The organism is Streptomyces sp. NPDC058665, assembly GCF_042714995.1.
GTDB lineage: Bacteria > Actinomycetota > Actinomycetes > Streptomycetales > Streptomycetaceae > Streptomyces.
Genome location: NZ_JBHXRX010000027.1, coordinates 60505 through 112115, shown reverse-complemented (window position 1 = coordinate 112115; position 51611 = coordinate 60505). Strand labels below are relative to the sequence as shown.

Here is a 51611-nt window from a genome sequence, read left to right as displayed (position 1 = left end):
GCCCACCCAACGACATCCTCACCGACATCCGCACCGCACGCCCCGCCCACCAACAAGCACTCCACCAACACCACACCAAGGAGACCCCACGATGAGTGACCTCTACAAGCACGGCACCGGCGACGTCCTCGTCGAACGCCGCGACGACGGTGTCCTCCTCATCACGATCAATCGGCCCGAGCGGTACAACTCGCTCACCATGCCCATGTTCGAGGAGATGAACCAGATCTGGGCCGACGTCGAGCGCGACGATCAGACCCGGGTCGTGGTTGTCACCGGAGCCGGCAAGGCATTCTGTACCGGGATGGACGTGGCGCAGCCCGATCCCACGCCCGAGCAGACGCTCGCGATGCTGGAGACGGAGCGCAAGCGGGTTGCGACGGTCCTGCGCATCGAGAAGCCGATCATCTCCGCGATCAACGGTCCCGCAGTCGGCTACGGCCTGTCGACCGCGCTCCTCGCCGACATCAGCATCGCCGCGGACGACGCGGTGCTGATTGAGGGCCACACCAAGGTCGGCGTGACGGCCGGCGACCACGCCGCACTCATCTGGCCACTGCTCGTCGGCATGGCCAAGACCAAGTACTACGTGCTCACCTCCGAGAAGCTGACCGGTGCCGAAGCCGAGCGGATCGGGCTTGTGAGTCTGTCCGTTCCCCGTGAGCAGGTACTGCCCCGTGCTCTCGAGGTCGCGTCCCAGTTGGCGCGTGGTTCCCAGCAGGCTCTCCGTTTCACCAAGCGCGCGCTCAACACCTGGCTCACCAACGCGATGCCCCAGCACGAACTGTCCTCGGCGCTCGAGATCATCGACTTCGCCAGCGCCGACTACGCCGAAGCGCGCCAGGCCTTCCGGGAAAAGCGCCCCGTGGACTTCCCCTCCGCTCGCATCGCCGGCGCCCCGGCGAACTAACCCGGAGACGAGCATGACCGCAGGTTCACACGACACAGCGCTGAGCGTTGTCCACGCGTCCGACGAAGCGGACGGCGTGGTTGTCATCACTCTGAACCACCCGCCCGCAAACGCACTCAGTGACTCGCTCGTCAGCGACCTGACGGCGAAGCTGGAGACCCTCGCCAAGGGTCCTGACGCCCCCGCGCTGGTTCTGACGGGCGCCGGCGAGCGCTTCTTCTGCGCGGGTGGCGACATGAAGGAGGCCGTCGACTTCAATGCCGCTGCGATGGCCGGGCGGATGAAGTCGTTCCACGCGCTGCTCTGCGCACTGGAGAACTATCCCCGGCCGCTGGTGTGCGCGGTTAACGGCTGGTGCGTCGGTGGCGGTATCGAAATGGCGTTGTTCGCTGACGTGGTGTACTCGTCGACTACAGCGCGTTTCGTCTTCCCCGAGATCAAGCACGGAATGCTGCCGGCCGTAAAGGGAATCGCTCAAGTGCGTGAAATCCTTGGTGACCGCGCAGCCCGGCGACTCCTGCTGGGTGGAGATCCCATCGATGCATTCGATGCGAAGGCGATAGGCATCGTCGACCAGGTGGTCGACCAGGACGACCTGCTCTCGACTGCGCTGGCGGATGCGCGCAAGGCAGCCGCGAACCCGTCTGCCGTGTTCGCGGCGCTCAAGCGGGCTCTTCACTCAGGGACTGCCAGTTGGCCGGACGAAGAACAGCTCCGCGTCACGGTTGCCGACGCGCGCACAGTCTTCCTTGACCCTGCCGCCCGAGCCTCCCGCGAGGGATACAATGGTTGATCAATTTCAAGGACTGGACCCGACTGCCTTCCGTTCGGCATTGGCCCAGTTCCCTTCGGGCGTGACGATCGTGACGACGCGAAGTGATGAAGGAACGCTGCACGGGTTCACCGCGAGTTCCTTCGCGGCCTTGTCCATCGATCCACCGCTCGTCTTGGTTTGCCTGGACCGGGGGGCGGACTGCTTTCCTGTTTTCATGGCGGCCAAGCACTTCGTCGTGAACATCGTGACGGACGCACACGCGGAATTGGCGATCAAATTCGCGACAAAGGGTGAGAATAAGTTCGCTTACGGCAACTTCGAATTCGATGAGGCAGGTCACCCACTGTTGCCCGATGCGGCGGCAGTCATCCGTTGCAAACTGGAGCAGGCCGTGCCAGGCGGAGATCACATGATCCTCATCGGTCGGGTGCACGACGCGCGGACAGGTAGCAGCAAGCCGGTGACCTGGTACAGAGGCGGCTTCCTCCCTATTGGGGAGAGTGCAGCATGAATCTCATCGGGCCCGGTCTTGTCAGCTCTGTAAGAGAGGCCATCTCATGGATCTGACCAATTTCCAACCGACCCGGACGCTACCGGGGCTGCTGCTCGATCGCGCGAGCCGAGAGCCTGACACCGTTGCGCTGCGCTACTGGCGTGATGGTGCTGCACAGACGGTCACGTGGCGGTCGTACGCGGACCAGGTACGCTCTCTGGCGCTCGGCCTCGCCGCGCAAGGTGTGAAGCACGGTGATCGCGTCGCGGTGTTGAGCAGCGCCCGCCCGGAGTGGGTGTTCGCCGCGCTGGCCGTGCAGAGTGTCGGCGGCGTCGTGATCGGCGTGTATCCGACCAACTCACCCGCCGAGATCGAGCAACTCCTCGTACACAGCGAGGCGGTCGCCTTCGTCGGGGAGACGACGACAGACCTCACCAAAGTCGCGGGGATCGCCGCACGCACACCGAAGCTGCGGCTCGTGGTCGGAATCGACGACGCTCCGCCGGTGCTGCCCCAGACGATCAAGGGGACAAGGTGGGAGACGCTGCGCGAAGAAGGAGCACGGTACGCCGACGGCCCGGATCGCCTGTCCAAGCTGGTCTCCGCGGGCTCTCCCGATGATGCCGCCGTGCTCTTCTACACGTCGGGGTCCACGGGAGCGCCGAAAGGCGTCACACACTCGCACCGCACGATTCAGCACTCGGTTCAGACCGTCATCGGCCTCTATCCACAGCTGATCAGCCGCGATCACGATGTGGTGGGCTTCCTGCCATTGGCCCACGTGGCGCCGGCGGTAGTTTCGGTTTTCACGCCGCTGCTCTCACGGCTGGTGGTCACCTACTGCGGCATCCCTGACTACGAGGATGTCCTGCGCGCGGTACGGCCGACAGTAGTGCTCTGGCCGCCGCGCTTCTACGAGAAGATCGCCGGCGAACTGATCGCACGGCCAGAAACCTGGTCGGGACTCCGCCGCTACGCCTATGACGCCGCGATGTGGGTGGGCCGCAGGCTGGCCGAACTCCGCTGGTCTCGTCGCCGACCCTCGCTGTTGCTGCGGATCGCGTACGCTGCCGCCCTTCGCGGAGTGTTCCTGCCGCTACGGGCAACCGTCGGAATGGATCGCGTCCGGATTGCCTACACCGCATCTGCCGCGATGCCTGAGAGCGTCCTCGCGATTTGGCAGATCTGGGGGCTCGACCTTCGCGAGTGTTACGGCCTCACCGAGACCGCCGGCACGCCCATCGCACACTTCAATGAGCAGTTCCCTCGGCCGGGCTTCATCGGCAAGGAGTTTTCGGACCCGCGCTTTCTGGTGAAGGTCGCGGACGATGGAGAAATGCTGCTCCGCGCGCCGCTGCTCTTCGACGGATATTGGCGCAACCCTGCGGAGACCGAGGCTGTTTTCCAGGATGACTGGTTCTGCACCGGTGACCTGATGGAGCGCACACCCCGGGGCGACATCCGGCTCATCGGCCGCAAGAAGGATGTGATCATTACCCGCGGCGGCAAAACGATCAATCCTCAGCCCATTGAAACCCGGCTGAGGGAAAGCTCGTTGATCAACGAAGCCATCGTCGTCGGCGACGCCCGCAAGTACCTCACTGTCCTGTTCGAGCCGAGCACCACTGCAGACGCCCAGTCGGCGGAAGCGCTGGCCGAACGCCTGCGAGCGGAGGTGGATCGGGTCAACGCAGACCTCGCCCGCGTAGAGCAGTTGAAGGACTTTCGCATCCTGCCGCGGCCCCTGCAGGTCGAGCACGGAGAGCGGACTGTGAACGGCAAGATGAAGCGCAATGCCGTCGTGCGCTCGTTCGCAACGCTGATCGACGAGATGTACGGCGCGAACGATGACGCGGCAATCGCGAACCACGTGCGCTCCAAGCCGAACTAGATGGCTGATTCCACGAAGATCGCGTGAAGTGAAGTCGGGCCGCAGGCGTGGGAGGAGGGCGTTCATGATCTATGTGCGAGCAAAGGATTGGACACCCTTCTGATGGCACGCTCCGTGTTGAACGACGACCGGGCGGTCGTTCCCCACGCCTGACGGTGCCTTCATCTGCGGCTGATGACGCCGGCGGTGGCCCAGGTGCCACTGCGCCTTCGGCGAGCTGCGCTGGATCCGGCGAGAGTCCTCCATCGCCGATGGATGAGCCACATTCCCGAACCCGCCGACTCAGGCCCGCTGCCGCAAGGGGCTGTTTCTGTACCGCGGGAGAGCCCAAGCCGAGGAGTACGCAGAAGGTCGATTCCGGGTCCAGACCGCAGGTTCAGTCGTGATTGCCCGTCCACCCGTGGGTGAAGCACTAGCACTAGGTGGTGCCATGCCGATTCCTGACTTGACGCTCCAGCAGCTTCGCGCAGTCCGGACCCTCGCCGCATCCGGCAGCTTCACGAAAGCAGCCGCGGCGGAGCACATCTCTCAGTCGGTCCTCAGCAGAAGGATCAAGGAAGTCGAACGTCTCCTGAGGGTGCGGCTGTTCGACCGCACCACTCGGCAGATCGACACCACGGCAGCGGGGCAGGCCTTCCTGCTCATGACGGGTGCCGTCCTCGACGATATGGACCTGCGGCTGAGCCGCTTCATGTCCTACGTGGCAGCGCAGTCCGGAACCATCGCCGTAGCCGCACTGCCGTCACTCGCGGCGGCTGTGCTGCCGGAGATGATCCGCGGCTTCATGCTGGATCACCCCGAGGTGGAGTTCGAGATCATAGATGGAGCCGCGGATGACGTTGTCGAACGCCTCGCTGGTGGAACTGTCGAACTCGGTCTGACCGCCCATGGTGACCTGCGGGACAACTTCTGCTTCGAGCCGCTGCTGCGGGAACAGTTCTTCGGCGTCGCGCACCGCGGCCACCATTGGTCGACGCAGAAGTCCATCTCGTGGTCGGACTTCAAGGGGGAGACCGTACTCGCAACGCGACCCGGAACCAGCATCCGAGCAATCACCGACGCCGCGTTCAGCGAGTACTCAATCTCAGTGAGCGAGCGCTTCAACGCATGCAGCGCAGCGACGATCCGTGGCCTGCTGCGGGCTGGGGTGGGCGTGGCGGCTCTGCCGGCTCTGGAAGTGCAGGGCTTCGGTCTGGATGATCTCGTCGCGGTACCCGTGGATTCACCGGAAGCAACCAGAGTCATCGGCGTGGCGTACCACTGTTCTCAGGACCTCTCGCCTGTCGCGGCTCGCTTCTTGGATTTCATGCACGCGGCCGAGATCGACTCTCCGCGAGGAGTCTCCCGCGTTCAGGTCGATGACACCAGCGAAGACACACTCACCAGTTCAGGGTGCAGTTCGGAACATGAGGTCTGTCTCAAGCCGTGAAGCAGATCGAGAGTCGGCTCCAGCAGCGCGATTACGAAGGGTTCCTCCGCTGATGCGTATCGTCCTCGTCGGGCCGCCGGGTGCCGGCAAGGGAACGCAGGCTGCGTTCCTCGCCAAGAACCTGTCGATCCCGCACATCTCCACGGGCGACCTGTTCCGCGCCAACATCAGCCAGCAGACGGAGCTCGGGAAGCTCGCGAAGTCCTACATGGACGGGGGCAACCTGGTGCCGGACGAGGTCACCATCGGGATGGCCAAGGACCGCATGGAAAAGCCGGACGCCGAGAACGGCTTCCTGCTGGACGGTTTTCCGCGCAATGTGTCCCAGGCCGAGGCACTGGACGAGATGCTCCAGTCCGAGAGCATGAAGCTGGACGCCGTCCTGGACCTCGAGGTCCCCAAGGAAGAGGTCGTCAAGCGGATCGCCGGGCGGCGGATCTGCCGCAAGGACTCCAGCCACGTCTTCCACGTGACGTACAGCCGGCCGAAGAAGGAGGGTGTCTGCGACGTCTGCGGCGGCGAGCTGTACCAGCGGGACGACGACTCGCGGGAGACGGTCCGCAAGCGGCTCGACGTCTACCACACGCAGACCGAGCCGATCATCGACTACTACAAGGCGCGCGGCCTGGTGGTCACGGTCTCGGCGGTCGGCACGGTGGAGGACGTCACGACGTGCGTCATGGAGGCGCTGAAACCTGACGAAGACGGCAAGTAGGCGTTCATCCGCGCGCTATGGCGGCCCATGATCCGAGGGCTCGATCCCTTTCGCGCTGGGCAACAACGAGTGGGTAGAACGGGGCAGCTGAAGGACCCGGAGACTGGCCACTCTCCCGGGGCGACCAAACTCGGCTGCCGGCGGAAGCTGTTGGTCATGTGATCTGGCGATCCACGACGCTGTCTTGCATCGCGGTGGACGCAGACCTCTCTTCGGGCGAGACCAGGGCGGACGCGAAGGACACGTTCGTCGTCGCCGACGGCGCCCGCGCGATGCCTCTCCCCTGAGGAGAGCTGGAGAGTGATCGTTGGCTTGCTGGGCAAGCAGCGCTGTTGCCCGTTCAATGCCGCAGAGACTCGGTGAGGCGGAAGAGGAGTGTTTGAGCGCCGGACTCCACGCCTTGTGTCAGACACACCGAGACACCGAGCCGCACGCGCGGCGGCACACCGATGATCTTGGAAGTCACCCAGAATCCCTCGTCCATGTCGATGGTGGCGAGCACGCACCGTCTCCCGAAGCTCTGGGTTGTGGCCATGACGTGGCGGACGACACCGATGCCGCAACTACGCTCCCGGGCAAAGTCGGTTGAAGCGCAGACGGGACACAGCAGACGGCGGAAGGCAGGGGTCTGACACCAGCGACAGCGCTGGAAGTACAGCCCTTCCTCCCCGACTCCGCCCAGCGACACCTGCTCGAGGCGTTCCGCGTCTGGGGGCACGACGCTCGAACCGGCCTCCTGCTCAACGGGGGCGCTGTCCGTGGTTTCGATGGTTTCGATCGCTGCATAGAGCACGGCGTCTCTCCGTCCTCGGTCCCGAAACGACCCGCGACGGGGCGAGGGCTCACCGATCACGGCTGAAGCACGTCGCACCGTTGTGGTGGCGTGCACATACACAGTATGGGACTGAGTCCCGCAGGTAAAGTACTCAGTTCCGAAAATTGTGAGGGCTGGACGCGGGGACGCCTGCGCGCGCAATGGTCATGCCCCACAGCCTGTGTCTGGTAGCCGATACCCGCAGCGCGGCATTCAGTCCCATCAAGGTGACGAGTGGCGGCTGCGTGGCAGGACAGGGAAGGATGAGCGCTCATGAGCAAGCCACCTGCACGGATCCGACTGGCAGACGCCGCGTTCGCGCTCTTCGACGAGCGCGGATACGAGCAGACGACCGTCGACGACATCGCCGAGCGAGCGGGCCTCGGACGCACGACGTTCTTCCGGAACTACCGCTCCAAGGAAGACGTCATCTTCCCGGACCACGACCGGCTCCTGGAGCTGATCAGAGAGCGGCTGGCGACCTCCAGCAACAACACCGCTCTGGTCGCCGTCTCGGACGCGGTCCGGCTCGTCCTGCTGCACTACGTGGACGAGGGTGACCTGGCGAGGCAGCGATACGCCCTCACGAGCAAGGTGGCCACCCTGCGGGACCGGGAGATCGCCAGTGTGGCCCGCTATCAGCGACTGTTCCGTGAGTTCATCGCGGAGTGGATGGGTGGCCCGACAGAATCGGCGTCGCTACGGGCCGAACTCATGGCCGCCGCGGTGGTCGCCGCCCACAACCACGTGCTGCGTCGATGGCTGCGGGGCGAGTCGTCCGACCCGGTCGCGGAAGTGGACGAGGCGATGCGCGAGGTGCTCGCTCTCTTTCCGGCACCCGGCTCCTCACCGGAGCGCGGCGGTGGCACCACTGTTGTCGCGTTCAGAACCGGGCAGGACATCGACAGCCTGCTTCCCTCGTTGCGGCGTCTTGTGAAGGACGGTGGCGGTCTCTGAGGCCGGCGCATCTTGATCGAGTGATGCCGCGCACAGCGGAGACAGGAGCGCGTCTTCGCGTGTTAGCTTCCGGCCGTGGCTTCCCCGGTCCCGCACACCTTCCCGTCCCGCAGCGAACCCGCCGGAACCAGTCCAGGAGGCTGCCCGGCGGCGCTCGGCACCCGTGCTCCGCTCGACCTGCTCGATCTGTTCGGCGACGGTTTCGTCCGTGACCCGTACCCCTGGCTGGGTCGGCTGCAGGCCGAGGCTCCTGTGCACTACGACTCCGGCACCGGGTTGTGGCTGGTCAGTCGCTACGACGATGTGCGCCGGGTGTTGCTCGCCCCGTCCGTGTTCCGCCCCGACAACGCTCTGCACGCCGTCGCCCCGCTGTCGGTCGGGGCGTTGAGGATTCTCGCCCGGGCCAACTTCACGCTCCCGTCCGCGCTCGCCAACAACGGCACTGCCAGCCACCCCGGACTGCGCCGCGTGGTGACCCGGTTCTTCAACGCCGAGCGTGTCGCCGCAGCCGTCCCGGTCATCCAGCGCGTCGCCGAGGATCTGCTCGACACCGTGTGTTCGGAGATCGACGCCACTGGTCGCTGCGAGCTGTTCAGCTCTTTCGCGCAAGTGCTGCCGTGCCGGGTACTGATGGAGCTCCTCGGCATCGAGGGAGTCGCTCCGGCCACCTTGATTCGCTGGAGTGATGCCTCGCTGGAGCTGTTCTGGGGCAGGCCCAGCCCGGACAGGCAACTCGAACTGGCCGAGCTCGTCGGCGAGTTCCACCAGTGGCTGACCCGCACAGTGCGCGGTGCCGCCCCGTCCACCTCGTTCATCGGCGCGTTGGCTCCCCATCGTCTGCCCGACGGCGAGCCGCTGGACGTCGGGACAGCGGTGGCCGCCTGCTTCTTCGTATTCATTGCCGGACAGTCCACTACCGGGCAACTCATCGCCACGGCACTGCGCCGGGCTCTCATTGAGCCGGGGCTCTGGCAGCATCTGCCGCGCCGTACAGGTCTGGCCGAGGCATGGGTGGAGGAGATGCTACGCCGCGAGCCACCGGTCACTACTTGGCGCCGGGTCACCGTTCGCTCCACCGAACTGGGCGGGGTGCACATCCCTGCCGACGCGCAGTTGCTGCTGATGTTGTTGGGCAGTGGATCCGACCCGGAGATCTTCCCTCACCCGGAGCGGATGCGTCTGGATCGGGCGAATGTCCGTCATCATCTCGCCTTCGGCGTCGGTCGTCATCGTTGCCCGGGCGCGTCCCTGGCGCGCACAGAGGCAGCGGTGGCATTGCGAGTAGCGGCCGGTCGTCTGCCCGGAGTACGGCTGGAGGAGGGTGTAACCGAGCCTCCGATGCTGGGCCTGCTTTCGTTTCGGGCCCCCCTCGACGTCACCGTCAGTCGATGAGCCGACGGCAGCCTGCCCTCTGACCGGCCGCGCAACCATGGGATGAGACTCAGTGCCGACGTCGCCGGCGAGCCGCATTCGCTGACGCTCCGGCCGTCTGCCGCGCTGCGCCACTTCCCGTCGCAGGACTCCGGCAAGGTGAGACGTCTGACGCCGCACCCTCAAAGAGGGAACCGAGTTCCCTCACGATTGGTTCTGAGTGTCATCCGTATGAGGGGTGCGGCGAGGCCAGACTTCTTCGAGTTGCTGCACTAAGCGCCACATGGGGGCGTCGGCGCGGGCCACGACGACGACAGATTCCGCGCCGCTGCTCCAGGTGCGGTGCACCAGGTCAAGGGCGCTGTCCACGACCACAGTGGCATCGCCGGTGCCTCCGGAGCGGAGCCAGGCACGCAGTCCGTAGTTGTGGGCCGCTACAACCGCTGCGGCTGCCGTGCAGGCGCGGGCACCGCCGTCCGGCAATGTCGCGAAGCGGCGCTCCAGATACGAGGCCAGAGCCCGCTCGTACTGCCAGACGACCGAGATCTCGTGGTTCTTGAGAGCGGGCACACTGCGGGTCAGGGCGTAGCGCCGCACGGAGAAGTCCGGGTTGGCGGCATACATACGGAGGACCAGCCGGGCTGCCCCGCATGCCCGGGCTATGGAGTCGGGGTCGACAGAGCCCTGGTTCAGGTAGTCGACCATCCCGGCGAGCGCTCGCGCGCTGCTGGGGTCGGCCGATCTGATCGCTCACAACAAGAACGTATACCCCCTTCCACATGATGGCACTCAGCGCACATAACGAGGGTACTGAGTACCAACAGAGCGAGGTGTCCTGTGCTCGGCTTCGACCTGAGGAGCACGCCATGCTCCATGCCGGGGCCCGCGAGGCTGTCGGCGGAATCTCCGCACCGTCGCACTTCACCCGCTTCAGGCCCAGCTCAGCCGGTGCCGGACCCACGGCGTCCCCGTCATGAGGCACCCCTCTGAGCACCGGGCCCCACGGCACGGCAGAACGAGCCAGTGAGCAGAGCCACGCACTCTGACGGTCCTCTTCCCAGCGCCGCACACCACTCCTCCCTCTCCGCGTCACACATTGCGGAACGCCGCACCAACTCCGGACCACCGAGGAGGCAATGGCTGACTTCGACCTGTACCGCCCGTCCGAGGAGCACGACATGCTCCGTGACGCCATCCGTTCGCTGGCCGAGGCGAAGATCGCGCCGTACGCCGCCGCCGTGGATGAGGAGGCCCGCTTTCCGCGGGAGGCGCTGGACGCGCTGGTGGCCAACGACCTGCACGCCGTCCACGTGCCCGAGGAGTTCGGCGGCGCGGGCGCGGACGCCCTTGCCACGGTGATCGTCATCGAGGAGGTCTCCCGCGTCTGCGCGAGCTCCTCCCTCATCCCCGCGGTGAACAAGCTGGGCTCGCTCCCGGTGATCCTCTCCGGCTCCGAGGACCTGAAGAAGCGGTACATGACCCCGCTCGCCAAGGGCGACGGCATGTTCTCCTACTGCCTCTCCGAGCCCGACGCCGGCTCCGACGCGGCCGGCATGAAGACGAAGGCCGTCCGCGACGGCGACCACTACATCCTGAACGGCGTGAAGCGCTGGATCACCAACGCCGGCGAGTCCGAGTACTACACGGTGATGGCGGTCACCGACCCCGCCAAGCGCTCCAAGGGCATCTCCGCCTTCGTGGTCGAGAAGTCCGACGAGGGCGTCTCCTTCGGCGCCCCCGAGAAGAAGCTCGGCATCAAGGGCTCCCCGACCCGCGAGGTCTACCTGGACAACGTCCGCATCCCGGCGGACCGCATGATCGGCGAGGAGGACACCGGCTTCGCCACCGCGATGAAGACGCTGGACCACACCCGCATCACCATCGCCGCCCAGGCCCTCGGCATCGCCCAGGGCGCCCTCGACTACGCCAAGGGCTACGTCCGGGAGCGCAAGCAGTTCGGCAAGGCGATCGGCGACTTCCAGGGCATCCAGTTCATGCTCGCCGACATGGCCATGAAGATCTCGGCCGCCCGCGCCCTGACCTACCAGGCCGCCGCCGCCTCCGAGCGCGGTGACACCGACCTGACCTACCTGGGCGCCGCCGCCAAGTGCTTCGCCTCGGACGCGGCGATGGAGGTCACCACGGACGCCGTCCAGCTCCTCGGCGGTTACGGCTACACCCGTGACTACCCCGTCGAGCGCATGATGCGCGACGCCAAGATCACGCAGATCTACGAGGGCACCAACCAGGTCCAGCGCATCGTCATGGCGCGCAACCTGCCCGTCGTCTGAGGAGGCGGATCTGATGATCAAGGAGATGCGTCTGATGACGGAGACCGCCGTGGAGAACGAGCAGGGCGAACAGGTGGTTCAGGCACAGTCGAGTGCGGTGTCGGACGAGCAGCTCGTTGCGGTGCTGGTTGACCGTGCCCGCAACGAGGGGCTGCAACTGACCGGCGAGGGCGGGCTGTTGCAACAGCTCACCAAGCGGGTGCTCGAGTCCGCCCTTGAGGGCGGGATCACCGACCACGTCGGCTATGAGAAGCCCGATCCGGCCGGGAAGAACAACGGCAACAGCCGCAACGGGACCCGGGCGAAGACCGTGCTGACCGATGTCGGCCCGGTAGAGGTAAGGGTGCCACGCGATACCGGCGGCAGCTTCGAGCCGCAGATCGTCAAGAAGCGGCAGCGGCGTCTGACCGGTGTCGACGAGATGGTGCTCTCCTTGTCCGCGTCTACCCCGTTCTGTTCGTGGACGCCATCAATGTCAAGATCAGAGATGGGAAGGTCGCGAACCGCCCGATATATGTGGTGATGGCGGTGACCGTGGACGGCACTCGGGACATCCTCGGCATCTGGGTCGACGACGGCGGCGATGGCGCCGAGTACTGGCTGCATGTGTTCACCGAGCTGAAGAACCGCGGCCTGGACGACGTGCTGATGCTGGTCTGTGAGGGGCTCAAGGGCCTGCCCGAGGCCGTGGAGACCGTCTGGCCCCGCACGATTGTCCAGACGTGCGTGGTTCACCTGCTGCGCAACTCGTTCCGTTACGCGGCCCGCCAGGACTGGGACAAGGTCACCAAGGCGCCCAAGCCCGTCTACACCGCCCCCGGCGAGGACGCGGCGACGGAGCCGGTTCCTGGAGTTCCAGGAAGCCTGGGGCCGGAAGTATCCGGCGATCATCAAGCTGTGGGAGAACGCCTGGGCCGAGTTCGTCCCCTTCCTCTCCTTCGACGTCGAGATCCGCAAGGTCATCTGCAGCACGAACGCGATCGAGAGCGTCAACGCCCGCATCCTCAGGGCCGTCCGCGCCCGCGGTCACTTCCCCAACGAGGCCGCCGCGTTGAAGTGCATCTACATGGCCCTGATGAGCCTGGACCCGACCGGCAAGGGCCGCAAGAGGTGGACCATGCGCTGGAAGGCGCCCCTGAACGCCTTCCAGATCGCCTTCGAAGGCCGCCTGACCACGAAGAACAACTGACACCTCAACAACCAAGATCAGCCGTTAAGTTGACACACCCCGCGGCTGGCGTTGTGATAGGCGAAGCTGATGGTGTCGAAGCCGATCCAGGAGAAGATTCCCTTGGAGAGCCGGTTGGCCTCGGGCAGAGCGAGGACCGCATCCACGGCCGTACGTGACAGAAGTCTGAAGTCCCCTTCACCATCGATGACTTCGACGTCCATACACCGGCCCATGGCCCGGTAGTACGCGGAACTGAGTGCGCTGCGCACCGCTCCCTCGCCCGAACGGTCGCGGCGGGCCACGACCTGGTCGTAGCCGTGCTGCCGAAGCCGCAGCATGTGGGGAACGACATCGGAAGGAACAACACGGTCTACCGCCTCTTCCCGACCCAGCGCACGATGCTCGAGGCCGTCCTGGAGGACTCGGTACGCGACCTCGGTGCCGCGGCGACCGAGGCGGAGCACCGCCCGGCCCCCGCCCTGACCGGCGAGAACCTGCTGAAACTCCTGTGCGGACTGGTCCACGCCAGCGGTGCTGGCAGCCCTGCTGACCGCGGCCGTCGCGGGCGCCGGTGCCGACCGGAGGCGCCGTGAACAGGCCCTGCTGCGCACCCGCGGACTCCGCCCGCGCCAGGTGGCCGCTCTGGCGGGCGCCGAGGCGGCCGTCATCGGGGCGACGGGCGGGCTGCTGGGCCTCGGGGTCGCGGCCGTGGCGGGCCGGATCGCCTTCGGCACCGCCTCGTTCGGGGCGAGAGGCACCTCGGCCGGCGGCTGGTTCGCACTCTCCCTGGTCCTCGGACTGCTGGTCGCCGGGGTCGCCGTCCTCGTGCCCGCGCTGCGTGACCTGCGCGGCGGTACGGTCGCGGCTGCCCGCCGGGTCGTCGGCCGGGCACGCTCCCCGTGGTGGATGCGGTACGGCGTCGACCTGATTCTGCTCGCCGTATCGCTCCTCGTGTTCCGGGCGTCCAGCGGCAACCAGTACGCGCTGGTCCTCGCACCGGAGGGGGTGCCGAGCATCTCGGTGTCGTACTGGGCCTTCCTCGGCCCCGCCCTGCTCTGGTTCGGCTCCGCCCTGCTGCTCTACCGGCTGGCCATCCTGCTACTCGCCCACGGACGGCGGTTCGTGGCCCGGCTGACGCGTCCGCTGACCGGCACCCTCGCCGGGACGACAGCGGCGAGCATGTCCCGGCGGCGGCGCCCGCTGGCCCGCGCCGTGGTGCTCCTCGCACTGGCCATCGCCTTCGCCGCGTCCACCGCGACACTCAACTCCACCTACAAGCAGCAGGCCGAGGTCGACGCGCGACTCACCAACGGCGCCGACGTCACGGTCACCGAATCACCCGGCGTCAGCGTCGGCCCGGACGCGGGTAAGGCCCTCAAAACGGCGGGCGTACGCCACGTGGAACCTCTCCAGCACCGGTTCGCGTACGTCGGCGCCGACCTCCAGGACCTGTACGGAGTCCAGCCGGCGAGCATCGCGTCGGCGACCTCTCTGCAGGACGCGTACTTCGTCGGCGGCACCGCCAAGAGCCTCATGCACAAGCTCACCACCCGCCCCGACTCGATCCTGGTCAGCCAGGAAACCGTCAAGGACTTCCAGCTCAGCCCCGGCGACACCCTGAATCTGCGGCTCCAGGACAGCCGTACGAAGTCGCTGCACACCGTCCCCTTCCACTACGCGGGCGTCGTCAAGGAGTTCCCCACCGCCCCCAAGGACAGCTTCTTCGTCACGAACGCCTCGTACGTCGCCAAGGCCACCGGCAGCGACGCGATCGGCGCCTTCCTCCTCGACACCTCAGGCACCGGCCAGAAGAGCGTCGCCGCCGAACTGCGCCACCGGCTGGGCACGAGCGCGAACGTCACCGACATCACGCACACCCGCGCCACCGTCGGCTCCAGCCTCACCTCGGTCGACCTGGCCGGGCTCACCCGTATCGAACTCGGATTCGCGGTGCTGCTCGCCGCCGCGTCCGGAGGCATCGTCCTCGCACTCGGGCTGGCGGAACGGCGCCGCACGTTCGCCCTGACCACCGTCCTCGGCGCCACGAAACGCCAACTGCGCGGACTTGTCCTGAGCGAGGCGGTGGTCACAACCGTCGGGGGCCTGGCAGGCGGAGCACTCATCGGCTGGGCCCTGTCCCAGATGCTGGTGAAGGTCCTGACCGGCATCTTCGACCCACCACCAGCGACCATCGCCGTCCCCTGGGGCTATCTCGCGCTCACCACGGGCGCCGCGGTCGTGGCGATCGGCGGCTCGGCACTGAACGCCGCCCGCCGCTCGTCCCGGCCGCCCGTGGAAGAACTCCGGGATCTATGAGGGGCCAGGATCGGTACCGGGCCCACGCGGGCGGGCCGCGCCTATGCTTCGGGGTATGAGCCCGCCCGCACTCCAGGAAGGGCCCCGGGTCCTGGTCGTCGAGGACGACGACACGATCGGACGCCATCTGGACGCCGGACTGCGCGGTCACGGTTACGGCACCACCTGGTGCCGGACCGGACTGAGCGCGATGGCCGAGATCCGGGCGCACGCCTACTCCATCGTGCTGCTGGACCTGGGGCTCCCCGACACCGACGGCGTCGACGTCGCCCGCGCCCTCCGGGCGGACTTCCCCGACGTGCTGATCGTCATCCTCACCGCCCGCAGCGACGAAATCGACGTGATCGCCGGCCTCGATGCCGGCGCTGACGACTACCTCGTCAAACCCTTCACGCTGACGGTCCTGCTGGCACGGCCGCGCGCGCATCTGCGCCGCAGACCGCCGGCGTCCGGCCGACAGGAGGGACCGATCCGGCTCGGCGACCTGACCGTGGACACCACCGCCCGGCGCTGTCTGCTCGCCGGGCGGGAAATCGCGCTGCGCCCCAAGGAGTTCGAACTCCTCGCCGTCCTCGCCCGCCACGCGGGCGCCGCGGTGTCACGCGAAGCTCTCATGGCCCAGGTCTGGGACGAGAACTGGTTCGGCCCCACGAAAACACTCGACGTCACCCTGGCCTCCCTGCGCCGCCGCCTCCACCAAGCGGCGGCCGACGCGCCCGACGCCACGCGCCTGCCGACGATCACCACTCTGCGCGGGCACGGCTACCGGCTCGACCCGGCCGAGACGGGGCCGACGACGGAGCACGACCCGGGCAGCTGATCCCGAAATGACCGTACCGGCCGCCGCACGGCCAACACGACAGTTGGTCGTGTGGCCAACGCGTGGCCAACAGCGGCCAGGAACAGGCAGAAACACCCAGATGGAGTCCGATCCAGGTGCTGAGCGAGAACCTCCCCCCGGACGACGAACTGCCTGTTCAGAGACCCTTCGTGCCTCAGTCAAGCCAGGGGTGGCGGCCCCGGCCGCGCACGAGGCGCAGGTGGTTCGGGCGGAGATCCGAGCGCGATGACTTCCTCCCGCCGGTCCGACCGCCTTCACGCTGCAACGAAACTGCTGGGAAGGGTCCACCCCAGGCGGGGGTGATCGACCAGTTCCAGGAGAGCGGGTTCCTGATCGAACTGATCCACTACTCACCTTCGATGTCGGCGTCGGCAATGCCCCTCGTCTCCGGCGAACAGCACAAGGAGACCATGCTGTCGTTCCGGAACTGCGTGCCCTCAGTCGTGCTGACGCGCGATCGAAGCTCAGGCCGGGTCGTGGTCGACGAGGACGGAAAGCCTGTGGTCTCCTACGCGGTCGACGACCCGGCGGACCTGGAGACGATTCGGCGGGGACTGGAGACGAGCGTCCGGCTGCATGTGGCTGCCGGCGCCCGGCGCGTGATCGCGGTGGCAGAGGGAGCGCCGACGTGGCAGGAGGGCGAAGACCTCGACGCCTACCTCCGGGCGTTGAGTGATCTTTCGGTCGGCGCCGGTGGTTGGACGATCGTGGCAGCACATCAGATGGGTACTTGTCGGATGGGCACCGACCCCACTGTCTCGGTCGCCGACACCTGGGGACAGCTGCACGACACCAAGGGCGTCTGGATCGGAGACAGTTCCGCCCTCCCCACTGCCCTGGGGGTCAACCCGATGATCACCATCATGGCCCTCGCCCGCCGTACCGCCCGATCCATCATCGACGACGAGCCGGCATGGACATGCGCCGAAACAACGCCCCAAGTTCCGCCGACACACCATCAGTGAGCCATTTCCAATCCGACCTGGCTGCCGCGGGTCGGACAGCTTGACAGAACGACAAAGCTCCTGGCAGTCGATGTCACGGCCAGGATCCATCGCACTGCCAGGAGCACGGTGTGCTGGTCCCCCCCTTCAACCCACATCGACGCGAGGTCGCAAAGGGCTCCGGTGACAGATTTCAATTCGCCCCCGGAGCCGGGCCGGTGTCCGGGAGGACGCCATGCAAGCCGACCGCGAGTGCTGTCAGGAGCAGCTTCAGCCGTGGGGCGAAATCAAATGCGACGTGGCCCCATTCGGGCACTTGCTCGTAGAGCGCGGCGAGGGTGGGCGTGGGGTGGGACACCTGCCACCCGTTCGAGGCCAGCGCGAGGGTCGCCGCGAGGAGTCCGCGCAGCTGGTCCGGGGTCATCGAGCTCACGAGGCCGAGGTGGTCGACGATCGCGTCGTACGCGGCGAACGACGCGGTCTTGTACTGGCGTGCTCGTTCCATGTCGACGTCGCCCTCGAGCGTCAACGTGACGTGGGTGAGGAGGTCGCAGAACACCGGCAGCGTGGTGATCGTGTCCGTGACGACGCCGGCGACGTCCTCTGGTCCGAGGCCGGCTCGCTGGGCCACCGCCGCGGAGATCGCAGCCCGCCACTGGCTCCAGCCGCGCTCTGCGAGCTCGAGCAACAGCTCTTCTCTGCTCGAGTAGTACCGGCGCACGCCGGTGCGGTGCAGGCCTGCGCGCTCGGTGACTGCCTGCACAGTGATGAATCGGACGCCGCCGAGCTCCGTCGCCAGTGCCTCCGCTGCGCGCAGCAGATCCTCCGACCGTTGCGCTTTGTCCTGCGCGGATCGTGCTCGCTCCTTCATATGACCACTATAACGCGCACCATGATGCGCTAAACGGCCGATCGTGCTCGTTCCAATAACACATCACGAGGTGCGTTAAATCGATGGGGAACAGCCATCCACTGGAGAGGAAAGATCCATGCAGGCAGTACAGGCCACGCAGTTCGGCGACCCGGCCGCACTTGAGCTCGTCACTGGCCTCCCGGACCCGACCCCGGGCCCTGGAGAGATCGCGATCGACGTCTCGCACTCCGCGGTCGGCCTGATCGACGTGCTCTTCAGACAGGGCCGGTACAAGGACCAATCCGGCATGCCACAGCCACCGTTCGTACCCGGCCTTGAAGTTGCCGGTACGGTCCGCGCGCTCGGCGATGGCGTGGCCGGGCCGGCCGTCGGGGAGCAGGTGGTCGCTCTGTCCGGAGGCACCGGCACCGGTGAGTACGCCTCCGTCTACATTGCCAAGGCTCCGCTGACCGTCTCGATCGAGGGGCGCGGCATCGACCCCGCCCTCGCCGTATCGGTGATTCCGAACGCCGCGATGGCGCACGTGGCTCTGACACGGGTCGCGCATCTCGTCGACGGTGAGAGGGTCCTCGTGCACGGCGCTCTCGGCGGCCTGTCCGCCGGTTTCCCGGGCGTCGCGAAGCAGCTCGGCGCGTCCCGCGTCGTCGGCACGGTTCGGCCGGGCAAACTCGCCGCCGCCGCGGCGACGAAGCTTCCCTACGACCGGATCGTGGACTCCACAGACCTGCACAGCGCGCTCGGTGACGAGAAGTTCGACGTGGTGATCGACCCCGTCGGCGGAACGCTCCGCACCCAGAGCCTCGACGTGATGTTCCCGGGCAGCCGTCTCATCGCCGCGGGCAACGCGTCCGACGACTGGGGCCACCAAGTGGACACCAACCAGCTCTGGTTCCGCAGTGTCACCGTCAGCGGCTTCAACGCGGGCGCGTTCCTGCCGGCCCATCCACAGGTCGTTCCCGCCGCTCTCGCCGCGGCCGTCGAGGCGACCGCGGCCGGCCTCGCGAACACCGACGTCAAAGTTCTGCCGTTCAGTCAGGCCGTCACCGCCCACCAGCGCATGGAAAGCCGCGACCTCGACGGCCGCATCGCGCTCACCCCGGAGGCATGACCATGACCGCGATGGGACGCCTCGCGGAGCGCATGGCTCCGCTCCCGCCCGCCACCTCACGCCGGGTCCACGTCGAACGCGGCCTGAAGATACCCATGGATGACGGTGCCACGCTCGTCGCCGACCGCTGGACCCCGCGCGACACCGGCGGACGATCGCTCCCCGAGGTACCGGTCGTCGTCGTCCGCACCGCCTACGGGCGCGGCGGCCCCCTCGGATGGCTATACGGCCCCGTCCTCGCTGAACGCGGACTGCAAGTACTGATGGTCAGCACCCGCGGCACGTTCGGATCCGACGGCGAGTTCCTGGCCATGCGCAACGAACGCGCCGACGGCCTCGCGACACTCCGGTGGCTCGCCGACCAGTCCTGGTCGAGTGGCCGGGTGATCCTCGCCGGATCCAGCTACTTCGGCTACACCCAGTGGGCCATCGCCGACGCCGCCCCTCCCGAGGTCAAGGCCATGGTCCCGCACATCACCTCCTCCCGGCTCGCTCTCAGCCTCACACGGCCCGGCCGCGTCGACCTCGAGACAATCACGAACTTCTCCTGGAACACCGCACCGCAGTCCCACAACGGCTCGTCTCTGCCCGCCGCACAGGAACAGCGCGGCTACCTGCTCCGGTCGATGGTCGGCGCGGACCAGCGCCGCATCGCCAACGCCATGAACACCTTGCCGATCACGGACGTCGACCAGGCGATGCTCGGCCGGACGTCGCAGTTCTTCCAACAGATCGTGAACCACGACCAGAGCAGCGCGTACTGGGAGGACTTGGACCGCAGCGGCACCGTCCCGGACGTCACCGTGCCGGTCAGCTCTGTCACCGGCTGGCACGACATCTTCCTTGCTGACCAGCTCCGGGACTTCACCGCTCTCGTCGACGCCGGCCGTGAGCCCCGGCTGACCGTCGGACCGTGGTGGCACGCCGACCCTCGCGGCATGGGCGCGTCCGTCACCGAGGTCGCCGAGTGGGCCTCCGCTGTCGCCGGCGGGCAAGAGCCCCCGCACCGGGCTCCGGTGCGGCTGTACGTGATGGGCGCGGACGAGTGGCGCGACTTCGAAGCGTGGCCGCCCGCCGGGTACGAACCCCAGCGGCTGTACCTCCGCGCCGACGGCACCCTCACCGCCGCAGCGGGATCCACAGAACCGCCCTCGACGTTCACCTACGACCCCAACGACCCCACGCCCTCCCTGGGCGGAGCGAAACTCACCCCCGCGGGAGCAGGTCCCGTCGACAACAGGAAGCTGGAAGAGCGCCCCGACGTGCTCACCTTCACCAGCGCACCGCTCACCGACGACCTTGAGGTGATCGGTGAGGTCACCACGGACATCTGGGTGCGCGCGGACCGTCCCAGCGTCGATGTATTCGTGCGACTGTGCGACGTCGATCCGAACGGCAAGTCGCTCAACGTGTGCGATGACCTCGTTCACGTCGACGTCGGCGACGACACCACCTGCGCGACGGTGCGGCTCTCACCGACGGCGTACCGCTTCAAGAAAGGACACCAACTCCGCGTTCAGGTCTCCGCCGGAGCCTTTCCCCGATTCGCCCGCAATCTCGGTGGCGGTGAACCCGTCGAGAGCGCAACAGCGGTGCACAAGACGAACATCGAGGTCTTCCATGACGAAGCGCACTCATCCGCGGTAGGCATCCCGGCACGATGAACAGCTGTTGCCGCACCGGCGTCGCAAACTTGCCCGTCCTCGTACGCAGGAACCAACACCCCAGGGAACGTGACATCGATGAACCATTGGACACCCGAGAACATCCCCGACCGGACTGGCCGGACCGCACTCATCACGGGCGGCAGCCCCCGAAGCCCAGGCCGACACGTTAGTCATGGACCGTGCGGACCTGTCCTCCGACCGCCAACCACCTCGGTCACTTGGTAGTCGACCGAGGAAACGGTCGACTCCGACTTGGCCACATTCCGCGATGTGCCCGTACTGGACGGTCAGCCCTGGAACTTGGTCATGTCGATGACGAACCGGTAGCGGACTTGCGACCGGTTGAGGCGTTCGAAAGCGTCGTTGATGTCGTGCATGTCGATGGTTTCCATCTGAGCCTTGATCTGGTGGTCGCCGCAGAAGTCGAGCATTTCCTGGGTCTCGGGCATGCCGCCGGTGGAAGAGGCGGCGTAGGAGCGGCGGGCGGGGATGAGGGCCCAGTTGTTCATCGCGATGTCGTCGTCGGGGGCGCCGACGTTGACCAGGGTGCCGTCCAGCTTCAGGAGGTTGAGGTACTGGTCGAAGTGGAGGGCACCGGAGATCGTGCACAGGATGAGGTCGAACGTGCCGGCCAGCCGCGTGAACGTCTCGGGGTCCTCGGTGGCGTAGTAGTGGTCGGCTCCCAGCGCCAGGCCGTCGTCCTTCTTGCCGAGCGTGCGGGAGAGGACGGTGACTTCGGCGCCCATGGCGTGGGCGATCTGGATGGCGATGTGCCCGAGGCCGCCCATGCCGAGGACCGCGACCTTCTTGCCGGGGCCGGCGTTCCAGTGTGCGAGGGGCGAGTAGGTGGTGATGCCGGCGCAGAGCAGGGGTGCGGCCGCGTCGAGGGGCAGGCTGTCGGGGATGCGGAGCGACGGCGGCAACGGGGCTGCCGGCTCCCGGAGTTCATCAGGAACCAGACGTTTCGACAGATCAGCACCCACGACCGGCATCGTGCCGCCCGAACATCACGTCACGTGCGACAACCTCTGGGCATTGATTGGTCCGGCCGTCCTGGCGGCCTGTTCGATCTTCGCACGGTAGGCCACACGGGCTTCCTCGTCGATCCGCGTCTCGTGTTCGGCGCGCAACCCGGTCCGGCCGTCGAGGCCCTCGCGCAGGATGTCGGCGTGCCCGGCATGCCGGATGGACTCGCCGAGGACATGGACCATGACGGCGAACAGGTTCGTGTCGGCATGAGGCTCCGGCCACCACGGCGCGTGGCCGGGGGCGTCGAGGGGAAGCTCGTTGATCGTCGCGTCCGAGTGTTCCCACGTGCGCCGGTAGAACCCGATGATCTGATCGCGGGTCTCGTCCTCGGTCGCCCACAGATCGCTGCCGTCGGAGTCCTGCCACCGGGGCAGCGGTTCCGGGGAAGGGCGGTCGAAGACCTCGCCGAAGTACCTGGCCTCGACGCTGGCCACGTGTTTGACCAGGCCGAGGAGGTTGGTCCCGGTCGCTGTCAAAGGCCGGCGGGCGTCGTATTCGGACAAGCCGTCGAGTTTCCAGAGCAGCGCCTTGCGGTCCCGCCGCAGTCTCCCGTGCAGGTTGTCCTTCGCGAATTCATCGATCATGCGGCATGAGCCTGCCACGGGCTGCTCATGGTCTCAAGATCGGCCTCGGATGAAAGGTGGGGGCTGCGGCGTATCGGGGCATTCCGCGGGTCTCGCACGAGCAGGGCCCGGCCGAGCGGGAGTCCGGGGGGCGTCCCGCCGGTCAGCCGACGACCGTCTCCCGGGTGCTGAACCGTCGGCGCGCCCGGCACCAGCGGCCGCCAGGCCGAAGCGGCGGTCTTCTCGATCGATGTCCTGCCAGGCAGTATCAGTTGCATGCCCGATTTCACGGAGATGCCAGGACAGGGCGGTACGGGGCCGGTGGTGACGGTGGGCACCGATTCCGTCCCGGCGCCGGAGCGGTTCGGTTGGTGGTCCGAAATGGTCGGCAACGAAATCATGCCCGTGGCGGTACGCAGCGCGCACACGGCCGTCTTCCGGGGCCGGGCGGAAGCCGTCGTGCTGCCGCACAGTCAGGTGACGACCTTCGATTTCTCCCCGATGACTGCCCGCCGCTCGCCGGTCCACATCCGCCGCCACGACCCCGAGAACTACTATCTGCTCCTGGTCCGGGACAGCTCGGTCCGGCTGGAGCAGGCGCGCGGCGTCGCCTGCCTCCAAGCCGGCAACATGGCCCTCTTCTCCACCTCACATCCGCTGGCCTGCGAGTTCCTCGACCACGGCCGCCAGACCCGCCTGACCCTGATGCGGCTGCCGCGCCCCGTCCCGCCGCTGGCCGACGGCCGGGCCGACCAGCTGCTGGCCGAGCCGCTGCCGCCCCTGGCCGGGTCGGCGGCCCTGCTCGGCCTGTACCTGGCACAGCTGCCGCAGGCCGCCCGCACCTGCGACCCGGCGGAGTTGGCCCGGCTCGGCGCCATCGGGGTGGACCTGGCCGCCACCCTGGTGGCGGCCAGGCTCGGAGCCCAGGACACCCTGCCCGCCGAGACACGCAACGCGGTTCTGCTGGCCCGGATCAACGCCTTCATCGACCACCAGCTGGGCGACCCCGAGTTGAACCCTGCGGCCATCGCCGCCCACCACAACGTCTCCGTACGCACCCTCCACCTGCTGTTCCGAAGCGAACCGGAAACCGTCAGCGCCTCGATACGTCGGCGGCGCCTGGAACGCTGCCATGCCGACCTCACCGACCCCCGGCTGCGGCGGCGGTCGATCAGCGCCGTCGCCGCCCGGTGGGGGATCCTGCGCCCGGCGGATTTCAGTCGGGCGTTCCGCGCCGCGTACGGCGTGACGCCCAGAGAGCTCCGGCAGGCGGCGCTGCGCGGTCTGCCGGATGCGAACGGGCTGCGCTGAGCGACAAGTAGGGCCGCACGCATCGCCAACTCGCAGCCGACGGCGCGCGTCACGATGGGAGGGAACGGGGAGGCGCCGACGCCGTGCTTCGCCCCCGCGCGTTCCACTCCTTGTCCAACTGGTCACAGCAGGAATGCCGCGCCATCTCAGTACCTCCAGCACACCACTTCTCACCAAAAAAGGGGGAACATCCGTGCGAAAATTGCTATCTGTGTTCGCCGGTGTCGCCGCGCTCGCAGCGACGCTTGCCGGACCAAGCTCCGCAAGCGCATCCGAGACCCGCTTCACCGAAGTCGCCGGGGTCAGCGGGCTGTACAGGGTGACCGGAGCCGGCAGCGACGTCATCGCGCAGGACGCGTACGACCGCTGTGGGGCGGGCACGTGCTTCTTCCAGCACTACCAGGGCGACGGGCTGCTCTGGGTCGTCCCCAGCTGCGGACGACACCATCTCCCCGACTACCTCGACGGCAAGTCGACCTCGGCCTGGAACAGGACACCGACCCCCATCATCCTCTACGACGGCACCTACACCGGGCGGCTGGGAACCATGCCGGGGTGGTTCAAGGGCGACCTCAATCCTGCCCACGACAACAAGCTGAGCTCCGTCGACGCAGCCTGCTGAGCCTGTCCGAGGCCGGCGAAGATACACACCCGCTCGCTCAACACGGCCCGGCCTGCACCCCACCCCGTCGCAGTCTTACCGGACCCGGTGACTCGGGGGGGCCGGGTTGGCTGTTCAGCACGCCTTGCCTGAAGGGGAATTGGGGTATGGAGATGTGGTGTCAACGCACCGTCGCGGCTCGGGCGATCGCCGGGGCAGCCCTCGCTGTCCTTCTCACGGCATCCGTCACCGCTTGTTCCGACGGCGGCAACGCCGAGCCGTCACAGCAGGTGGACGACGACCAGGGCGAGCAGACGCCGGAGCAGCCCGCCCCCTCCGGAAACGGTCTGCCCACTTCGGACGAGGTCACAAGAATGCTGCCCACCACAGAGGAACTTCCCGTCGACTGGAAGCTCTCAGGGGCGGATTCGGTGGGCTGGCGAGACGCCGCCGACGCGCAGAACGCTGCCGGGGCCCTGGAGTGCGGTGCGATGCCGCAGGAGGCTGCTGAAGGACATGGTTTCGGGATCATGGGCATGGTCAGTGCCGGTAATGAGGACAAGGGCGACGGCGCGCACTTCGAGCTCAACGTGCCGACCGGTGAGGACGGCTTCGGCCCCTCATCGAGTGTTGCCGAGGCAACCAAGATGGTCGAGGAGAACCTCGCGCTGAACCAGAAGCTGTACGACTGCTGGGATCCGAAGCCGGCCGGCGTTGGCGGCAACGGGCTGACCTTCAACACGCAACGCTTCACCCACATTTTCGCACGCGTGGGACCAGTGGAGGTAACAGTCCATGCGCCCGTCGACGGCAAGCCGACAGCACAGGAGTGGGCCCGGGTTCTGGAGCAGCGTGTCCGGGCCGTACTGGAGGGCAAGACTCCGACGGCCCGCGTCACCCTGCGGTGAGGTGCCGGCTTCGCCCAGGCGATCTTGGCGAGCACGGGTCTGACCCCGCCGACGTCGTACGGTCTCGATGACACCCGGGTGTCCTTCCTTGTGGGTCCGGGACAACTCGGCGTCCGGGCAGGTGGCTACCCCATCGACGGATGGGGCAGCGGCCCGAGGTCGACCCCGGGGAGGTCATGGCCGGCTATTCCTCCGGCCTGAGACTGGCAGTGCAATGTTGTCGGGTACACGTCACCCTTGCCTGCGATAGCGGAGACAGGACGGGAAATCCAATGGACACCGAGGGATTCGTCCGGATGGTGGGGCGCCGCGCAGCGCTCCGATACGCGCTGGCGGGCGTCGCGGCCGCGGCCGTGGCTGCCTGCTCGGGTAATGGTTCCACCAGCGTCAGATCCCAGACCCTGGGGGCGTTCCTCAAGGGCAGCTGGCAGTTCGAGGCAGAGAACGGCAAGGGGGCACGGATTGACGTATCCGAAGACGGTCCGTTATTGGTGACCGGCGGGGGCACGGAAACTCCGTGGTCGGACGAAGGCAGCTGGTCCTTTGAGGGCGGCCGCCTCTCCGTGACGTTTGACCGGCGCGCTCCGTATGTGGTCCATGACGTTCCCGAAAGGGTGGAGAAGACGATCGAGGGCAGGCACACACTGTCAGGGGGACTCATCGACGGCCAGGACGCGGGCTACTCGAAGATGCAGGTCAGCGGCGGCAAGGACAAACTGGTGCTGACGTTTCCCGAGTACACGGACGACGAGCCCCGGGTGGTCACCTGCGTCCGAGTGGAGACTCACGAGGCACCCTGAGGCGGTGCTGGGAGAAGGTGGTCGGTTCCCGCTGATCCGGAGGTTTCTGGGTGGCGTTGGTCCGGGCAGACGCCGTGTTGACCAGTCGCGTTGCGCTTCGCAGGAGGTCGGTGCTGGGAACAAGCGCGAGTGTCTCTATTCGAGACCCGCGCGCCTGCTGATCTTTTCGTAAGTTCGGTGGGTGTGGTGGGTGTGTGGGCGGGAGGCTGTCGGGGTGGCTTATCAACCTTCCCCTTCGGCTGCCGGCTCCTCTCTTCCTCCTTTGTCGCGGCCTCAGTTGGCGGAGGCGCGTCGTGTTCGGGCAGTCGAGTTGTTCGAGGGCGGCGTCTCGAATGCGGAGATCGCGAGGGTGGTGGGGGTGTGTGCCGAGAGTGTGCGGCGCTGGCGGCGGGTGTGGGAGCGAGGCGGTGCTTCGGCCCTGCGGAGACGAGCAGCCACCGGACGCCCGCCCAAGCTGGATGACACCCAGGTCGAGATGGTCCGGGCCGCGTTGGAGCAGGGTGCCCAGGCTCATGGTTTCGAGGCTGACCTGTGGACCCTGGAACGAGTCGGTGCGGTCGTCAGCCGGGCGACGGGGGTGGTGCTGTCGAGGGCGTCGGTGTGGCGGCTGCTGCCCGGCAGGCTCGGATGGAGCCTGCAACGGCCCGAGCGGCGGGCGGTCGAGCGGGACGAGCCGGAGATCGCCCGCTGGATCGCGCACGAGTGGCCGCGCATCAAAAAGGGGCCGTGAACACACGTGCCTGGATCGTCTTCCTCGACGAATCAGGCGTCTCCCTGCTCCCTCAGGTCCGCCGCACCTACGCGCCCCGGGGGCGGACTCCGTTCCTGCGGCACCGGCTGAACTGGAAGCGCGCGTCGATGGCCGGGGCCTTGGGCTACCACTCCACCGACCCTGATCGCGGGGCCCGCCTGTGCTTCCATCTCAAGCCCGGCAGCTACGACACCGCCGCCCTCATCGAGGCCCTGGAACAGGACTGGCTCACCCTGGAGCGATTACCCGCCTACGCTCCCGAACTGAACCCGGTGGAGCTGCTGTGGTCCTCACTCAGGAAACGTGAACTCGCCAACCTCGCCGGCGACCACCTCGCCGATGTCGCCGACGCCACCCAACAAGGCATCCACCGCATCAACACCAACCCACAACTGCCATGGTCCTTCCTCGCCCACACCGGCCTGACCATCCACCCACCACACCCACCGAACTTACGAAAAGATCAGTAGTCGTAACGTTGAAGTGCTTCTTTGCCCGGGTCACGAGGTTCCCGGCGTGGGCGGAGTCTGCCCCGGACCATGGTGATCTCAGGGTGCGACAGGCGCAGGCGGAAGAGAACTTCCTTGCCCGTGTCGCGGTCGCTGAGCGAGGCCGGGGTGACTGGCTTCGTTGATCTCAAGGAACTGCGTTTGTTGATGGTTTCCGGAGGCAGTTAGTGATCAATAGGCGCGTCAATGTCGAGGAGAAATGACGGCACCACCGCGTCGTGGCTTCAGCCACTAGGGTCTGGGCATGGTCAAACACGTGCCGTTTACCGGCGGCGAGAAGGAAAGCCTGCACATCGCCCTAGATCGACACCGCGACGCGATGCTTTGGAAGCTTGAGGGCCTCGACGATGACCAACTACGCCTCCCGGTAGCCCCGTCGGGCATGAGCCTCCTCGGGCTGCTCAAGCATCTCGCCGGTGCTGAACTCGGTTGGTTCTGTTTGACGTTCGACCGCGAGTGCGATCCTCTTCCCTTCGAAGTCGAAGGCGACGGGGCATCCGACTGGCACGTAGTCGATGACGAACCGGCCAAGGACATCCTGGACTTCTATGCCCGTGCCCGGACCGCCGCGGACGAAGCGATCGAGAGCCTCGCCATCGACGCCACCGGCACTGCATTCGCGTTCTTCGACGGCGCGACCGTGTCACTGCGCTGGGCACTGATTCATATGCTTGAGGAAGTCGCTCGCCACGCGGGTCACGCGGACATCCTGCGCGAGTCCATCGACGGCTTCACTGGAGATCACAACTGGGGCTGACGCACAGAGCCTCATTCACACTGTCGAAAACGGGTGCGGAGATCCACCGAGCAGGGGGCGCAGCGAGTGTCATCAGCGGGACGGTCAGCCGCCCGTCAGGGCGGCTGACCGTCGAGATCGGTGACCGGCAGGAGGTCACCCGGCCTTGGCCGGCTCCTCGGCTCGTGCCCGCGTGCTGGCGAGGCGGTAGGAGTCGGTGCCGGTCTCAAGGATGGTGCCGTTGAAGGTGAGGCGGTCGACGATGGCCGCGCAGAGACGGGGGTCGGTGAAGGTCTTGGTCCAGCCGCCGAAGGATTCGTTGGAGGCGATGGCGACGCTGTTCTTCTCTTCGCGTTCGGTCAGGACCTGGAAGAGGAGTTCGGCGCCGCGGCGGTCGAGTTCCATGTAGCCGAGTTCGTCGATGTAGAGGAGGTCGACTCGGCCGTAGCGGGCTATGGTCTTGTTCAGCTGCTTCTCGTCGGCGGCCTCGACCAGCTCGTTCACGAGCTTTGTGGCGAGCGTGTAGCGGACGCGGTAGCCCTTCATCGCCGCCTCGGTGCCCAGCGCGATGAGCATGTGGGACTTGCCGGTGCCGGAGTCCCCGATCAGGCAGAGCGGCTGACTCTTCTTGATCCATTCGCAGCTGGCGAGGGTGTGGATGGTCGCGGCGTCGATGTTCGGGTTGGCCTCGAAGTCGAACGCCCGCAGCGATTTCTCCCGCGGGAAGCCCGCAGCCTTGATCCGCCGCTCCGATCGGCGGCGGGCCCGGTCGTCGCACTCGGCCATCAGCAGCTCGGCGAGAAAGCCGCGGTAGCTCATCTGGTCTTTCAGCGCCCGGTCGGCGATCTCGTTGAACTCGTTGCGGATCGAGGGCAGCCGCAGCAGGCGGCAGGCACTGTCGATCGCGGCGTCGGCGGCCTGCTCGGTCAAGCCTCGCTGGCGGGGCAGGGTGGTCACTGGGCTTCTCCCTCACGGTGTTCACCGCCGCTGGTGCGGCGGCGTCGGAGCAGTTGGTCGTAGGGGGTCACCGAGGGCAGCGGCCTGGTGTCCGGAGGAAGGTGCGCGAGCCGCCACTCATGCAGCGAGGTGACGGTCGCCGACGGCTCGTCAGGAGCCGGCCGGTCGGTCGCCGGGGCCGGTTCGTTCTCTGCCTGGGCCGCCTTGCGGGCCTCCAGAGCGACGGCGTCCGCGGTCATGGCGCCTGCCCGCAGGGCCGAGGCCAGGCCGGCGACGACATGCTCGTGGGGCAGGTGCCGGCCCAGGAGGAGAACCTCGATGAGGGCCCGGGTGCCGTCCCGCTCGCCGTGGATCTTGCGGGCCTGGTCCCACCAGGCGTCGTGGACCGGGGTGAACCTGCCTGCCGAGCGGGCCTGTTCGAGGGCGGTGGAGCCGGGAAAGGCACCGGGCTTGCGGACCAGGACTTCCAGGTAGTGGTCCAGGTCCAGCCGGACGGCGCCCTTCGCGATCAGCCGCTCGTGCCGGGCCACTTCCATGTTCTGGTCGTAAACCACCAGATGGGAAGCGTGCAGCACGACCCGCACCCGCTTGCCGATCAGTCGGATCGGGACCGAGTAGCGGTTGGTGCGGACGGGGATCTGTCCGTAGCGGTCGACCCGCGGAGTGAACACCCGGCCCGTCTCGAACGGCTCCTCCGGCAGCGGCATCAACAGCGGTTGTTCGAGCGCGAAGTACTCCGCGACCGTCTTCGGCCTCGACCCGATCCGGCGGGCGTCGTCCTGCCGGTCCCACTGTTCGACCATCTCGTTCAGCTCGGCGAACGAGTCGACCTCGGGGACGGGAACGAAGTGGTTGCGGCGGAAGTAGCCGATCATCCCCTCGACGCCGCCCTTTTCGTGGGCTCCTTCGATGCCTGGCCGGCAGTAGAAGCTCTCGATGCCGAAGTGCGAACGGAAGGCGATCCACCGGTCGGCCTCCGTCCTCGCCCGGCCCTGCCCCATCACCCTGGCGACAGCGGCCTTCAGGTTGTCGTAGCGGACCTTGGTCCGCGGCACCCCGCCCAGCGTCCGCAGTGCGTGGACGTGGCCCTCGAAGAAGGCTTCCTGGCCGCAAGAGGCGAACACCCGGTGGACAGCCTTGCCCGAGTACGACAGCCGGAAGGAGAACAGGTAGCAGGTCACCAGCTCGCCGGCCAGACGCACGGTCACGTCGCCGAAGTCGGCCTCCGCCTCATGCCCCGGCAGGTGGGTCTGCGGGACGAACGCCTCCAGCGGAGCCTTGCCCGACTCGACCAGGATCTCCGGCTTCCGGCCGGCGACGTAGTAACGCACCACCCCGTAGGAGACGTCCGCCCCGTGCTCCTCGACCAGCCGGTGGAAGATCCGGGTCACCGTGTGCCGCTGCTTGCGCGGCGCGTCCAGATCCGCCCGCAGGATCTCGTCGATCACCGGCTTGTACGGATCCAGCCTGGTGGCCCGGGGCGGCAGCTTCTTGCGAGGTTCCGGCCAAGACGAGTCCAGCGCCTTCCGCACCGTCCGCCACGTCACCCCGTGCTTGCTCTCAAGCTCCCGCATCGACATGCCGCCGCGATGGTCACGCCGGATCGCCGCGTACAGCTCGACCTTCGACATCCGCGGCATGACCAGCACCTTTCACCAAGAGCATCCCCATGCTCCCCTGGCAAGAGCCGCCGTGCCTCCCAAACTCATCAACATCACCCGACCGTGGTTCGGGGCGCCTCCCAAACCCGTCGACAAGTGCCATCACTACTGCTCGATAAAGCCAGGGTGACCGTCACCATCAGCGGCAGGTCGCGGGGGTCCGCCCCCCAGGTGAGGCTTGCGGCCGTTGATCTTCTTGCCCGCGTCGTCATCGCGGGAGGCCTTGCCGACGGTTTCGGCGGCCTTGACCGACTGCGAGTCGATGACGGTAGCCACGGCCCGGGGTCCTTTGCCGATCTGGCAGCGGATCCGCCCGGCCAGATGATCACGGATCTGGCCGCGGCGGCCCATCGGGCCATAAAGCCCCAACCTGTACGCCAGGGCGGGAAGTCGGCCGGCCCGACACCGCCGTCGCCCCCTACACCCGGCGTGAACGATCGGGCGGAGAGCTGGACGGGCATCGCCGTGCCTCGTCACCCCCAACACCGTGGAAGGCCCGAAAGCGTACGCACCGTCCCCGGCACCGGGCATACCCCGGATTCGCGACCGGGGACTGCGGTGTCCCCGCTCTCGCCTCGTTCTGGTGCCGGTGTCAGCCGTTGGGGCGGAGTGACGCCCGTCCAAGCAGTGGGGCGGGCCGGGGGTGTGCCTGGAGGGCGGGCAGCAGGAGGTGCCACAGGTCGTGCAGCCTGTCCTCGATGTGCTCCCGGCCGTCCAGCGCGTCGGAGACGGTGTGAAGTCCGAAGAAGGCGTACACGATGGCGTTGCCGGCCTTTCGAGGGATCACGGACGGAGCGAGTTCCTGTTCGCGGCGGGCCTCTTCCAGCAGGCTGACCACTGTCTCGATCCAGCTCTCGAACGGAGAGGGGAGCGATGCGTCGACGGATTTGCGTTCCGCCCAGAGCCGTGCGCCTCCTCGTACCACGACGTCGTCACGGAAGGCGCGGGCGACCGAGAAACTCAGCGCGACGAGCTTCTCCAGCGCCGGGACGTCCGCCGCGCGATGGCGTCTGATCAGGGCGGGCCAGGTGTCGAACAGCTCCTCCATCACCGCGAGGGCGAGCTTCTCCTTGCCCGCGTAATGGAAATAGATCGCGCCGCTGGTGCGGCCGGAGAGCGCGCTGATGTCGCTGATGCTCGTGCCCGCGTATCCCCTCTCCTCGAACAGTTGCGCAGCCGCCTCCAGAAGAGAGCGCCGCGTTTCCTTCGCCCGTCCCTGCACATGAACCCCGATGCCGCGCCGTCGCGTTACCGCACGGAAATCTAGCCCATGACACGGCCATGATCGGAAAGACGGGGTGCGGACCTTCGGGGTATGAGTTCTTCTGATTACATGGAGAATTCGGTGGGTCTATTCACCGGTGAATCCGGGCTGAGCTGGTCACGGACCGTGCCTCGTGAACTGGTCCACCGCACGTCGGCGGCAGAGGTGCTGCTCACCGACGTACGTCCCGGCAGGCAGCGGAATGTGTTCGAGGCGGCGGCCTCCTGGCCGAGATCGCATCCCACGTTCCCGCGGGACGGCACGGACCTGCACAGTCCGCTGATCGCCATCGAAACGATGCGCCAGCTCGGCATCTACGTCCCCTTGCGCCATTACGGCGTGCCGCCCGAATCCCGGCTGCTGATCACCGATCTGTTCTTCCGGATCGATCCGGACCGGGAGCCTCGCGCCACCACGAACACCACGGATGTGACCTGCCGCGCACGGGTGGCCGACATACGTGCCAGGGTGGACGGCACGGTCACCGGGCTACGGATGGACGTCTCCTTCCGAGCGGGCTCCGGGATGTTCGCACGGGCCGGCGGCGGGGCGCGCTTCCTGAGCCCGGAACGGTACGCCGCGACCCGGGGGGCCAGGGTGACCGCGCTTCCTCCCGCGCCCGTCGGTCCTGGTGTCCGGCCGGTCCCGGGGCGGATCGGAGTGGCCGACATACGCGATGCGATGATCGCGCTCGACGACGGCGCCGTACGGCTGTGTCCGGCCGATCCGCGGCATCCGTTCTTCTTCGACCACCCTTCGGACCATGTACCGGGCATGGTCCTGCTGGAAGCGGCACGGCAGGCCGGCGCGCTGGCGAGCGACGGCCGACGCGTGCGTCCTACCGCCGGTCGGCTGAAAGCCCTGAGCTTCGCCGAGTTCGCGCCTGCCGCCCGCGTGCTGGCTGTAACGCACCACCGGACCTGCGGTTTTCGTGTTCTCCAGGGTGGGCGGTATGTCACCTACGGCGCCCTGGAGTACCAGTAAACACATATTCATACCTATGTGTCACCACTTGACTGCTTTTCGTGACGGTCCGTAACGTAGCGATCGTTATGTTCTTGGATGGGCCGAGAGAAACCTTTCTCCCTCATGTGCGCCCTCCGGGAACCGATCCCGCCCCCGGAACCGGCGGTCGACGCGACGACCGTGCCCGACGGCACGGTGCTCGGCGTTCTGCCCTCTGCGGGCACTGCGGAACGGAACAACTCCCATGACCTCTGAACGCGTCCTCTCCTGGACCCCATCGGCCATCGTCTTCGACTGCGACGGCACCCTCATGGACACCGAGAAGCACTGGCAGAACGCGAGGGAACGCGCGCTCGGCGAGTACGGCTTCACTCCCGCCCCGGGCTTCGCGGACCGGGTCAAGGGGCTGCACTACACACAGTGCGGCCGGCTCATGGCCGAGGAGGCCGAACGGCCCGACCTCGCCCCGGACCTGACCAGCAGTCTGCTCCGGATCTTCCGGGACCTGGTCGCCGAGAACCCCGTGACCATGCCCGGAGCCCGTGAACTGGTCATGTCCGCGGCCACGTTCGCTCCGCTGGCCGTGGCCAGCAACTGCCCGCGCGAGGTCGTCGAGTCCTGCCTGGACACGGCCCGGCTGCGTGGCTACTTCGGCCACATCGTGGTCCCCGACACCGGAATCCGGCCCAAACCCGCGCCCGACGTCTACCTGACCGCCGCACGCCGCTGCGGGGCGCACCCGGCCGACACTCTCGCCGTCGAGGACTCACGGTGCGGTGTCGAAGCCGCGTCGCGAGCCGGCATGCGGGTACTCGGCGTCGGCCCCTGGCCCGGTGAACGGACCACGGCGATGGTCGACCTGTGGGTCACCTCGCTCGCCGAACCGGACCTCTCACGATGGGCCACCGCACGCATCCCCCGGCAGGCCGCACGCTCAAGCCTTCCCCGGGCGGCGAAGAACGCCCACCCGAGTGCGCCGGACGCGGAGCCTGAGACCTCCACCAGACCCGGGACGGCCACATCCCGGCAGACCGAAGCGTAGGGACAGCGCCTGCTCGCCGGCACTCTCCTGGAGCGGATCGCGGTCTGCCCCGGCACCGGCTCCCCGGCCTCGCCCCCGCGAGCCTCCGCCATCGTCCTGCATCGCACAACATCTGTCTCGATTTGCAGGATGCGGCTATAGTCCTGTCCTCCGAGAGAGGTACTGGCCTGCCGCCGCTGCTCGGCCGGCGGGGCCGGGCCACCTCGGTTTCGATTTTTCGGACTGAACTGGGAGGCACAGGCATGTGATACCTGACTCTGCACCGCTGGAGCGGCGACCGAGAACGTGCGGTCAAGGAGGCCCTCGGCGATCACCTGGCATGGATGCACCAGCGGCAGCTCACGGGCCAGGTGCTGATAGCCGGGCCCAGCCCCGACCGGGAAGTGGGCATTATCGTCGTGGGCCGTATGCCCGGGCCGGCCGTCGACGAGCTCTTCCTCAACGAGCCCTTCGTCGCCGGCGGATTCCGGGAGTACGAGGTCATTCCCTGGGAGGTGCACCATCTGCTGGGCATCGGGGGCTTCTCCGTCCCAGCGGTCACCGCGATGCTCGCCGACGAACAGGCCTGGTCCGCACCGCAGGTCACCTGACCGACTTGGGAGGCCAGCGGTCCTTCTATGCAAGACCAGTGCAGTCAGACGCGCCTCTTGACCGCCGGCGTCACCCCTTCCTCACTCTTCGCCGACGGCCGTGCTCGTGTCGTGCTCGGCCACAAGCCGTACGAGGGTCTCCTCGTCCCGCTTGTCGAGAGCGTCGACCATCGCGGCATGCAGCCGCCAGCGGTCGCGGATGTGTTCCGCGAGTGAAACGCCGGCCTGCGGCCGGACAGCCAGGGCATGACGCTCGACCAGCTCCAGGAGAGCCACATAGAGCGAACACAGGAGGGAGTTCGAAGTGATGTCGGCAACCCTGGCGTGCAGCCGCCAGTTGGCCCGTACGAACTCGTCCGCGTCACCTGCGGACGCCGCCGCGGCCATGCCCTCCAGACACACCCGGAGGTCTTTGACGTCGGCCGGCGATGCGTGCCACAACGCGTCCTGCCACAGCAGCGGCTCAAGAGCGTTTCGGATGCGCAGCGCCTGCGCCACATCGCTTTGGGACGCGTCCAGAGCCAGAACGGAGTGGGCGAGCCGCGTCATCGGATTCTGCTCGGCGGCGAACAGGCCACCGCCCGGACCGCGCTGCACCGTCACCACTCCCCGGGTCCTGAGCAGGCGCAGCGTCTCGTTGAACGTTCCTACGGACACCCCGCAACGGGACCGGAGTTCGTCCTTCGTGCCCAGGCGCGTGCCGGGAGCGACGCGCGCGGCCAGTTCGGCCACGACGTCAGCCGCCGCCTCGGCACGGGACACACCCCCCGCCTGCCCCCACTCGGCGCGCCGCAGCGCCGGCGGATCGACTCCCCTGCCCGCGTCCGCACCTCCACGCCGAGCGCCTTCTCTCCGTGCCGCCACAGCCACTCCACCCTTCGACCGACTCCGGTAAATCATTATGACGAATACAGTCGCAGCTCTTGACGCTCCATGTAACCCGGATGCAGCATCACCGTAATCATTATGACGAATGGAGATCCTGATGGCTCCCTCCTTCGGTGAGCAGGCATTCCGCGATCTCATGGCCGGTGTCTGCGCTCCGGTCACGATCGTCACCGCCACGGCGGAGGATCTCCCCCTCGGCACGACGGTCAGTGCCTTCGCCTCGCTGTCACTGCGACCGCCCATGGTGACCGTGGCTCTCGACCGCGGGTCCAGGGTCCTGTCCCACATCACCGCCACCGGACGCTTCGGCGTGAACGTACTCGCCCTGGCCCAGGACGATCTCGCCCTTGGTTTCGCCCGCCGCGGGGCCGACCGTTTCTCGGGCGTGGACTGGCACTTCGACCACGGCCTTCCCCGGCTCGGCTCGGCCCCGGGATGGCTGGTGTGCGAGGTGACCGAAGCCGTGGAGGGCGGGGACCACCTGCTGGTCCTCGGCTCGGTCACCCACGTGAAGACGACACCCGCAGCACCGCTCGTCTACGGACACCGCACCTTCGGCACCCATTCCGCCTTCGCCGACCGCCCGCGCCGCACGATCCGCGAACACGTCGCGGCCTGCGCACGCTGATCCCTCCTCCCTCCAAGGCCCAGGACGACGTGTTCGGCGCCAACCCGGACGCACGGGTCACCGGAGTCCTCAGCCCGACCGCCACGGCGATCAAGGTCGAGGGCGGCTGGCGGGTATCGGGCCGCTGGTACTACAACTCGGGTTCCTCGCACTCCGACTGGGCCGTGCTCGGTGTCCCTCTCACGGACGAGAACGGCGCCGTGGTCGACCAGGGACTCGCGCTCGTGCCCCGCGGTGACCTCGCCCTGGAAGACACCTGGTTCGTCGCGGGTATGAAGGGCACCGCGAGCAACTGTTTGATCGCCGAGGACATCTTCGTGCCCGAGCACCGGGTCATGTCCGTGCCCGCCGCCATCGAGGGGCGGTATCCGACGGAGCACACGGACGAGGTCCTGCCCCGTTCCGCCTTCGTGCCCATCCTGGCCCTGGTCCTGGCCGGCCCCCAACTGGGGCTGGGCCGCGCGGCACTTGTCTACGCCACGGAGAAGGCCTCGCGCAAGCCGATCTCGTACACCTTCTACGAGACGCAGGCCGAATCGGTCGCCGTGCAGATGCAGATCGCCGAGGCGGCCCTGCGGATCGACACCGCCACGCTGCACGCACAACGCGCCGCGGCCGAGATCGACCAGGCCGCGCGGAACGGGGTGTACCTCGACTTCACCCAGCGCGCCCGGGTGCGCGCGGACGCCGGCTGGGCCACGCAGAACGTGCTGGAAGCGATCAACACCCTCGTCAGCGTGCACGGCGCCGGCTCCTTCGCCGACGTCAACCCCCTGCAGAGGATCTGGCGCGACGCCAACACCGCGGGCCGGCACGCGGTCGTCGCGCCGACGGTGGCGTTCGAGGTGTACGGGAAGGCCCTGCTCGGCATCGACGAGAAGATCACCCCCCTCGTGTGACCAGCCGCACGACACCCCCACCCGCAGAGGAGCAGCACGTGCGTACCGCCAATCTGTCCGGGCGTCTCGTCGTCATCACGGACGACGACACCGCCGTTGATGTCGAGCAGGCCAGTGACAGCCGGTTCGGTCCGGACCCCCAAGGTGTCTACGAGCACTGGACCGCCTTCCGTGCCTGGGCCTCGATCGCCGATCTGCCCGCGGGGCGGCCCTTCGCCGCCACGGACCTCGGCCCACCTGCCCCCGCCCCGCGTCAGGTGCTCGCTGTGGGACTCAACTACCGTGCGCATGCCGACGAGTCCGGCTTCGCGGCCCCGGACACCCTGCCGCCTGTGTTCACCAAGTACGTCTCCAGCATCACGGGCCCCGTCACCGAAGTGGGGCTCCCCGCGGGAGGCCACACGGACTGGGAGGTCGAACTCGTCGCCGTCATCGGCGAGTCGGCCCACGAAGTCAGTGAGGACGACGCCTGGTCGTACATCGCGGGCTTGACCGTGGGCCAGGACATCTCGGAGCGGATCACCCAACTCACCGGTCCGGCACCTCAGTTCGGTCTGGGCAAGTCCTTCCCCGGGTTCACCCCCATGGGGCCGTACCTGGTCACGCCAGACGCTCTGCCCGACCGCGACGACCTTGAACTGGGCTGTTCGATCAACGGCGAGGAGGTGCAGAAGGGCCGGACCGGGGACCTCATCTTCTCCCTGCCCGCGCTGGTGGCCCGGCTGTCGGCCGTCCTTCCCCTGCTGCCCGGTGACGTCATCTTCACCGGCACCCCCGCGGGTGTCGGAATGGGCCGGACTCCGCAGCGCTGGCTCGCCGACGGCGACGTTCTCGTGAGCCACGTCCAGGGTATCGGCGAGCTCCGACAGACCTTCCGTGCCTGAAGCCGGCTCACCCACGACCACCCCATTCCCGCGTTCAGGAGTTCACAATGGCCCTGCACCGTCTGTCCTCGGTCGTCATGGGTGTCCCCAACACCGCCCAGACCGCCGCCTACTACACCGCCTTCGGGCTCGCGCCCGAAGCTGACGGCTGGTTCGGCACCCGTGACGGAGGACACCAGCTCCGAGTCATCCACGCGCCCACACGCCGTCTCGTCGAGATCACTGTGGGCGTCGACTCCCCCGACGACCTCGCCACCGCCGCCGCCCGGCTGGACCGGCTCGGTGTCCCCGGCCGGCGGAACGCCGGCACCCTCACCGCTTACGAGAAAGTCACCGGCGTCCGCGCCGTCCTCAGGGTGGAACCCCGCGCCACCCAGCCCGAGACACCGCCCACTCCCTACAACGGTCCCGGTCGCGTCGAGCACGTCGGAACCCGGGCGCCCGCGGTGCTGCGCCAGAGCCCGGTCCGACCTCGGAAGCTGGGCCACGCGGTCCTGGGCACCACCGACTTCGAGGCCACCACCGGCTTCTTCCGTGACGGCCTCGGCTTCAAGGTGTCCGACCTGATGGGTGACATCGGCGCCTTCCTGCGCTGTTCCACCGACCACCACAACATCCTCGTACTCGCCGCGCCGGTGGCGTTCCTGCACCACACCTCCTGGCAGGTCGACGACGTGGACGAGGTCGGCCGCGGTGCCGCGGCCATGCTGGAGGACCATCCCGAGCGCCACGTCTGGGGCCTGGGCCGGCACCACGCCGGTTCCAACTTCTTCTGGTACCTCAAGGACCCCGCCGGCAATTTCTCCGAGTACTACTCGGACCTGGACTGCATCGTCGACGACCAGCTGTGGAAGCCGGAGGTCTTCGAAGGCGCCAAGGGACTGTTCAACTGGGGGCCGCCCCCGCCCCCCTCGTTCATCAAGCCCGACGACCTGGCCGGGCTGATGACCGGCTCACACAGCGCCTGACTCGCTCAGGGACGCGTTCCTGACCCAGGAGTTCCAGAGCACGCCGACGCTCCACCCGGACAGCCGGTCCTCGTCAGTCTCCGACGACCGCCAGTTGACCACTGATGAGTTCAGCCGTGCGGCGGACCGCATCGACCACCTCGTCGAGGCGACGATCCGGAACCCGGTGCTCCAGAGCGGCGATGCTCAGCGCGGCCACCACGTCCCCGGACAATCCGCGTACCGGGGCGGCGATACCGAGGATGTCGACGTCGAGTTCGCCTCGGCTGACGGTGAATCCGTCCTGCCGGATCTGAACCAGCCGCTCCATGAGATCGTCGACATTCGTCATCGTTCGTGCGGTGAATCGCTGCAGTCTCTGAGCTTCCAGCATCTCGCGGCACTCCTGCTCGGGCAGCCAGGCGAGCAGCGCCAGAGCGGAGGCCCCGGCGTTGGCGGGGAGCACACTGCCGCGTTCGTACGAGATCCTCACCGGATATTCCGCCTCGCATCGCTCCACGCAGACGGCGGCGCCTCCGGCACGGCGAGTCAGCAGGACCGTCTCGCCAACCTCGGTGCACAGCTCCCGCATCAGGGGCAGGGCGATCTCCGACAGCCCGTACCCCCGACGGGCCACGCGCGCCAGTTCCAGGACACGCAGGCCGAGCCGGAACCCGCCCCGGGGGTCCTCTTCCAGGAAACCGCTGCCGACCAGGCTCTGGAGATAGCGGTAGGCGGTCGAGCGCGCCGTTCCCAGAGCGGTCGCCACCTCCTGGCCGGAGAGGGACGGCTTGTTCTCCGAGAACAGTCCGAGAATGTCCAGCGCCCGGTCCGCGGTCGAGTTCCGTTCCCGGTACTGACCTACCGGAGTAACCCTTTCCGAACTACGTCCTGTCATGCAGGACATCGTACGCGGGACTTCAGTCACTCAGCCGATCCCCATGCCACGCTCCCAGAGAGCGCTTCGGCGGCCTGGCACACGCCCTCGACGCCCCTGCGTCATTCCCGCGTCACGAGAAGCAGATCCTGAGATGCAGGCGGCCATGGACGGTTCTCCGGGCGGACTGCCCCAGCAGGCCGATCATCGACCAGCTTGCGGACAAGTGGTCGATGACGGTGATGGCACTGCTGGAGCGGCCCACCCGGTTCTTGAGCGCGACGGCGTGATTCGGCGCGGGTTACTTCAGACCCGTGTGCGCGAGCCCTTCCACGAACTGGCGCTGTGCGAAGACGAACACCGCGAGCACGGGCAGCGCGGTCAGCGAGGCCGCCGCCAGCTGGACGTTCCACATCGGCCCGCCGTACGCGTCCACGTACTGGGTGAGGGCCTGCGGCAGGGTGAACATCTCCGGGGTGGAGAGGAACACGATCGGTTCCAGGTAGAGGTTCCAACTGTGCAGGAACGTGAAGATGGCGACCGCCGCCAGCGCCGGGCGGGCCAGCGGCAGCGCGATCCGCCAGTAGATCGCGAAGCGCCCCAGACCGTCCATCCGTGCCGCCTCCTCCACCTCGTGCGGCAGGGCGATGAAGAACTGCCGCATGATGAAGGTCGCCAGAACGCTCGGCGCGCCGAAGATCGGCACGAGGACCAGCGGCCAGTGGGTGTCGATCATCCCCCAGTCGTGGAACATCTGGAACAGCGGGACGATCGTGACCTCGCTGGGGATCAGCAGACCGGTCAGGATCACCAGGAACAGCGCGTTCTGCCCGCGGAACTGGATACGCGCGAACGCGTACCCGGCCAGCGAGGCGACCGCCAGGGTCCCCAGGGTCACCACGATCGCGATGTACATACTGTTGAAGTACTGCTGACCGAACGGCTGAAGCTCGAAGACCCGGCTGTAGGCGCTGAGGCTCGGATCGTCCGGGAACAGCTTCGGCGGGAACGCGAAGACGTCGGCCGCCGGCTTCAGCGAGGACGTGGCCATCCACCAGGTGGGGAAGACGAACGGGACACACAGCACCAGCAGGATCCCGTACAGGACCAGTTTGGTCCTGGTGGACTTCTTACGATTCATGGAACACCCACTTCTTGCGCATCTGCCACTGCACGATGGTCAGCACCAGCACGATCAGGAACAGCAGGACCGACAGCGTGGCCCCGTAGCCGAAGTGGTGGAACTTGAAAGCCTGCTGGTAGAGGTAGTACACGAGCACCGTCGTGGAACCGCTGGGCCCGCCCTGCGTGAGGACCGCGATCTGCGCGAAGACCTGCAACGAGCCGACCACGGTGATGATGGAGGTCAGCAGGATCGTGGGGCTGATCAGCGGCACCGTGATCCGCCAGAACTGCCGCCACCGCCCCGCGCCGTCCACCGTCGCCGCCTCGTACAGCTCACGTGGCACGCCCTGGAGGGCGGCCAGGAACAGCACCATGTTCAGGCCGACGTTCTTGAAGCACTGCACGACGATCACCGACAGCATCGATGTGCCCTCGCTGCGCAGCCAGTTGGGCCCGTCGACCCCGATCAGGTCCAGGCCCGCGTTGATGCCGCCGTTCTTCTGGAGCAGAAAGCCCCAGACGATCGTCCACGCGACGAGCGAGACGACCACCGGCGAGAAGAACAGGGTGCGGAAGACGACACTGCCGCGCAGCTTCTGGTTGAGCAGGACGGCCAGCGCCAGCGCGAGGCTGAGGTTGAGCACCACCAGGCCGACGGAGAAGTACCCGGTGGCCCGCAGGACGCCCGGCAGTTTCGGGTCGTCGAACAGGTTCTCGTAGTTGTCCGTGCCGACTCCGTGGAACGTACCGGCCAGGACGTTCCACTCGTGGAAGCTGTACCAGACGACCAGGATCAGCGGGACGAGCACGAAGACGACGCTGCCGATGAGCTGCGGGGCGATGAACAGATAGCCGGCCAGGTGATCCCGGCGCCGGGAGGTCCAGAAGGACCTCCCGGCACGGGCACCGTCGTTGGCCGGTCCTGCCTCCGGGACACGGGGACGGTCATGGGTCTTCATGACGCCGTCACTGCTCCAGTTGCGGCTTGATGGCGTCGCAGACCCCGGTCAGAACCTTCTGTACATCGGCCTGCGGCTTCCACAGCGAGTCCAGCTCGGAGCGCACGGCCGCGTAGATCTCGGCCTGGCCGATGTGGACGGGCTTGACCTTGCCGTTCTTGATTCCCTCGATGACGACGTCGGAGAGCTGCTTCTCACTCAGCTTCGCGTTGCTCTTGGCGAGCGCGGCGGCGTTGAGCTGTGAGGAACGGGCCTGCGGGAAGTAAGCCCCGAGCTTCGCCGCGTTCGTCTTGTTCGTCATGAACGCGTGGAAGTCGTCCGCCGCTTCGGTGTGTTGGCCCTTGGCGAGCACCGCGATCCCCGCCTGGCCGGTCACGGCGTACTTGCCCTTCGGACCCTCGGGCAGCGGCACGAAGTCCCAGGCGAACTTGTCCGTGAGAAGGGACGCGCGACTCATCTGCGTCACCGTCATGGCGGACTCACCGGCGAAGAAGTCGGCGGTGGTGCCCGGAGCGAGCATCGCCTCGTCCTCGAAGATCGCCTCGTGCAGGCTGGTCATCGCCTGGACCATCTCCGGCTTGTCGAAGCCGCAGGTCTTCCCGTCGGCGGACCACGCCTCCGCGCCCCAGCCGTCCCAGTACGAGGCGAGGTTGTCCCACGCCTTGTAGTCGAAGTCGCGGATGACGATGCCGGTCTTGCCGGTCTTGCCGTTGACCGCCGCGCCCATCGCGGTGGCCTCGTCCCAGGTCCACTTGCCCTGCTTGATGAGGTCGGCCGGAGTGGGCTGACCGGCCTTCTTCAGCATGTCCGTGTTGACGAAGACACCGAAGGGCGAGGTGGAGAAGGGGTAGGCGTACAGCTTGCCGTCCTGCTGCCAGATCTCCTTGGCGGCGGGCAGGACGTCCGCGTCGTCCTTGACCTCCTTCAGCGCGCCGGAGGACACGAAGTCGGGCGCGGAGTTCTCGAAGATCCAGGCCAGGTCCGGCGACTTGCCGCCGGCTATCTGGGTGGTGAGGGTCTCGGTGTAGTTCTCGACCGGGAGGACGTCGAACTTGATCGACTTCACATCGGGGTTGGTCTTGCGGTACTCGGCGGCGATGCCGTCGAGGAGCTTCAGGTGTTCCGGAGCTCCTGACCACACGGTCATACGGAGGTTCACCGGCCCGTTGTCCGAGCCGGCGTTGTCACCACCGCCGCCACAGGCGGTCAGTACGAGGACCCCGGTGGTGGCGAGGGCGGCGAGGTTGATGGTGCGCTGCTGTCGTTGGGCGTTCATGCGGGTGTCTCCTGGTTAGTAACCGCTGATGTCGGGCCAGCGCAGTTCGACACCGTGAGCGGTGAGCAGGCGCTGGAAGGCTTCGAGCCGGTCCGGGGAGTTGCGTACGGCACGGGGGGTGAGCCCCTGTTCGACGCAGTGGGCCGCGAGGAGGCCGGCGACCTCGCCGATGTTCCATTCGACGGGGTGCAAGCGGTAGCAGCCGTTGGTGATGTGGGTGGTGCCGATGTTCTTGCCAGCGGGTATCAGGTTCTCCGTCCGCCGGGGGATCAGAGCCCCGAGGGGGATCTCGAACGGGCTGGAAGGTACGTCGATGTAGTTGTCACCTCCGGTGGAGGGATGGAGGTCGATGCGGTACATGCCGATGCCGACGGAATCGGCGTAGTTCACCGAGCCTTTGCCGCCCCGGACATCCAGGGACAGGTCCTGCTCGACAACCGTGTATTCGGCGCGGATACGACGGGACTCGCGGTGGTACGGCGCCTGCGCCAGCCCGTCCCGGCTGCCCGTGACGTCGCCGCGCAGACGCAGACCGGGGAAGCCGGTGCCTCCGTCGGCACGCGGGGCCTGGGTCTGCATCCAGTACAGAAGGGAGAACGAGAGCTCCTTGGCGGCGGCCAGATGCGCGTCCGCGTCGGGAACGTCGATGACCGGGCTCTCCAGGTAGTCGATCATCGGCCAGTTCACGAGGGTGATGTCACTGGCGTACGCGCCGGGGACGAAGTTGTCGCGGGCCGCGATCCGGCGGAACGTCCACAGGTTCATGTCGCCGCCGCTGATCCGCTGGTCGGCGATCACCTCCGCCGGATCGTCGCCCGGATTCGGCGTGAACCCGCGCTCGACCAGTTCCAGGGTCCGTGGGTGCGGAGCCTTCCAGGACAGCAGCGGGGCACCCCAGAAGGGCGGCTGGTAGCCGGCCCAGTGGGTGTAGTTCGCCGGGCGGTCGATGGTGTGGTCACCGTCGACGTGGTCCAGGGCGAAGCAGTAGGAGACGGCCTGCATGTTCGACGGCTGCGCGTTCTCCGGGGCGCTGGGCTCCCCGGTGTCGCCCCGCGCCTCGAAACCGGTGACGTACTCCGTGCCGGTCAGGGGCAGCAGTTCACCGGTCTCGGTGCCGTCGAGGACGTACGCGGCGGTGGCGGTCACCCGCTCACCCGTGTCGCGGTGCACGAGTGTCACGGCCTCCACCCGGTCCCCGTCGGTGTCGGCCGACACCGGCCGGTAGGGCTGCAGGACGGTGAGCCGGCCACTTCCCCGGTACGGGGCGAGCATCTCGTCGATCACCGCCACGGACACCCGGGGCTCGTGGCAGAGCCGACTGACCCAGCCCGCACCGGGGTTGAGGTCACGGCGGCCCCGGGCGGCGGCCGTGAGCGGGAAGTTGCGCCGGTAGTAGCCACGGATCCCCTCGCGCAATGCGCGGTAGGTGGCGGTGGCACCGAACTGCTCGATCCAGGTGTGCTCGTCCGGCGGCACGGCCTGACTGGTGAGCTGACCGCCCAGCCAGTCGTACTCCTCGGTGAGGATCACACTGCGGCCCGCGCGCAGCGCACCGAGCGCTGCGGCGACACCACCGGTGCCTCCGCCGACTACGAGAACATCCGCGTGCATGGGTCTCCTTGCATGAAAGGTTGTGCGATTTCTTCTGACCGGCGGGGCGCGCCGCTCGCTGTCGCCACGGGCCGGGGTCGCTCGTCGCGCCGGGGCGTCAGTTCACCGGCGCGACGAGGGTCTGCCCCTGCCTCTGTTCGCAGCCGAGCAGACGCTGGGTCGTGGCCGTACGACCGTGCAGGACGTCGACCAGCAGCTCCACCGCTTGCCGGCCGATCCGCGACCGGGGGATGTGGAAGCCGGTGAAGTCCAGGGGCGAGTCGACCGGGGTGGTCGCGTCGCCCAGGGTCATCACCGACAGGTCACGCGGCACCGACAGGCCCCGTGCCACCGCCGCCGCCGCGAGAGCGACGGCCTCGGCCTCCACCTCCACGAACACCGCGGTGACCCGGGCTTCGACCAGCCGGGCCACCCGCTCGTCCGGATCCGGTGTCTCGGCCATGAAGGACGGGGCTTCCGCGCCGGCCGCCCGCCGGAATCCCGACAGCCGGTCGGCGGAGGACTCCGCCCCGGTGCCCAGCCCCACGAACGCGAAGCGCCGGTGGCCAAGGCCCCGGGCCCGTTCCACGAGCCGTGCGGTCGCCTCCACGTAGTCGGCGCCCACATACGGCACCGGCCTCCCGTCCGCGTCGTCACGGCGGCCCACGCAGACGAACGGGTAGTCCTCCGCGACCAGGCGGCTGAGTTCCCCGGACGGGATCTCACGGCCCAGCAGTACACAACCGTCCGCGACCCGCAGCCGGTTGTTCTCGTGGAAGATCCGCCGCCGTCCGCCGGTCACCGGCGCCGAGGTGAACATCAGCAGATCCCAGCCGTAGTTCTCGGCGCTCTCCTCGATGCCCCGCAGGAACGGGAAGTAGAAGTCGGCGCTGGTGCTGGGAAAGACCGGTTCGTAGGTGAAGACACCCAGGATCTGGTTGAGCTGCATGAGCATCCGGCGGGCCAGCGGATCCGCCGCGTACCCGGTCTCCCGGATGACCCGCAGCACCCTGTCCCGGGTCGCGGGGGCGATCCGCGCCGCGGCGTCCCCGCGGTTGTTGAGCACGAGGGAGACCGTGGTCTGGCTGACCCCCGCACGCCGGGCGATGTCACGCTGAGTAAGCCTTCTTGGAGCCCTGCTCATAAGACACCGCCTCCCGTCAATAGCGTTAATACGCATTGCTTCGATCAGGTGAACGGAACTTAAGGGACCCCAAGCGACCCGTCAAGAGGTTCGACAAAGACCGTCGTGCCAGTAGTAATTCGTATTAGCGCCTTGACGGCGGCCTCAGGCCCGGGGAATGTGTTCGACCAGCCGAACGGTCACGCACCGTCGGTACCCTCTCCGCCTTCACTCACGTCCAGGAGACGCCCCATGAAGTACGGATCCCCTCTGTCACGCCGCGCGATCCTCACCGCAGCCGGGGCCGCTGGCCTCGCCGCCGCCCTGCCCGCCCCTCACGCCCTCGCCGCCGGTACCCTGCCGACCCTTCCGTCCCTGTCCCCGGGCGCACCCTCCCGGCGCGCCTTCGCCGCCGACGAACAGCTCTACGCCCCCTACCTGGTCAGCCTCGCCCCGATGGTCAACGACATTGAGGACAACGGCTTCATGGGCGGCGGCTGGTGGCGATCCCCCGCGGTCCCGTACAACGCGCGCGTCCAGGAGCACGTCTACACACTGGCCTGGTTCCTCACCAACAACCGCTCCTGGAACCCGTATCGCGGCAACTCCGCGCTCCTCGGGCGGCTGGACGCGGCACTCGGCCACTACCTCGGCCTCCAGCACTCCGACGGCTCATGGCCTGAGTACAACCCCGGCGAACACTCCCTCGCCGCGACCGGCTTCGCCCTCGGCTATCTGAGCAAGACCCATGTGCTGCTGAAGGACGCACGACTGCTGCCGACCCGCCGCACCCAGATCGCCCGCGCCCTGCACGGAGCGATGACCTGGCTCCTCAACCCGGCCAACACCAGTCCCTGGCGGACCCCGATCAGATACACCAACCAGGTCACCGCCGGACTGGCGGGAGCCGCGCTGGCGCTCAGAACCAACCCCGACGCGGCCCTGCGCGCCCAGTTGGACGACGCCTTCGCCCGCATGGCCAAGAACGGGCAGGGTCCGGCCGGCTTCTTCTACGAAGAGGGCGGCATGGACATGAACTACAACTTCGAGGTCATGCTGCCCGAGATGGCCGACGCCTGGCGGCAGTCGCACAACCGGCACCTGGTGACGATGACGCGGAAGTACACCGACTGGCTCGGCTACAACCTGCTGCGCGAACCCGACGGCTCCGGCTGGTTCTGCAACATCGCCCCCTCCAGCCGCACCAGCACCCTCGCCTACGACAACACCCGGCCCGACCCGGAACGCACCGCCCTCAACGCTCAGTTCGTCCCGTCGGTGGCCGCGCTGGGCGCGTTCATGTCCGCCAGGGAGGACCTCGCGTCCGCCCGCGCCTCCTGGGCCGCGGACACCTCGCCGGTGGCGGGACTGACCAAGCAGAACACCTCGCCGCGGATCCTCAGCCACGCGATCTACAAGGAGAGTTACCCCACCCGGGAGGCCAAGACCCGGGCGATCAAGGCCGTCCCGTATCTCGCCTCGAAGAACTTCACCGAACGCCGCACCGACCAGGGCCAGGACTTCCTCTACATCCGTCGCCCGGACGTCTACCTCGGTGCCTACCTCGGCACCCGGCCGACCAGCAGGGCCCGCACCGGCCTCAGCTTCCTGTGGCACCCGGTCGCCGGCACCGTCATCCAGTCCCTGAACGACAACAACCACGGCCTGTGGGCCACCGTCCTCCCCGGCCAGATACCGGACTCCAACGGCCACCAGGCCGGGCAGTTCTTCGGCGGCAGCCCCTACGCCTTCCGCTTCGGTACACCCAGCGGCTCGGTCGTCACCGACGTCAAGGTCAGCGACGGACTGGTGCAGCGCTCCGTCCGGGCCAGCTCGGAGGCGACCGAGACCGTGCCGCTGGTCCTCCAGGCGTCCGACCGCGTGGTGTTCACCGACGGCACCGCCCTGTCCTGGGGCGGCTCCGCCACGGCCACCGCGACCGGTATCGATCTGCACCGCCGCTCCGGTGTGGTCCAGATCCGCTGGGGCGCCGCCCGGCCCGCGAGCATCGCCGCCGCCTCCATCAAGTATCTGCGCGACGGCAGCAGGCGGATGCACATCCTGAAGGTCCCGCACGGCGGCTCGCTCGACGTCAGCATCCGGCTCGCCTACTGACAGGCCGACCGATGTCTCGCCGGCGACCGTGTGCCGGGTGACGCGTGGCGAGGGCTCCACACCACCGTTCCGGTGGTCTGGGGCCCTGCGTCTGCCGAAGCGGCTGCGTGGTGCCAGGAGAGTTGGTCCGCGTGCACTGTCCGGCTCCCCCGGAGGCACTGTCGTCGGGAGACATGCCGCGCGCGGCCTAATGCGCCACTTCGGCGGCTCGACCAGGTCACGTTGTGCGGAGGCGGTGACCGGTGTGGGCGGCAGGAAGGGCAGTGGACCGGCCATGGGCGAAGAGGGCGTGGATCGGTCGGAGGGTTTCGGCGAGCGGCTGCTCGGTGTGCTGCTGGACAGGGCGCGGCTGTTGCCGCCGCAGCTGATCGCGCCGCTGATCGCCGAAGAGGTGGCCAGGATCGGCGGCCGTAAGGTGTCCCTCCTGCTCCAGGACTACGCGCAGGAGCTGCTGGTGCCGCTCCCGGGCAGGAAACTGCACGTGGGCCAGCCCGAACCGATGGCCGACTCCCCCGCCGGCCGGGCCTTCCTGCGCGCCGCTGTCGTAGAGGTACCCCAGGCCCACGGCGGCGTACGGATGTACCTGCCCCTGCTGGACGGAAGCGACCAGGTGGGCGTCATGGCCCTGACGCTGCCCGCCGTCGGCGACGACGACCGGCGCCTGCTGCGCCGGCTCGCCGGTCTGGTCGCCGACATGCTGGTCACCAAGAACGCCTACACCGACCAGTTCTTCCTGGCCCGGCGCCGGGAACCGATGAGCGTGTCCGCGGAGATCCAGTGGGGCCTGCTCCCGCCGCTGACAATGGCGGTGCCCCAGGTTCAGGTGGCAGGCATCCTGGAGCCCGCCTACCGCGTCGCCGGCGACAGCTTCGACTACGCCCTCAACGACAACATCCTGCACGTGGCCGTGATCGACGCGATGGGCCACGACCTGGACGCCGCCACGATGGCGACCATCGCCATCGGCGCCTACCGCCATGCCCGGCGCGTGTTCGTCAGCCTGGCCGAGAAATACGCGTTCATGGACCATGCCATCTCCCGGCAGTTCGGCAACGACCACTTCGTCACGGCCCAGCTGATGCACCTGAACATCGCCACCGGTGAGCTGGAACTGGTCAACGCGGGCCACCCCGCACCCCTGCTGATCCGCGAAGGCCAGGTCGTGCGGCAGCTGGAGAGCGCGACGACGCTGCCCCTCGGCTTCGGAGGTGAGACGCCCCGCATCCGGGAGCACACACTCCAGCGGGGCGACCGGGTGCTCTGCTACACCGACGGCATCATCGAGGAGCGGGCCGACGGCGGGGAGACCTTCGGTGAGGAACGCCTCATCCGCTGCGTCAACCGCCTGGGCCAGGAGCCGTCGGACGGGATGCGGGCGGATCTGCGCCGGCTCTCCCACACGCTGAAGAAGGAACGGGGCGGGCGCACCAGCGACGACGCCACCCTCTTCATGTTCGAATGGCGCGGAGGCGCCGCCGACCACCTCGCGGCCCTCGACTGAACCGGGGTGGAGTGCCCGCGTCGCGGCGGGCGCCCCTCGGTCAGGCGTCGTCGCTCGGCAGCGCGTACAGCCGGGGGAGGTTCACCACGATCGCCTCCTGGGTGCTGCGGGCGATGACGACCACCGCCTCCTCGGCCGGGTCGGGGTTCTCCTCCCGGTGCGGCACGAACGGCGGGACGAAGATGTAGTCCCCGGGCGCGGTGCGCAGCCGTACCTCCTCCGGTTCGCCGCTTGAGTCGTCCAGGAAGACGAACTCCGGGTGTCCGCTGATCACATGGATGGCGGTCTCGGATTCGCCGTGATGGTGGTCGGACGAGGAGGTCGCGGGGGCCACATGGGTCTGACCCATCCACAGTTTCTCGGAGCCGACGGTCTTTCCGCTGACGGCCGAGAATCGGCGCATACCGCCGGTCTGCGCCGTGTCGCCGTCGAGCGAGTCCGCGCGGACGTGGTGCAGACGGGCGCGCAGCGGCGTCACAGGGCCCTGCGGGGCGTCGGGGAGATGCGGGTGGAACCCCTCGCCCGGGGTCGTCGGATGCTCGCTCATGGCCGGGACGTTAGGACGGCTCCAGAAAGGATGTCAAGACATGTCCATTGCCGTTCACCTGCGGCAATGTTCCCGCAATGGAAGGGGCGAACCGGCGGAGGCCCGCGCCTCGCGCCGGCGGTCCGGCATGATGTGGTCATGCATATCTCCGCGAAGGCGGACTACGCCACCCGCGCCCTGATGGAGCTCGCGTGTGAGCCCGCCCGTCCGCTCACCTGCGAGGCCATCGCCGCCTCGCAGGAGATTCCGTTCCGTTTCCTGAAGTCCGTGGTCGGTGAGTTGCGCAGAGCGGGACTTGTTCGCAGCCAGCGCGGCTGCGAGGGCGGCTACTGGCTCGGCAGGCCCGCCGAGGACATCACCCTGCTGGACGTCGTGCGCGCCGTCGACGGCGAAGTGCTCACGCTGCGCGGCGAGTCACCGGCCGGGCTCGACTACCCCGGCCCGGCGGGAGCGCTGCCCGGGGTGTGGCGGCAGGTCGAGGCCCAGGCGACGGCGCTGCTCGGCGGACGGACCCTCGCCTCGTTGCTGCCCGCGGGCGCGGCCGGGCGGGACTCCAGGGTCGGCGCCGCGTGACGCACGCGCCCGGGGCACGCCGCGTACCGCCCGTACCGGAGTCGCCGGCCGTGCTTGAGGTGGTGGAGTACACCGACCCGCTGTGCCCCTGGGCGTGGGGATCCGAGCCCACGTTCCGCGCGTTGCGGGCGTCACTGGCCGGCGAGGTCCGCTGGCGGCGCGCGTACGCGATCCTCTTCGACCACGACGACGATCCGGCGCCCGACCCGGCTGCGGAGACGGCCTGGTACACGCGTTACGTGACCGGCATCAGCGCGCACACCCTCGCCCCGCGCCCGCTTCGGCTGAAGCGTGTGCCGGCCGGTTCGTGGCCGTCCTCGCTCGTGGCCAAGGCCGCGGAGTCGCAGGGCACCGATGTGGCCGAGCGCGTGCTGCGGCGCCTGCGGGAGAGTGTCTTCGTGCTGGGCGAACCGGCGGACACCACCGCGCTGGCGCTGTCCGCCGTGCGTGGCGTACCCGGTCTGGATCCGCGCCGCCTGGCGGCCGACGCCGCCTCGGCCGATGTGCTGGAGCGGGTCCGCGCCGACCGCGCCGAGGCACGCCGCCCGGTGCCCGAAGTCCTGTCCGTACAGCACGGGTCGCCGCATCCTGGCGCGGCCAAGGAGACCCTCGACGGCGGGCACCGCTACGCACTGCCCACCCTGGTGTTCCGCGTCGGCGCGACGTACCGCGCGGTGCCCGGCTGGCGGCCTTTCGAGGCGTACGCGGCGGCCGTCGACGAGCTTCGCCCAGGGCTGCGGAAGCCGGCCGAACCGCTGTCCCCGGCACGGGCGTTGGAGCTCCACGGGAGCCTGACCGAGCCCGAGCGGCGGGTGCTGACGGAGGGCGACTGGCCGCCGCCGCACGCCGTTCGGGTGGACACCGGAAACGGCCCCGTGTGGCTGCGTCCGGAGGAGGCCGCGGCGCGTCCGGAAGTCACCTCTTCCGGCCCCGCGAGCCCCTGATCTGCGGTCAGAGGCCGTCCCGCCCAATGAGACACCAATTGGTGTCCATTGACAGGCGCGGAGATCTGACGCCAGGATGTGCCGCATGAAGACGACGCATCCCGGTGTGGTCTGCCGCTACGTGGATCTGCGGCGCACGTCCAGCGCTCTCTGTCGCTGACCGCCGGCCGCCCACGGCCCACCGGCGCCTGAACGCCCCCGGCGACATCGCCCGCCCGCCGCTCCGGCGAGCCGCGCGGGCCCTCGTGGGCCGTCAGTTGTCGTCGCCGGTCAGCCCGCGCCGCCACTCAGCACCCAGGACCGGTCCGGCGAATCTTCGCTGACTCCTTCTCTCCCCCCTCTTCTCGGCATTCCTGGCCGCCCCCGCGATTCGTCGTCGCCCCCGCCCCGGGCATGGCGCGTCCCCGACGTGTGCAGCGAAGCACTCGTCGGCATGCCCGCCACCGCACGAGCCGATGTCCGCGCGGACGCGGCCCCCCT

Annotated in this window: 46 protein-coding genes and 6 pseudogenes; 33 read left to right on the top strand and 19 right to left on the bottom strand. The window is 68.0% G+C overall.

Annotated elements, in window-relative coordinates:
* Nucleotides 1-91: 91 nt before the first annotated feature.
* From ACFWV8_RS19745 to ACFWV8_RS19720, 6 genes are all read left to right on the top strand, one after another.
* Nucleotides 92-910 (top strand): enoyl-CoA hydratase/isomerase family protein, encoded by an 819-nt coding sequence (locus tag ACFWV8_RS19745; RefSeq protein ID WP_329390590.1) that lies wholly within the window; start codon nt 92-94, stop codon nt 908-910.
* A 13-nt stretch (nt 911-923) separates the two neighbouring features.
* Complete coding sequence (locus ACFWV8_RS19740) at nt 924-1703, top strand: enoyl-CoA hydratase/isomerase family protein (RefSeq protein ID WP_384203523.1); 780 nt, start codon at nt 924-926, stop codon at nt 1701-1703.
* On the top strand, nt 1696-2196 hold the full coding sequence (locus ACFWV8_RS19735) for a flavin reductase family protein (protein WP_384203520.1): 501 nt from the start codon (nt 1696-1698) through the stop codon (nt 2194-2196). The genes ACFWV8_RS19740 and ACFWV8_RS19735 overlap by 8 nt, the downstream gene beginning before the upstream one ends.
* A gap of 46 nt (nt 2197-2242) precedes the next feature.
* Nucleotides 2243-4069 carry an AMP-dependent synthetase/ligase gene (locus tag ACFWV8_RS19730; RefSeq protein WP_384203517.1) on the top strand — a complete coding sequence of 609 codons (1827 nt, stop codon included), beginning with the start codon at nt 2243-2245 and terminating at the stop codon, nt 4067-4069.
* A 430-nt stretch (nt 4070-4499) separates the two neighbouring features.
* On the top strand, nt 4500-5498 hold the full coding sequence (locus ACFWV8_RS19725; protein WP_384203515.1) for a LysR family transcriptional regulator: 999 nt from the start codon (nt 4500-4502) through the stop codon (nt 5496-5498).
* 52 nt (nt 5499-5550) lie between these two features.
* Nucleotides 5551-6213: an adenylate kinase gene (locus tag ACFWV8_RS19720; protein ID WP_384203512.1), complete on the top strand. Its 663-nt coding sequence runs from the start codon at nt 5551-5553 to the stop codon at nt 6211-6213.
* Nucleotides 6214-6553: 340 nt separating this feature from the next.
* On the opposite strand, the gene ACFWV8_RS19715 is transcribed toward ACFWV8_RS19720, so the two are convergent.
* Nucleotides 6554-7006, bottom strand: a complete 453-nt coding sequence (locus ACFWV8_RS19715) for a Zn-ribbon domain-containing OB-fold protein (protein WP_384203510.1) — start codon at nt 7004-7006, stop codon at nt 6554-6556.
* Between the two features lie 294 nt (nt 7007-7300).
* Between ACFWV8_RS19715 and ACFWV8_RS19710 the strand changes: the two genes are divergently transcribed.
* The gene (locus ACFWV8_RS19710) at nt 7301-7984 is read left to right on the top strand and encodes a TetR/AcrR family transcriptional regulator (RefSeq protein ID WP_384203508.1); all 684 of its coding nucleotides are present in this window, start codon (nt 7301-7303) and stop codon (nt 7982-7984) included.
* 75 nt (nt 7985-8059) lie between these two features.
* The gene (locus tag ACFWV8_RS19705) at nt 8060-9376 is read left to right on the top strand and encodes a cytochrome P450 (RefSeq protein WP_384203505.1); all 1317 of its coding nucleotides are present in this window, start codon (nt 8060-8062) and stop codon (nt 9374-9376) included.
* Between the two features lie 183 nt (nt 9377-9559).
* Here ACFWV8_RS19705 and ACFWV8_RS19700 read toward each other — a convergent pair whose 3' ends face one another.
* Nucleotides 9560-10060, bottom strand: coding sequence for a hypothetical protein (locus tag ACFWV8_RS19700; protein ID WP_384203502.1), 501 nt, complete (start codon nt 10058-10060; stop codon nt 9560-9562).
* 431 nt (nt 10061-10491) lie between these two features.
* Here ACFWV8_RS19700 and ACFWV8_RS19695 point away from each other — a divergent pair, with 431 nt between their 5' ends.
* Entirely contained in the window at nt 10492-11646 is a 1155-nt protein-coding gene (locus tag ACFWV8_RS19695; protein ID WP_384203499.1) for an acyl-CoA dehydrogenase family protein, read from the top strand.
* 34 nt (nt 11647-11680) lie between these two features.
* Nucleotides 11681-12835, top strand: a pseudogene (locus ACFWV8_RS19690) (IS256 family transposase).
* 41 nt (nt 12836-12876) lie between these two features.
* On the opposite strand, the pseudogene ACFWV8_RS19685 reads toward ACFWV8_RS19690, so the two are convergent.
* Nucleotides 12877-13161 (bottom strand): annotated as a pseudogene (locus ACFWV8_RS19685) (sugar transferase); the annotation flags it as partial.
* A gap of 187 nt (nt 13162-13348) precedes the next feature.
* Here ACFWV8_RS19685 and ACFWV8_RS19680 point away from each other — a divergent pair.
* The 3 genes from ACFWV8_RS19680 (at nt 13349) to ACFWV8_RS19670 (ending at nt 16939) form a co-directional block, all read left to right on the top strand.
* Complete coding sequence (locus tag ACFWV8_RS19680; RefSeq protein ID WP_384203496.1) at nt 13349-15133, top strand: ABC transporter permease; 1785 nt, start codon at nt 13349-13351, stop codon at nt 15131-15133.
* A 55-nt stretch (nt 15134-15188) separates the two neighbouring features.
* Nucleotides 15189-15953: a response regulator transcription factor gene (locus ACFWV8_RS19675; protein WP_384203493.1), complete on the top strand. Its 765-nt coding sequence runs from the start codon at nt 15189-15191 to the stop codon at nt 15951-15953.
* A 320-nt stretch (nt 15954-16273) separates the two neighbouring features.
* Nucleotides 16274-16939, top strand: coding sequence for a GMC family oxidoreductase (locus tag ACFWV8_RS19670; protein WP_384203490.1), 666 nt, complete (start codon nt 16274-16276; stop codon nt 16937-16939).
* Nucleotides 16940-17111: 172 nt separating this feature from the next.
* On the opposite strand, the gene ACFWV8_RS19665 is transcribed toward ACFWV8_RS19670, so the two are convergent.
* Complete coding sequence (locus ACFWV8_RS19665; RefSeq protein WP_384203488.1) at nt 17112-17789, bottom strand: TetR family transcriptional regulator; 678 nt, start codon at nt 17787-17789, stop codon at nt 17112-17114.
* Between the two features lie 118 nt (nt 17790-17907).
* Between ACFWV8_RS19665 and ACFWV8_RS19660 the strand changes: the two genes are divergently transcribed.
* Together ACFWV8_RS19660 and ACFWV8_RS19655 are read left to right on the top strand one after the other, a co-directional pair.
* A complete protein-coding gene (locus tag ACFWV8_RS19660; RefSeq protein WP_384203486.1) occupies nt 17908-18900 on the top strand; it encodes a zinc-binding alcohol dehydrogenase family protein in 993 nt (330 codons plus the stop codon).
* The gene (locus tag ACFWV8_RS19655; RefSeq protein WP_384203484.1) at nt 18897-20564 is read left to right on the top strand and encodes a CocE/NonD family hydrolase; all 1668 of its coding nucleotides are present in this window, start codon (nt 18897-18899) and stop codon (nt 20562-20564) included. The genes ACFWV8_RS19660 and ACFWV8_RS19655 overlap by 4 nt, the downstream gene beginning before the upstream one ends.
* A gap of 290 nt (nt 20565-20854) precedes the next feature.
* On the opposite strand, the pseudogene ACFWV8_RS19650 reads toward ACFWV8_RS19655, so the two are convergent.
* Together ACFWV8_RS19650 and ACFWV8_RS19645 are read right to left on the bottom strand one after the other, a co-directional pair.
* A pseudogene (locus tag ACFWV8_RS19650) lies at nt 20855-21481 on the bottom strand (NAD(P)-dependent alcohol dehydrogenase); the annotation flags it as partial.
* 93 nt (nt 21482-21574) lie between these two features.
* Nucleotides 21575-22180, bottom strand: a complete 606-nt coding sequence (locus tag ACFWV8_RS19645) for a DinB family protein (RefSeq protein WP_384203482.1) — start codon at nt 22178-22180, stop codon at nt 21575-21577.
* 255 nt (nt 22181-22435) lie between these two features.
* Between ACFWV8_RS19645 and ACFWV8_RS19640 the strand changes: the two genes are divergently transcribed.
* The 6 genes from ACFWV8_RS19640 (at nt 22436) to ACFWV8_RS19615 (ending at nt 27000) form a co-directional block, all read left to right on the top strand.
* Nucleotides 22436-23470, top strand: a complete 1035-nt coding sequence (locus ACFWV8_RS19640) for a helix-turn-helix domain-containing protein (RefSeq protein WP_384203479.1) — start codon at nt 22436-22438, stop codon at nt 23468-23470.
* 193 nt (nt 23471-23663) lie between these two features.
* Complete coding sequence (locus ACFWV8_RS19635) at nt 23664-24092, top strand: peptidase inhibitor family I36 protein (protein ID WP_384203476.1); 429 nt, start codon at nt 23664-23666, stop codon at nt 24090-24092.
* Between the two features lie 146 nt (nt 24093-24238).
* A complete protein-coding gene (locus tag ACFWV8_RS19630; RefSeq protein ID WP_384203473.1) occupies nt 24239-24979 on the top strand; it encodes a hypothetical protein in 741 nt (246 codons plus the stop codon).
* 176 nt (nt 24980-25155) lie between these two features.
* A complete protein-coding gene (locus ACFWV8_RS19625) occupies nt 25156-25779 on the top strand; it encodes a hypothetical protein (RefSeq protein ID WP_384203470.1) in 624 nt (207 codons plus the stop codon).
* A 181-nt stretch (nt 25780-25960) separates the two neighbouring features.
* A complete protein-coding gene (locus ACFWV8_RS19620) occupies nt 25961-26509 on the top strand; it encodes a winged helix-turn-helix domain-containing protein (protein ID WP_384203467.1) in 549 nt (182 codons plus the stop codon).
* On the top strand, nt 26506-27000 hold the full coding sequence (locus tag ACFWV8_RS19615; protein ID WP_384203465.1) for a transposase: 495 nt from the start codon (nt 26506-26508) through the stop codon (nt 26998-27000). Before ACFWV8_RS19620 ends, ACFWV8_RS19615 begins: the two co-directional genes overlap by 4 nt.
* Here the strand turns inward: ACFWV8_RS19615 and ACFWV8_RS19610 are convergent.
* Nucleotides 26957-27152 (bottom strand): annotated as a pseudogene (locus ACFWV8_RS19610) (IS5/IS1182 family transposase); the annotation flags it as partial. The gene ACFWV8_RS19615 and the pseudogene ACFWV8_RS19610 overlap by 44 nt on opposite strands.
* A gap of 131 nt (nt 27153-27283) precedes the next feature.
* On the opposite strand from ACFWV8_RS19610, the gene ACFWV8_RS19605 reads away from it, so the two are divergent.
* Nucleotides 27284-27796: a DinB family protein gene (locus tag ACFWV8_RS19605; RefSeq protein WP_384203462.1), complete on the top strand. Its 513-nt coding sequence runs from the start codon at nt 27284-27286 to the stop codon at nt 27794-27796.
* Between the two features lie 135 nt (nt 27797-27931).
* On the opposite strand, the gene istB is transcribed toward ACFWV8_RS19605, so the two are convergent.
* The 4 genes and pseudogenes from istB to ACFWV8_RS19585 all read right to left on the bottom strand — a co-directional run bounded on the left by istB (nt 27932) and on the right by ACFWV8_RS19585 (nt 31615).
* Nucleotides 27932-28732, bottom strand: a complete 801-nt coding sequence (istB, locus tag ACFWV8_RS19600) for an IS21-like element helper ATPase IstB (protein WP_384203459.1) — start codon at nt 28730-28732, stop codon at nt 27932-27934.
* Nucleotides 28729-30363 (bottom strand): IS21 family transposase, encoded by a 1635-nt coding sequence (gene istA / locus ACFWV8_RS19595; RefSeq protein WP_384203531.1) that lies wholly within the window; start codon nt 30361-30363, stop codon nt 28729-28731. The genes istB and istA overlap by 4 nt, the downstream gene beginning before the upstream one ends.
* Before the next feature lie 198 nt (nt 30364-30561).
* Nucleotides 30562-30666 (bottom strand): annotated as a pseudogene (locus tag ACFWV8_RS19590) (IS5/IS1182 family transposase); the annotation flags it as partial.
* Nucleotides 30667-30985: 319 nt separating this feature from the next.
* A complete protein-coding gene (locus tag ACFWV8_RS19585; protein WP_384203456.1) occupies nt 30986-31615 on the bottom strand; it encodes a ScbR family autoregulator-binding transcription factor in 630 nt (209 codons plus the stop codon).
* 93 nt (nt 31616-31708) lie between these two features.
* On the opposite strand from ACFWV8_RS19585, the gene ACFWV8_RS19580 reads away from it, so the two are divergent.
* The 3 genes and pseudogenes from ACFWV8_RS19580 (at nt 31709) to ACFWV8_RS19570 (ending at nt 34255) form a co-directional block, all read left to right on the top strand.
* On the top strand, nt 31709-32641 hold the full coding sequence (locus ACFWV8_RS19580; protein ID WP_384203454.1) for a ScbA/BarX family gamma-butyrolactone biosynthesis protein: 933 nt from the start codon (nt 31709-31711) through the stop codon (nt 32639-32641).
* Between the two features lie 226 nt (nt 32642-32867).
* Nucleotides 32868-33539, top strand: a pseudogene (locus tag ACFWV8_RS19575) (HAD family hydrolase); the annotation flags it as partial.
* 377 nt (nt 33540-33916) lie between these two features.
* Nucleotides 33917-34255 (top strand): YciI family protein, encoded by a 339-nt coding sequence (locus ACFWV8_RS19570; protein ID WP_384203529.1) that lies wholly within the window; start codon nt 33917-33919, stop codon nt 34253-34255.
* An 81-nt stretch (nt 34256-34336) separates the two neighbouring features.
* On the opposite strand, the gene ACFWV8_RS19565 is transcribed toward ACFWV8_RS19570, so the two are convergent.
* Complete coding sequence (locus ACFWV8_RS19565; protein ID WP_384203451.1) at nt 34337-35017, bottom strand: FadR/GntR family transcriptional regulator; 681 nt, start codon at nt 35015-35017, stop codon at nt 34337-34339.
* Between the two features lie 223 nt (nt 35018-35240).
* On the opposite strand from ACFWV8_RS19565, the gene ACFWV8_RS19560 reads away from it, so the two are divergent.
* Genes ACFWV8_RS19560 through ACFWV8_RS19545 form a run of 4 tightly spaced genes read left to right on the top strand, consistent with a single transcriptional unit; the run spans nt 35241 to nt 38522 of the window.
* Nucleotides 35241-35771 (top strand): flavin reductase family protein, encoded by a 531-nt coding sequence (locus tag ACFWV8_RS19560; protein WP_384203448.1) that lies wholly within the window; start codon nt 35241-35243, stop codon nt 35769-35771.
* Nucleotides 35772-35800: 29 nt separating this feature from the next.
* Complete coding sequence (locus ACFWV8_RS19555; RefSeq protein WP_384203446.1) at nt 35801-36670, top strand: acyl-CoA dehydrogenase family protein; 870 nt, start codon at nt 35801-35803, stop codon at nt 36668-36670.
* Between the two features lie 38 nt (nt 36671-36708).
* On the top strand, nt 36709-37554 hold the full coding sequence (locus ACFWV8_RS19550; RefSeq protein WP_384203444.1) for a fumarylacetoacetate hydrolase family protein: 846 nt from the start codon (nt 36709-36711) through the stop codon (nt 37552-37554).
* 47 nt (nt 37555-37601) lie between these two features.
* On the top strand, nt 37602-38522 hold the full coding sequence (locus ACFWV8_RS19545; RefSeq protein ID WP_384203441.1) for a VOC family protein: 921 nt from the start codon (nt 37602-37604) through the stop codon (nt 38520-38522).
* Nucleotides 38523-38595: 73 nt separating this feature from the next.
* On the opposite strand, the gene ACFWV8_RS19540 is transcribed toward ACFWV8_RS19545, so the two are convergent.
* The 6 genes from ACFWV8_RS19540 to ACFWV8_RS19515 form a co-directional block, all read right to left on the bottom strand.
* Entirely contained in the window at nt 38596-39399 is an 804-nt protein-coding gene (locus ACFWV8_RS19540; RefSeq protein ID WP_384203438.1) for an IclR family transcriptional regulator, read from the bottom strand.
* 280 nt (nt 39400-39679) lie between these two features.
* The gene (locus ACFWV8_RS19535) at nt 39680-40519 is read right to left on the bottom strand and encodes a carbohydrate ABC transporter permease (protein WP_384203435.1); all 840 of its coding nucleotides are present in this window, start codon (nt 40517-40519) and stop codon (nt 39680-39682) included.
* Nucleotides 40509-41462: a carbohydrate ABC transporter permease gene (locus ACFWV8_RS19530; RefSeq protein WP_384203433.1), complete on the bottom strand. Its 954-nt coding sequence runs from the start codon at nt 41460-41462 to the stop codon at nt 40509-40511. Before ACFWV8_RS19530 ends, ACFWV8_RS19535 begins: the two co-directional genes overlap by 11 nt.
* A 7-nt stretch (nt 41463-41469) precedes the next feature.
* Nucleotides 41470-42738 carry an ABC transporter substrate-binding protein gene (locus ACFWV8_RS19525; RefSeq protein WP_384203430.1) on the bottom strand — a complete coding sequence of 423 codons (1269 nt, stop codon included), beginning with the start codon at nt 42736-42738 and terminating at the stop codon, nt 41470-41472.
* 15 nt (nt 42739-42753) lie between these two features.
* Nucleotides 42754-44349 (bottom strand): FAD-dependent oxidoreductase, encoded by a 1596-nt coding sequence (locus ACFWV8_RS19520; RefSeq protein ID WP_384203427.1) that lies wholly within the window; start codon nt 44347-44349, stop codon nt 42754-42756.
* 97 nt (nt 44350-44446) lie between these two features.
* On the bottom strand, nt 44447-45472 hold the full coding sequence (locus ACFWV8_RS19515) for a LacI family DNA-binding transcriptional regulator (protein WP_384203424.1): 1026 nt from the start codon (nt 45470-45472) through the stop codon (nt 44447-44449).
* A gap of 231 nt (nt 45473-45703) precedes the next feature.
* Here ACFWV8_RS19515 and ACFWV8_RS19510 point away from each other — a divergent pair, with 231 nt between their 5' ends.
* Both ACFWV8_RS19510 and ACFWV8_RS19505 read left to right on the top strand, forming a co-directional pair.
* Complete coding sequence (locus tag ACFWV8_RS19510) at nt 45704-47566, top strand: hypothetical protein (RefSeq protein WP_384203422.1); 1863 nt, start codon at nt 45704-45706, stop codon at nt 47564-47566.
* Between the two features lie 274 nt (nt 47567-47840).
* Nucleotides 47841-49067: a PP2C family protein-serine/threonine phosphatase gene (locus ACFWV8_RS19505; protein ID WP_384203526.1), complete on the top strand. Its 1227-nt coding sequence runs from the start codon at nt 47841-47843 to the stop codon at nt 49065-49067.
* A gap of 40 nt (nt 49068-49107) precedes the next feature.
* Here the strand turns inward: ACFWV8_RS19505 and ACFWV8_RS19500 are convergent, their stop codons facing one another.
* Nucleotides 49108-49614: a cupin domain-containing protein gene (locus ACFWV8_RS19500; RefSeq protein WP_384203419.1), complete on the bottom strand. Its 507-nt coding sequence runs from the start codon at nt 49612-49614 to the stop codon at nt 49108-49110.
* A 138-nt stretch (nt 49615-49752) separates the two neighbouring features.
* Here ACFWV8_RS19500 and ACFWV8_RS19495 point away from each other — a divergent pair, with 138 nt between their 5' ends.
* A complete protein-coding gene (locus ACFWV8_RS19495; RefSeq protein ID WP_329390505.1) occupies nt 49753-50187 on the top strand; it encodes an Rrf2 family transcriptional regulator in 435 nt (144 codons plus the stop codon).
* Nucleotides 50184-51131 carry a DsbA family protein gene (locus ACFWV8_RS19490; RefSeq protein WP_384203416.1) on the top strand — a complete coding sequence of 316 codons (948 nt, stop codon included), beginning with the start codon at nt 50184-50186 and terminating at the stop codon, nt 51129-51131. The genes ACFWV8_RS19495 and ACFWV8_RS19490 overlap by 4 nt, the downstream gene beginning before the upstream one ends.
* Nucleotides 51132-51611 lie beyond the last annotated feature (480 nt).

Excerpts from the sequence above, each read along its gene's own strand:
- ACFWV8_RS19645 (WP_384203482.1), bottom strand. The coding sequence starts at position 22,180 with ATGATCGATGAATTCGCGAAGGACAACCTGCACGGGAGACTGCGGCGG.
- ACFWV8_RS19545 (WP_384203441.1), top strand. The coding sequence starts at position 37,602 with ATGGCCCTGCACCGTCTGTCCTCGGTCGTCATGGGTGTCCCCAACACC.
- ACFWV8_RS19505 (WP_384203526.1), top strand. The coding sequence starts at position 47,841 with ATGGGCGAAGAGGGCGTGGATCGGTCGGAGGGTTTCGGCGAGCGGCTG.
- ACFWV8_RS19560 (WP_384203448.1), top strand. The coding sequence starts at position 35,241 with ATGGCTCCCTCCTTCGGTGAGCAGGCATTCCGCGATCTCATGGCCGGT.
- ACFWV8_RS19500 (WP_384203419.1), bottom strand. The coding sequence starts at position 49,614 with ATGAGCGAGCATCCGACGACCCCGGGCGAGGGGTTCCACCCGCATCTC.
- ACFWV8_RS19515 (WP_384203424.1), bottom strand. The coding sequence starts at position 45,472 with ATGAGCAGGGCTCCAAGAAGGCTTACTCAGCGTGACATCGCCCGGCGT.
- ACFWV8_RS19495 (WP_329390505.1), top strand. The coding sequence starts at position 49,753 with ATGCATATCTCCGCGAAGGCGGACTACGCCACCCGCGCCCTGATGGAG.
- ACFWV8_RS19580 (WP_384203454.1), top strand. The coding sequence starts at position 31,709 with ATGAGTTCTTCTGATTACATGGAGAATTCGGTGGGTCTATTCACCGGT.
- ACFWV8_RS19725 (WP_384203515.1), top strand. The coding sequence starts at position 4,500 with ATGCCGATTCCTGACTTGACGCTCCAGCAGCTTCGCGCAGTCCGGACC.
- ACFWV8_RS19655 (WP_384203484.1), top strand. The coding sequence starts at position 18,897 with ATGACCATGACCGCGATGGGACGCCTCGCGGAGCGCATGGCTCCGCTC.
- istA (WP_384203531.1), bottom strand. The coding sequence starts at position 30,363 with ATGTCGAAGGTCGAGCTGTACGCGGCGATCCGGCGTGACCATCGCGGC.
- ACFWV8_RS19740 (WP_384203523.1), top strand. The coding sequence starts at position 924 with ATGACCGCAGGTTCACACGACACAGCGCTGAGCGTTGTCCACGCGTCC.
- ACFWV8_RS19675 (WP_384203493.1), top strand. The coding sequence starts at position 15,189 with ATGAGCCCGCCCGCACTCCAGGAAGGGCCCCGGGTCCTGGTCGTCGAG.
- ACFWV8_RS19745 (WP_329390590.1), top strand. The coding sequence starts at position 92 with ATGAGTGACCTCTACAAGCACGGCACCGGCGACGTCCTCGTCGAACGC.
- ACFWV8_RS19735 (WP_384203520.1), top strand. The coding sequence starts at position 1,696 with ATGGTTGATCAATTTCAAGGACTGGACCCGACTGCCTTCCGTTCGGCA.
- ACFWV8_RS19695 (WP_384203499.1), top strand. The coding sequence starts at position 10,492 with ATGGCTGACTTCGACCTGTACCGCCCGTCCGAGGAGCACGACATGCTC.
- ACFWV8_RS19730 (WP_384203517.1), top strand. The coding sequence starts at position 2,243 with ATGGATCTGACCAATTTCCAACCGACCCGGACGCTACCGGGGCTGCTG.
- ACFWV8_RS19640 (WP_384203479.1), top strand. The coding sequence starts at position 22,436 with ATGCCCGATTTCACGGAGATGCCAGGACAGGGCGGTACGGGGCCGGTG.
- ACFWV8_RS19665 (WP_384203488.1), bottom strand. The coding sequence starts at position 17,789 with ATGAAGGAGCGAGCACGATCCGCGCAGGACAAAGCGCAACGGTCGGAG.
- ACFWV8_RS19540 (WP_384203438.1), bottom strand. The coding sequence starts at position 39,399 with ATGACAGGACGTAGTTCGGAAAGGGTTACTCCGGTAGGTCAGTACCGG.
- ACFWV8_RS19605 (WP_384203462.1), top strand. The coding sequence starts at position 27,284 with ATGGTCAAACACGTGCCGTTTACCGGCGGCGAGAAGGAAAGCCTGCAC.
- ACFWV8_RS19530 (WP_384203433.1), bottom strand. The coding sequence starts at position 41,462 with ATGAAGACCCATGACCGTCCCCGTGTCCCGGAGGCAGGACCGGCCAAC.
- ACFWV8_RS19700 (WP_384203502.1), bottom strand. The coding sequence starts at position 10,060 with ATGGTCGACTACCTGAACCAGGGCTCTGTCGACCCCGACTCCATAGCC.
- ACFWV8_RS19510 (WP_384203422.1), top strand. The coding sequence starts at position 45,704 with ATGAAGTACGGATCCCCTCTGTCACGCCGCGCGATCCTCACCGCAGCC.
- ACFWV8_RS19625 (WP_384203470.1), top strand. The coding sequence starts at position 25,156 with ATGGCCGGCTATTCCTCCGGCCTGAGACTGGCAGTGCAATGTTGTCGG.
- ACFWV8_RS19660 (WP_384203486.1), top strand. The coding sequence starts at position 17,908 with ATGCAGGCAGTACAGGCCACGCAGTTCGGCGACCCGGCCGCACTTGAG.
- ACFWV8_RS19710 (WP_384203508.1), top strand. The coding sequence starts at position 7,301 with ATGAGCAAGCCACCTGCACGGATCCGACTGGCAGACGCCGCGTTCGCG.
- ACFWV8_RS19525 (WP_384203430.1), bottom strand. The coding sequence starts at position 42,738 with ATGAACGCCCAACGACAGCAGCGCACCATCAACCTCGCCGCCCTCGCC.
- ACFWV8_RS19720 (WP_384203512.1), top strand. The coding sequence starts at position 5,551 with ATGCGTATCGTCCTCGTCGGGCCGCCGGGTGCCGGCAAGGGAACGCAG.
- ACFWV8_RS19630 (WP_384203473.1), top strand. The coding sequence starts at position 24,239 with ATGGAGATGTGGTGTCAACGCACCGTCGCGGCTCGGGCGATCGCCGGG.
- ACFWV8_RS19535 (WP_384203435.1), bottom strand. The coding sequence starts at position 40,519 with ATGAATCGTAAGAAGTCCACCAGGACCAAACTGGTCCTGTACGGGATC.
- ACFWV8_RS19520 (WP_384203427.1), bottom strand. The coding sequence starts at position 44,349 with ATGCACGCGGATGTTCTCGTAGTCGGCGGAGGCACCGGTGGTGTCGCC.